This window comes from Peterkaempfera bronchialis (genome assembly GCF_003258605.2).
Lineage (GTDB): Bacteria > Actinomycetota > Actinomycetes > Streptomycetales > Streptomycetaceae > Peterkaempfera > Peterkaempfera bronchialis.
Map to the genome: position 1 here is coordinate 6,960,122 of NZ_CP031264.1, position 56,381 is coordinate 7,016,502.

Sequence of the window (56,381 nt, forward strand, 5' to 3'; positions counted from 1 at the left end):
ACTCGGGGACCGCCGCTTCAGCGCCGACGCCCGGGTGCCCGGCTTCCCGTTCCTCTCCCCGGGCCGACGCGAACTCGTCAACCGGACCACCCCGTCCTTCATCCGGATGGACGACCCCGAGCACGCCCGGCAGCGCCGCATGCTCACCGGTGACTTCATCATCAAGCGGGTCGATGCGATGCGCCCGCAGATCCAGCAGGTGGTGGACGACACGCTCGACCGGATGGTCGCCAAGGGAGCGCCGGCCGACCTGGTCACCGACTTCGCCCTGCCGGTGCCCTCACTGGTCATCTGCCTGCTGCTCGGTGTGCCCTACGAGGACCACGAGTTCTTCCAGCGGCACAGCCGCACCCTGCTCGACCTGGCCTCGGGCCCCGAACCGGTGCGGGCGTCCATCCAGTCCCTCACCGACTACCTCTCCGACCTCACCGCACGCAGGCGTCGGGACCCGGACGACAGCGTCCTCGGCCGACTGGCCCAGCGCGAGGACATCAGCCTGGGGGAGGCCGCCTCCATGGGCCTCCTGCTGCTCGTCGCCGGCCATGAGACCACCGCCAACATGACCGCGCTCGGCACCCTCGCCCTGCTGCGCAACCCCGACCAGGCCGCCCTGCTGCGCGGCGAGCCCGACCTGGCCAAGGGCGCGGTCGAGGAACTGCTGCGCTATCTGAGCATCGTCCACTCGGGCCTGCCGCGGGTGGCCCTGGAGGACGTCGAACTCGACGGCACCCTGATCCGGGCCGGTGAGGGCGTGATGCTGATGCTCTCCACCGCCAACCGGGATGCCGGACTCTTCGAGGACGGTGACCGGCTCGACATCACCCGCGAGGCCCGCCGCCACCTGGCCTTCGGCTTCGGGGTCCACCAGTGCCTGGGGCAGCCGCTGGCCCGGGTCGAGCTCGAGGTCGCCCTCCGGACCCTCTTCGGCCGGCTGCCCGGCCTGCGCCTCGCGGTCCCGTTCGAGGAGATCACCTACCGGACGGACATGGCCGTCTACGGCGTCAACGAGCTGCCCGTCAGCTGGTAGCCGCGCCGGGCCCCGGCACCCCCGCGACCGCCCCCGCGAGCGACCCCGAGCCGACCGCCGCCGAGCCGCCCGCCGAGCACAAGCGCTCGGCGGGCGTCGCGCATGCCGGGCCTGCCGCGCCCGCCGTCAGGCCAGGTCGTCGCAGCGGCCCAGCGCATCCGGCTGGTGCTCCTCCACCCGCCGCAGCATCCGCCCGAGCGCCCCGGCCAGGTCGGCCCGGGCGCCCGGGTCGGCGTCCTGGAGCAGCGCCTCCTCGAAGACGGCCGCCATCCGCATCGACTCCAGCCACTTCTCCCGGCCGAGCTCGGTCAGCTCGATGTTCACCCGGACCCGGTTGCTCTCGTCCCGGCTGCGGGTGACCAGCCCCGCCGTCGTCATACGGTCCACCCGGTGGGTCATCGCCGCCGGGGTCAGCCCGATCCGCCTGGCCAGCTCGCCCGGCCCCAGCCGGTAGGGGCTGCCGGCCACGATCAGCGCCTTCATGACCTCCCAGTCGGCCTGGCTGATGCCGAGGTCGGTGAGGTGCCGGGAGTACGCCACGGACATCCGCCGGGCCAGCCGGGACAGCGTCGAGACGATCGTCTCCACCTGCGGGTCCACATTCGGGAACTCGCGTTGGTACACAGCCACTTGCTCGCTGATGGCGAGCTCTTGCGGCGGTTCCTGGGGATCTCTCATGCCGGACAGTCTCTCATGCTGAAGTCTTCGAGCCCGAAGAGTTGCACTGAGAAGACTTTAGATGTTAAATCTTTCCCGTTGAAGTTGGTGGCTGTGGGAAAGGTGGTACCGGGGTGGCCCGGGGGATGAGGGGCGGGGCGTCGGCAGGCGCGCTGCGCCGGGTGCAGATCGGAAACGCGCTGAGCTCGTTCGGCGCGGGGTTCACGATCCCCTACATGTTCGTGTACGTGGCCCAGGTGCGGGGGCTGGGCTCGATGACCGCCTGGCTGGTCTTCACGGTGTACGCCCTGGCCGCCCTGGTCGTCCTGCCGTTCACCGGCCCCGGCCTGGACCGGTACGGACCGCGCCCGGTGCTGACGGTCGGCGCGCTGCTGGCCGCCGTCGGCGCACTGGTCTTCGGCCATGCCGCCACGAGCGGGACGGTCGTGGCCGCCGCCTTCCTCTTCGGGGCCGGCGCGACCATCGTCCAGCCGGCCCTGGCCACCATGGTCGTGCGCTGCACCGGACCCGCCCGGCGGGCGCACGCCTTCGCCGTGCAGTTCACCGTGGCCAACCTCGGTCTGGGCGTGGGCGCGCTGATCGGCGGTCAGATCGTCGATGTCTCCCGGCCGAGCAGCCTGACCCTGCTGTTCACCATCGAGGCGCTGATGTTCCTCGCGCTCGCCGCCGTCACCGGGACCGTCCGGGGGCCGGCCGTGTCGGCCGGGGCCGCTGTGTCCGGGGCCGCTGTGTCCGGAGCCGCACCGGCCGAGCGCGGCCGGTCCGACCTGCGGACCCTGCTGCGGGACCGGGCCATGGTCCGGCTCTGCGCGCTCGCCGCGCTGATCTTCTTCGCCTGCTACGGGCAGTTCGAGTCCGGCGTCTCCGCCTACGCCACCGGCACCGTCGGCATCTCGCCGTCCACGCTCGGCCTCGGCCTCGGCGCCAACACGCTCGCCATCGTGCTGCTGCAGATGGTCGTCGTCCGCTTCACCGCGCGCCGCCGCCGGACCACCGCCATCGTGGCCACCGGCGCGGTCTGGCTGGCCGCCTGGGCCGCCGCCGCGCTGGCCGGACTGCTGCACGGCACCACGGCGGTCGCCGTGGGCGGGATGATGACGACCTATGTGCTCTTCGGCGTCGGCGAGGCACTGCTCGCCCCCACGCTCGGCCCCATGGTCGCCGACCTCGCCCCGGCCCACCTGCTCGGCAGCTACAACGCCGCGTTCGCCCTGGTGAAGCAGATCGCCATCGCGCTCGGCCCCGCCGCGGGCGTCCTGCTGGTGGGCGCCGGCCTCTCCCCGCTCTATCTGCTGGCGATGGGCGCGACCACCATCCTGCTCGTGGTGCTGGCACTGCGGCTGCGCCCGGCGCTCACCCCGCTCCAGGACAACGCACCCGGCGCGGTCCGCCCGAGCCTCGGCGTGGCCGGGACGGTGGCCCGGCCGCAGCGCGCCGCCGAACTGCACGCGGCCTGAGGGATCGACACGCACGAGGGCCGGTCCGGGACTCCCGGACCGGCCCTCGCGCATGCGCAGCGGCGTCAGAAGCGGCGTCAGAAGCGGCGTCGGATCACGGGTAGGAGACCACGTTGGTGGGCACCGTGCCGGTCACCGTGACTCCGCCCGTGTCATTGATCACATGGGAGATGGTGCCCATGTAGCCCAGCGAGACGGTGAGCACGCTGTGGAACTTCACACCCGAGGCGGTGGGCACCTCGAAGGCGTGGTAGGCGTTGACCGCCGGGTTGACGTTGAAGTAGCAGTAGCTGCCCAGCCCCCACGCCTCGTGGGTGGTGACACCGGGCGCGACCTTGTAGGCGGCGTAGCCGTTGATCCCGCTCGGGCTCTTCCAGGCGGCCTGGTTCGGCACGTCGTAGGGCATCTCGTTCTGGAAGAAGATGGTCCTGCCGCCCTGGCCGTTCCAGGTGACCTCGTACTTCTGGTAGTGCTCGACGAAGAGACCGGTCGCCAGGACGTTGTTGCCGTTGACGATGACGCCGTTGTCCGCCGTGTTGATCGTCCAGCCGACCGTGCCCGCGTTGCCGTGGTCGGCACGCCAGGCCCAGATGTGGTCGATGATCGTGTTGCTGCTGTTGACGATCAGGCTGGTCGTCGCCTTCCCGGCGATCTGGCCGCCGATCCGGAAGAAGACGTCCTGGACGGTGGTCGGGTTGGAGGCGTGGCTGGTGCCCGCCGACCCGGTCGGGCCGACGGTCAGCAGGGCCGCCGAGTTGGTCGTGCCGGCGTCGAACAGCAGGCCCTTGAGCCGGACCCCGTCCACGTCGGCGACCTGGAGCGCATTGACCCCGTTGTCCGGGACGAACGTCGGGTAGCCGATGCCGAGCACCACCGTGTTGGCCTTGGTGACATTCAGCGTCTGGTTCAGGTGGTAGACGCCGGGGGTGACGAAGAGGTTGCAACCGGCGTTCAGCGCGGCATTGATGGTCGCGGCGGTGTCGCCGGCCTTCACCACGTAGAACTGGCTCATCGGCAGCGAGCTGCCCGGGGTGCTGCCACCGGCCCAGCTGGGACCGGAGGCGTTGGTACGGAGCGAGGGCAGGAACACCCGGTACTTGCCGGAGCCGTCCACGTACAGATACGGCACGTCACGCGAGACCGGGGTGGTGGCCAGCGTGGTCTCCGGGGGGTTGGGGAAGGTGGTCGCCGGAGCACCGGTGGTGCCGGAGAAGACCATGTTCCACACGCCGCCGTCCCAACTGCCCAGGCTGCTGTCGCGGGTGTACCACTGCTGCTGCGAGATGGACGCGGTCTGGCCGGTCACCTTGCTGTCCGCGATGTAGCCACCGCTCGCCCAGCCGTAGCTGGCGGGGTAGAGCTGGAGGTTGCCGCGCACGTCGATCCGGCGGAACGGAGCGGCCTGCGCGACCGCCCAGCGGTTGGAGCCGCCGCCCGGGTTGATCGCCAGGTTCTCCGCCGAGCGCCAGAAGTTCTGCGTCGCGTTGCCCGCGTCATCGGCGTTGAACGCGTCGACGGTGACATGGCCGTTGATGGTGACGTCGTCCGGGTTCTGGCCGAGGCCGGCCACCGAGGTGTAGAAGCCGACGTTCGACTCGATGTTGTAGGTGCCGGGCTTGAACAGGTCCGCCACGCGGTTGTTGGAGAACTGCGCGGTGGCGGTGCTCTTCATCGCGGCGAACTGGGCGTCGAGCTCCGCCTGGATGGTGGCGGCGGACATGCTCGGGTCGTAGATGTGGACGTTCGGCCCGAAGTTCGGGGTGTCCGACTGGGTCGGGCAGCCGGTGGTGCCGCCACCGTTGCCCCCGGTGGTGGTGCCCCCGGTGGTGGTGCCTCCGTTGGTGCCGCCGGTGGTGGTGCCTCCGGTGGTGCCGGTTGAGCCGTGGGTGTAGGTGAAGTGGGGGGTGTCGTACTGGGGGCCGCTCTTCTCGTAGGTGAACCAGTACTCGACGGCGGTGCCGGTGGTGAGGGAGCCGATGGTCTGGGTCCAGGTGCCGCCGTTGTTGGCCATCCGGAAGTTCTGCTGGTTGGCGCCGTTGACCAGGTAGTGGATGTCCACGTACGCGGCCGGGGTGGTCGGCTTGAAGGTGATCTGCGCCTGGGTGCTGCTGAGCTGGGTGGCGCTCTGGGTGTAGTCGGAGGCGTCGGCGGCCGCGACCCCGGCTGCTGAGGTGAGGCCCAGCAGCCCGGCCAGCGCCAGCACAAGGGCCGCGAACAGGGCGACGGTGCGCCGGCCCGGCCGTGGCGGCGCGGAGCGCGGAAGAGTGGTTCTGCGCATAGGAGAGAGGATCCTTTCGCCTGACTTCGGGAAGTGAACGCCGATCGGCTGGGGGAGGGCTCAGGCGCCCAGGGGGGGTGAAGTCCGTACCTCGGTGACCGCGCGATCTTCGGCATGCGATGAGAGCGCTCTCAACGAAGTGTCATGGTCACCTCCATAAGCGTCAAGTGCTCGCGCGGGTGGGGCTCTTGTCCCGCGACCGTCCAAGAGGTGAATGTCGCCTCTGGGCTTGACGTGTACCCGTCGCCTGATGACACTCCTTCTCGACGCGGGTTCCCTCCGCGGATCGTCTGAGAGCGCTTTCATTGGCGCTGTCTCGAAGCCTCCGCGCCAGAGGATGGCCGCGACTTCCCGCCGCCGACCTGCCCTCCACCTCTGAACGCAGGCGAAAGGATCCTCTCTCCTATGCGCAGAACCACTCTTCCGCGCTCCGCGCCGCCACGGCCGGGCCGGCGCACCGTCGCCCTGTTCGCGGCCCTTGTGCTGGCGCTGGCCGGGCTGCTGGGCCTCACCTCAGCAGCCGGGGTCGCGGCCGCCGACGCCTCCGACTACACCCAGAGCGCCACCCAGCTCAGCAGCACCCAGGCGCAGATCACCTTCAAGCCGACCACCCCGGCCGCGTACGTGGACATCCACTACCTGGTCAACGGCGCCAACCAGCAGAACTTCCGGATGGCCAACAACGGCGGCACCTGGACCCAGACCATCGGCTCCCTCACCACCGGCACCGCCGTCGAGTACTGGTTCACCTACGAGAAGAGCGGCCCCCAGTACGACACCCCCCACTTCACCTACACCCACGGCTCAACCGGCACCACCGGAGGCACCACCACCGGCGGCACCAACGGAGGCGGTACCGGCCCCGTGCCGGGGACCATCCCGATCAAGATCACCAACAACTCCGGCCGCGGCGACGCCGTCTACATCTACAACCTCGGGACCCAGCTCTCCAGCGGTCTCCAGGGCTGGGCCGATGCCAATGGCACCTTCCACGCCTGGCCGGCCGGGGGGAACCCGCCGACCGCCGCCCCCGACGCGTCGATAGCCGGTCCCGCCAACGGCAAGTCGATCACGATCCAGCTGCCCAAGTTCTCCGGCCGGGTCTACTTCTCCTACGGCCAGAAGCTCGTCTTCAAGCTGACCACCGGCGGCCTGGTGCAGCCTGCGGTGCAGAACCCGAGCGACCCCAACCACGACATCCTCTTCAACTGGACCGAGTACACGCTCAATGACAGCGGCCTCTGGATCAACAGCACCCAGGTGGACATGTTCTCGGCTCCGTACGCCGTGGGCGTGGTGTCCACCACCGGCGCCGGTCAGACCACCGGCCATCTCAAGACCGGCGGCTACACCGGGTTCCTCAGCGCGCTCAGGAGCCAGTCCGGCGGCTGGGGCGGCCTGATCCAGACGCGTTCGGACGGCACCGTGCTGCGCGCTCTGGCGCCGGGCCACGGCATCGAGTCCGGCGCGCTGCCGAGCACCGTCCTGGCCGACTACATCAACCGCGTGTGGGCGAAGTACGCCTCCTCGACGCTGACCGTGACGCCGTTCGGCGACCAGCCGGCGCTCAAGTACTACGGCCGGGTCTCCGGCAACGTCATGAACTTCACCAACTCTGCGGGCGCCGTCGTCACCAGCTTCCAGAAGCCCGACGCCGACAGCGTCTTCGGCTGCTACAAACTGCTGGACGCGCCCAACGACCTGGTGCGCGGCCCGATCTCCCGCACCCTCTGCGCGGGCTTCAACCGCAGCACGCTGCTGACCAACAGCAACCAGCCCGACGCGAGTTCCGCCAACTTCTACCAGGACGCGGTGACCAACCACTACGCGCGTCTCATCCATGCGCAGATGGCTGACGGCAAGGCCTATGCCTTCGCCTTCGACGACGTCGGCAACTACGAGTCGCTGGTGCACGACGGCAGCCCGCAGCAGGCGTCCATCACGCTCGACCCCTTCAACTGATCCCTCCGGTACGGTCGGTGGCCCGCTCCCGCAGGAGCGGGCCACCGCCTCACCGCCCTGGCGCTCCGGCCCGACCCGGTGGTCGCCTTGGACACCCACCTCGACGCGTCCCGAAGCGGGCCCGGACCGGGCCGCCCCCACGGCGTCCCCTCATCAGGCGACGTCGACCCAGGACTCCCGATCGGCCGTGCACGGCCCGCCCCGATGCACGGCGAGCCCTCCCCGCACGATGTCCAGGGAGACCGTGGCCAGCGTCTCCCAGCGCGTGCCGAGCGCCGCGTCCGGCTGCGGGTGGCTGCAGATCTCCGCACCCTCGTCCAGATGGCAGGTGAGCGCCTTGATCAGCGCCGCCCGGTCCGGCTCGCCGAGGGCCGCCGTACGCTCCTGGAGGACGTCCATCCGGTCGTAGGTGCCCTTGTCCTCGGCTCCGATGACCTCGCCGGTGGCCAGTGCCGGGTCGACGAAGTGGTTGGTCCGCAGCAGATAGCCGTCGTCACGCGGGCGCAGCAGCACCGATCCGGCCGGGCTCAGCTCGACCGCCACCGCGCCGGCCCGCCCCGCCGCGTGGTCGGCCAGCGTCAGCGAGCTGGAGGCCGCAACGGGTGTACGGGTGGCCAGTGCGGCGGCCTGGGGGACGTCGGCGCAGGTGTCGAGCATCCGCCGGGCCAGCACATGCACCGGTATCCATGACTCCGCCGGCTCGGCCGACTTGTCCGAGGTGTGGCCGAGGATGTTGAAGTGCAGGCCCAGACCGGCCGTGTTGACGCCGATCTTGCCGACGATGCCGTACTCCGTCACCGTGTGCACCACCCGGCCGTCAGGGTGCTCGATGGTCCAGACGAACCAGCCGTCCCGCATGCCGTCATGCCAGTCCCAGGTCTGCGCGGTGACCGGCGGACGCCCATCGGCGGGGGTGTACACGGCCGTTGAGCACTCCGGCTGCTGGATCCGGCCGAAGCGGCCCAGAATCTCCGTGCGGGCGTTGAGCGCGGCGATCCGCCACAGCGGCAGGCCCGCACCCCGGGCGATGCCGTCCATCTCCTCGGCCAGCTCCGGGGCCCAGGCGGCGATGTGCTCGAAGGCCCGCAGACCCCAGTCGGTGACCTCCTGCGGGGCCGCGCCCGTTGCGGCGAACAGCTGGTCGTAGAAGGTGGCGGCGTGCCGGATGGGCTCCGGGAAGGCCCTGCCCAGCTGCTGCCCGCGATCACCGGGGGCTGCCTTGGCCGACCGGAAAACCGTAGGGGTGGTCACGATGTCTCCTCCATGGCGAGCGCCCTGCGCTCGTCCTCGCTGATGCGGCGCGGCTTCCAGCCGGGTCCGGGTACGGACCGGCGCAGCATCCGGGTGTAGGGGTGGTGCGGGTCGTCGAGGATGCGGGCCGTGGGGCCGGACTCCACGATCCGGCCCTTGCGCATGACGATCGCCTCCTCGCTGATCTGCCGTACGACGGACAGGTCGTGGCTGATGAAGAGGTAGGTGAGACCGGTGCGCTCCCGGATGTCGGCCAGCAGGTTGAGGATCTGCGCCTGGATGGAGACGTCCAGGGCGGCCACCGCTTCGTCCAGCACCAGCACCTTGGGTTCGGCGGCGAGGGCACGCGCGATGGCGACCCGCTGCCGCTGACCGCCGGAGAGCGCGGAGGGAAGCGCGCGGGACTGCCGTTCGTCGAGGCCGACATCGGCCAGCAGCCGGGCGATCCGGTCCTCGCGCTCCGTCCGGGAGGGCTTGAAGTGCAGATCGACCACCTCGCCCAGGGCGTCGCGGACCGATCTGCGCCGGTTGAGGGAGCCATAGGGATCCTGGAACACCATCTGGATCTCGCGTCCGCGCCGGCGCCGTTCGGCCGCCCCGACGCGTTCCGCCCGGCGGGGGCGGCCGAGGACGGTGATCTCGCCGGAGGTGGGCGTCTCCAGGCCGACCAGCATCCGGGCGACCGTGGACTTGCCGGAACCGGACTCGCCCACGATCGCGAGCGCGCCCCCGGCCCGGACGCTGAAGCCGACACCGTCCACGGCGGTGAAGTCGGCCGAGCCCCGGCCGTCGGGGCGGCGGACGCGGAACACCTTGCCGAGCCCGCTCACCTCCACCACGGGGTTGTCGTCAGACGGCATCGCTCGCCTCCTTGTCCGAACGCCGCAGAGCGGACTCCAACTCCTCGGTGCGGTGGCACCTGACCCGCCCCTCACCGACCGGCCGCAGGACGGGCGCGGTGGCCGTGCACTCCGGCTCGGCGTACGGGCACCGAGGCGCCAGGGCGCAGCCGGAACCGGCCTCGAACGCCGAGATCGGCCGTCCCGGGATCACCTCCAGGCGGTCCGCGACCTGGTCGATCCGGGGCCGGGAGTCCAGCAGCAGCCGGCTGTACGGGTGCCTCGGCCGGTCCTCAAGCGCCTGCGGCCTGGCCTCCTCGACGATGGAACCCGCGTACATGACCGCGATCCGGTCGCACACCGCACCGGCCAGCTCCAGGTCGTGGGTGATGAAGAGCATGGCCAGGCCGTGTTCCCGGCGCATCTCGTCCAGGATGCCCATCACCTCGGACTGGGTGGTGACATCCAGCGCCGTGGTGGGCTCGTCCGCGAGGATCAACCGGGGGCGGACGGCGAGCGCCGCCGCGATCACCACGCGCTGGAGCAGCCCGCCGGAGAGTTCATGCGGGTACTGGCGCATCCGGCGCGCGGCGTCGGGGATGCCGACGTCGGACAGGATGCGCTGGACGCGGGCGCGCGCCTCCCGCGCATCCTCCCGGTGGTTGGCGATCAGCGCCTCCACCAGGAAGTCCCCGACCGTCGAGACGGGGTTGATCGCGGCACGCGGGTCCTGATGGATCACCGCGACGTCATGGGAGCGGAAGCGCCGCAGCTCCTTGCCCGGCATGGCCAGGACGTCGGCGCCGTCGAAGTCGATCCGCCCGGACGCCTCGGCCCCGCGCGGCAGCACCCGCAGGATGGAGCGCACCGTCATCGACTTGCCGGAGCCGGACTCGCCGACCAGGCCGACCGCCTCGCCCGCCGCGACGTCGAGTGAGACGTCATGCAGTACGGGACGTCGCTCGCCCTCGACGTTCAACGTCACATGGAGAGCGTCCAGACGCAGCAGCGGGCTCATGCGCGTCCCCCCGCCTTGCGGCCACCGAGGCGTTCGCCCAGCACGCTGAAGGCCGCGACCGTGAGGACGATCAGCAGACCCGCGTACAGGGACTGCTGGGGGAACCCCTTCACCAGGGACGCCTGGCCGCTGGAGACCATCAGGCCCCAGTCGGCCGTGGGCGGCTGGACACCGAGGCCGAGGAAGGAGATCGCAGCGAGTTCGATCATGGCGGTCCCGAAGTTGATGGTGGCACCGGTGAGGATCTGGGGGGTGATGTTGGGCAGGATCTGCCGGATGCAGATGACGAATCCGGAGAAGCCCTGGATCTCGCCGGACGCGACGTAGGGCAGCATGCGTTCGCGCAGCGAGACGCTGCGCAGCACCCGTGCGGTGTACGGGGTGAAGCCCACCGCGAGGGCGAGGGACGCCTGGAGCAGCCCCCGGTCGTACATCGCGATCACGATGACGGCCAGCAGCAGGCTCGGGAAGGCGAACAGCACGTCCAGCAGGCGGGAGATCAGATTGTCGACCCGGCCGCCGAACCAGGCTGCGGCCAGCGCGAGCGCGGTTCCCAGCACGGCGGTGACCGTGACCACGATCAGCGGGCCCAGCAGGCTGGTACGGGCGCCCCAGATCAGCCGGGAGAGCAGATCGCGACCCGAGTTGTCCGTGCCGAGCAGATGCTCGGCGCTGGACGGCTGGTAGGTACCGGCGAGGTCGAGCTGGAGCGGGTCGTGGGGAGCGATCCAGGGGGCGAGGAGCGCGACGACGGCCAGCAGGGCGATGACGGCGGCGGAGACCGTACCGGCGACGCCGACATGGCGGACGAAGCGGCGGACGGGGTTCCGGCGGCCGGTGGGACCGCCGTTGCGGTCGGCCTTTGCGGTGGAGCCCGGGGTGGCTCTCTCCGGGACGGTGGCGGTGTCGCTCATCAGCGCTTCCCTCCCAGCTGGAACCGGGGGTCCAGCCATGCGTAGAGCACGTCGACGGCCAGGTTGACCAGGCCGAACGAGACCACGAGGGCCAGCGCGATGGCCTGGACGACGGCGAAGTCCTTCTGGTTGACCGCATCGACCAGCGCGGAGCCGAGGCCGTCCAGCGAGAACGCCTTCTCGACCACGGTCGCGCCGGCGATCAGGGCCGCGATGTTGACGCCCACGATCGTGGTCACCGGCAGCAGGGCGTTGCGCAGCACATGCCGCCGGACCACCAGGGAGCGGGGGAGTCCGCGCCCGGTCGCGATGGCGACATGCTCGGACTCCTTCTCCTCCATGATCGAGGTACGGGTGATCCGGGCGACCACCGCGCCCGAGGGGATGGCGAGCGCGATCGCGGGCAGGGTGAGGTGCCAGAGCCGGTCCGCAAGGCCCTCGCCGGACCCGAAGACGGGGAACCAGCCGAGCTGCACCGAGAACAGGTCCATGAGCAGAAGCGCGGCGAAGAAGGTGGGGACGGCGAAGCCCATGCTGGTGACGACCACCGAGGTCGTGTCGAGCAGGCCGCCGCGCAGCCCGGAGACCACGCCGACCAGCACGCCGAAGACGACGATCAGTACGGCGGCGTACAGGGTGAGCAGCAGTGTGGAGCCGACCCGCGGGGCGAGCAGGCTCGACACATCCTGCCGGAAGACCAGGGACTGGCCGAGGTCCCCGCGGACGACGCCGGTGATCCAGTCCCAGTAGCGGAGCGGGAACGGCTCGTCGAGGTGGTACTGGGCGCGGATCGAGGCGAGCGCCTCGGGGCTGATCGAGCGTCCCTGGGTGAGGAAGGTCTCCGGCCTGCCCGGTGCGAGGTAGAGGGCGCTGAAGATGAGGAAGCTGGCAACGATCAGGGTCGCGACCAGCCCGAGCAAGCGTCGGAAGAGGAATCCGAGCATGGCGGCTCCTGCTGGAGAAGCCGGCGGGGGAGCACGGCGGGGCATGCCGCCGTGCTTCCCGCCGGGATTGCGGTGGAGAAGGGGTCCGCACCGGGAGAGGGGTGGTCCGGCGGGGCGGGTGGGCCGGCGGAGGCCGGTGGTCCGGCGGAGGCCGGCGGGTCAGCGGGGGCCGGCGGGCAGGTGCCGGCTCACTTGGCGGAACCCACGGCGGCGGCCCACGGGTAGTACAGGTAGTCGAAGGAGGCGGGCGCCCCGGTGATCCTGCTGTTCATGAAGAGCCGGGTCGAGGGGGCGACCATCGGCAGCCAGGGGGTCTTGGCCATGTACTTGGCCTCGACCTCGGTGGTGAGCTCCGCCCGCTTGGTGTCATCGGTCTCCGCCGATGCCTGCTCCAGCAGCGTGGTGATCTCCGGGTCGGTGAAGTTGTCGTAGTTGTCGGGGGACCCGTGGTCGATGTGCCTCCGCAGGAAGGCCAGCGGCTCGGGCACATCGAGGTAGTTCGTGGTCACGAACCCCGAGTAGCCCTTGCGGGCCTCGGCGTCGGAGAAGAGCGCGCCGTACCGGGCGCTCGGCACGCCCTGCGGCCGGATGTCGAGGCCGATCTTCTTTCCGGAGCTCTGCACCTCCGCGAGGATGTCCTCGTAGACGGTCCGCTCGCTGGGATAGGCGATGACGATCGGCCCGCTGGGCCGGCCGGCCTCCTCGACCAGCTTCTTGGCGCCGTCGATGTCCACGGTGGTGGGGCGCAGCTTGTCGTACGCCTTCTCGTACACCTCGGAGGCATAGGAGGAGGAGCCGGGGGGCACCACCGACCGCAGGGGCGCGGCGGTTCCGGCGAAGACGGTCTTGGCGATGGCCTCCCGGTCGACGGCCGCCAGCAGGGCGGTGCGCAGCCTCGGGTCGGCGAAGGGGCCTTCCCCGGTGCCGATGATGGCCACCAACTGCATGGACCTGCCCAGGTAGAGCGTGCCGTTGGCGGCGTTGGACAGCTGGTCGACGGCGTCGGTCGGGACGTCGTAGGAACCGTCGATCTCACCGGTCTTCAGCGCATTGGTGAGGGTGGCCGGGTCCACGATGAAGCGGAAGTCGAACTCCTTGGCATGGGCCTTGCGCGCCTGGTCCCAGTAGGAGTCATTGCGCACCATCGTGATCTGGGAGCCCTTGTCCCACGACTTGAGCGAGAAGGGGCCGGTGCACATGACGCCCTTGTCCGGGGTGCCGAACTTGGCTCCGGCCTGCCGGGTGAAGGCGGCCTCGGTGATCGCGCCGAGCGGGGTCGCCATGTACTGGTTGATGACGACGTCCGGCTTCTTGAGCGTCACGGTGACCTGGAGGTCGCCGGTCTTCTCGATGCTCGCGATATTGCCGGTCAGCATGGACGAGGCCCAGAACGAGCCCTCGGCGGGGTCCATGTGGCGCTTCAGGCTGTAGACGACGTCATCGGCCGTCATCTCCTTGCCGTCCCAGAACTTCACGCCCTTGCGGAGGTCGTACACCCAGGTGGTGGGCGTGGGGTGGCTGGCCGATTCGGCGAGCCCCGGCGTGACGGAGTAGTCGGGGTTGACCCGCATCAGGCTCTCGCAGAGGTTGGAGAGCACCTCGTTCTCGGGGTAGTTCGCCGACTTGAGCGGATCCAGCGAGGTGGGCTCGCCATAGGGCACGTTCCATGTCACCCGGTCCGCGTCGCCCTTGGCGGCCGGGGTGTCGACGAGTGTTCCCGCGTCGGTGCTCCGGTCACCGCTCGGGGGGTGTGCCGGATTCCCGCATCCGGCCAGCGAGATCACGCCTGCGACAGCGCAGGCGACAAACGCTCTGTTGCGCACTTCAGCCCTTCCTGGCCTGTCCCCGGTGATGCGGCGGCGGCACCTGGCGTGCGCTGGACACCGCATCCACCGGGGGTGGACACCTCGGTGGGTAGAGTTGCCTACCAAAACGTTTTGGTCAATCGTTTTGGGTGTAGTTTTTTCCGCGACGGTCTCAGGAAGGTTGGGCAGAGCGTGATGGCTTCATCCGGGCGGGTGACGATCCGTGATGTGGCACGTGCGGCCGGGGTGTCGGTGACCACCGTCTCCCATGTGCTCAACGGCAAGGGCGCGGTCGCGCCCGCCACCCGTGAGCGCATCCTCCGCATGGCTGACGAGCTGCGGTACCGGGCCAACCCCGTCGCCCAGAGCCTGCGCGGCGGTCGCACCGGGCTGATCGCGCTGGCCATCCGCCCGCTGGACGCCATCGGCTACACGCTCCAGGGCGTGGACCACTTCGTCCGGCTCGCCGGAGCCGCCGCGACCACGGCGCTCGACCGGGGGTTCGGGCTGATGCTCGTACCCGACCTCACCCGGTCCTCCGTCCCCGCCGCCATGAACCTGGACGGCGGCATCGTGGTGGACCCGTTCGTCGGCGACCCGGTCCTGGCCGAACTGCTCGACCAGGGACTGCCCGTGGTCAGCGTCGGCCGCGACCCGGCCCGCCCCGAGCACATCTGGTGGGCCGGGACCGACGACCGTGCCGAGACCCGCCGCATGCTCGATCTGCTCGTCGCTCGCGGCGGGCGCCGGATCGCCTTTGTCGCGGGTACGGACGACAACGCCTGGAACCACGACTCGATCGCGGCCTACCTCGCCTGGGCCGAGGAGCGCGGCCAGGAGCCGATCCTGGAGCGGGTCCCCGAGCAGCGCGGAGAGGAGGGCGGCACCGAGGTCGCGGGAGTGCTGTTCTCCCGCCCGGCTCCGCCGGACGCCGTCCTGGCCAACACCGGCCGCCACGCCGTCAGCATCGCGCGGGTGGCGATGTCGCTCGGCTGGGACATCCCCGGCCGCCTCCTCGTCGCCGCCGGGTCGGACAGCGAGCACACCCGCTTCGCCACCCCCGGGATCACGGCTCTTGAGCTCGCTCCCGAGGCGACCGGCAGGCTCGCCGTGGAACTCCTGCTGGAGCGTCTGGCCGGTGGTGCGGAACCGGTGCCGCCGAGGATCGCGCCGGCGGTGCTGCATGAGCGCGCCTCCACCGCCCGCGCTCTGTGACCGGCCGGGTCGGCCGGACCGGTCGGTGTCAGCCGAGGGTGCGGTCGAGGTTGAACGCGGCGCTGATCAGCGAGAGATGGGTGAACGCCTGCGGGAAGTTGCCCAGTTGCTCGCCGGTGGGCCCGATCTGCTCGGCGTACAGACCGACGTGGTTGGCGTAGGTGAGCATCTTCTCGAAGGCGAGCCGGGCCTCCTCCAGGCGCCCGGCCCGGGTGAGCGCCTCGACGTACCAGAAGGAGCAGATCGAGAAGGTGCCCTCGGTGCCCCGCAGCCCGTCCGGGCTGGCTTCCGGGTCGTAGCGGTAGACCAGGGAGTCGGACACCAGCTCTGCGCTGAGCGCATCCAGGGTCGTGAGCCACTTGGGGTCGGTGGGCGAGACGAACTTGGCCAGCGGCATCATCAGCACCGAGGCGTCGAGTGCGGTGCCGTCCAGGTGCTGGACGAAGGAGCCCCGTTCGGCGGACCAGCCGCGCTGCATGATCTGCCGGTAGACGGCATCCCGGTTCTGCCGCCAGCGGATGAGGTCGGCGGGCAGGCCGCGCCGGTTGGCCATCCGGATGGCCCGCTCGATGGCCACCCAGCACATCAGCCGTGAGTACAGGAAGTTCTTCCGCCCGCCGCGCGTCTCCCAGATGCCCTCGTCGGGCTGGTCCCAGTGGTCGCAGAGCCAGTCCACCAGGGCGGCCACCGCATCCCACCGGTCGCTGCCGATCGGCTGCCCCCACTTGTCGTAGAGGTAGACCGAGTCGATCAGCGCCCCGTAGATGTCCAGCTGCAGCTGGGTGGCGGCGCTGTTCCCCACCCGTACCGGGGCGGATCCCAGGTGGCCCCGCAGGTGGGGGAGGAGGTGCTCGGGCAGGTCGCGGCGCCCGTCGATGCCGTACATGATCTGCATCGGCCCGGTGGCGTCGTCGCCCCGCATCAGGCAGCGCTGGAAGAGGAAGCCCATGAATGCCTCGGCCTCCGAGGTGAACCCCAGCCTGAGCAGGGCGTAGATGCAGAAGGCGGCGTCGCGGACCCATACGTACCGGTAGTCCCAGTTGCGTTCGCCGCCGATCTGCTCGGGCAGACTGGTGGTCGGCGCGGCCACGACCGCCCCGGTCGGCGCATAGGTGAGCAGCTTCAGCGACAGCGCGGAGCGGTGCACCATCTCCCTCCACCGCCCGTGGTAGCGCGAGGCGGACAGCCAGTGCCGCCAGAACCTCACCGTGGCCTCGAACTCCTCCTCCGCCTCGGCCCGGGGGCAGGCCCGGGGCATGACCTCGTCGCCGAGGTGGTCGAGGGCGAACACCGCGGACTCGCCTTCCAGGAGCTTGAAGCGCGAGAACACGTCCGGGCCGTCACGCTCGATCGTCACGGTGGCCGTCAGCGCCAGCGAGAGCGACCGGGAGCGGAAGAACGCCTGGTGGTGCCGGAGGTCCACGGTGTGCGGCGCGGTCCCGTAGTCGAAGCGGGGCGCCACCCGCGCTGTGAACGGAAGCGACCCCCGTACGCAGATCACCCGCCGGATCAGCCGGTGCCGGTCGCCCTCCCGGGGCGCGTCGCTGACCGGCATGAAGTCCTGGATCTCCCCCACCCCGTCGGCGGCGAAGAAGCGGGTGATCAGGACATTGGTGTCGGGGAAGTAGAACTGCCGGGTCCGGGCCGGAACCTCGGTGGCCAGGGTGAACGACCCGCCCCGTTCGGCGTCCAGGATCGAGGCGAACACACTGGGCGCGTCAAAGCGCGGGCAGCAGTACCAGTCGATGGTGCCATTGGTGCCCACCAGCGCCACCGTGCGGAGATCGCCGATCAGACCGTGCTCGGCGATCGGCAGGCTGCGTGTGGAATCCACCTGCCTGAATCCGGCGTTCTCGAAGACCATGTCGGCCTCCCTGCCAGTCCGGGGCCGTCATTCGAACAACTCCGACATACCAGGGTAGAACGCCGCACCGGCGGGCGCCGGTCGCGGCCGTCCGCGCAGCGCTCAGGAGCGACGCCGGGGCTTCTCGCGCTTACCGGTGCCCGAGCTGCGGGAACCGCTGCGCGGGCGCCCGCCGGTCCTGCCGCCGCCGGTGCTCTGCTGGCGCTTGCCCCCCGTGGCGGCCTGCTTCTGCTTCTGCTTGGGCTGCTGCTTCGGCTCCGCGGCGGCCGGGGCGCGACCCCGTGAGCTGTTCACCGTCCGCCCGCGCACGATCCCGATGAACTCCTCCACCAGGTCGGTGGTCTCCTCCTGCGGCCAGGCCAGCGCGACCTGCGACTGGGGCGCATCCACGACCGGCCGGTAGGTGAGGTCCCTGCGGTGGTGCAGGCGGGCGAGCGACTGCGGGACGACGAGGAGGCCCACCCCCGCCGCCACCAGCTCGACAGCGTCCGCCGTGCTGCCGGGGCGCTCCTTCGCGGGCAGCCCGGGCGGGGTCTCCCACTCCAGGGTGTCGTCCAGGGGGTGCAGCACCAGTTCGTCGGCCAGATCCCCGACGGTCACCTCGGTGGCCGTGGTCATCGCGTGCTCCTTGGGGAGGACGACCACCGTGGTCTCGGTGTAGAGGGGGATCGCGCTGAGGCTGGTCCGGTCGACCGGCAGCCGCACCAGCCCGGCATCGGCGCTGCCGCCGTTCAGTACCTGTACTCCCTCGGCGGCGGGGACGGCGACCAGGGTGAGCGGGACGTCGGGCAGCCTCTCCTCCCAGATGCGCAACCACTTGGTGGGCGTCACTCCTGGAACGTACGCGAGCCGGAACGGTGGGGCTGCCTGCGAGTCTGTCACGCAGGCCAGGCTACCGGCCGTGATCCGGAGCCCACGCGCTCGGTACTCTTGGCCCCATGACATCACCCAAGCCGAAGAAGACCCAGACGATGAAGCCCGCGACAGCGGCGAAGAAACTGGGCATCTACCTCGGGGCCACCCCCGCCGAGTTCCAAGAGGGTGTCGTCTCCCGCGAAGACCTGAACGCGCTCCAGGCCGAGCCTCCCGCCTGGCTGGTCGAGCTGCGACTCAACGGACCGTACCCCCGGCCCGTCGTCGCGGCGAAGCTCGGTGTCTCCATCTCGGGTCTCGCCCGCGGCGGAATCACCGAAGCGCTCACCAAGGATCAGATCGAGGCCCTGAAGTCGGACAACCCCATGTGGCTCCAGCACGAGCGCGCCAACCAGGTCGACGTCCGCAAGGAAGCGCTGCGCATCAAGGAGCTGCACCGGAAGCAGGAGGAAGCCGCGCTCCGCGTCCAAGCCTGACCGGACGCCCGCCGCCGGAGATCGGACGCAGATCTCGCGTCAGTCCTCCAGGATGATGCGGACCTCCGGTGCGAAGGCGGCGGCTGCTGCCTGAAGCCGCGCGGGGTCCAGCTCGCACCAGGACAGCCTCTTGCTCGCAGGCGGGATCTCCAGCGCCACATGCTGGGGCCGGAACACATCCGGATGGCCGATGAGCGGGGGCGCTCCTGCGCGTCGGTCGACGCTGAGGTACCGCCCCCTCGACCGGTTGCTGCCGGCCAGCCGGAGATGCCACACGCGGATCGACTCGATGTCGCCCCATGGAACGACCTGTGTCCGCGAGCCGGTGGGCAGCGGCACCCGGCCCAGCGTCACGCCGTGGTCGTCGATCCGTACGGCGACCCGGCGGCTGCCGGCCACGACGACGGCGATGAGGAACGCGGTGCCGCCCGTGAGGACCGTGATCACCACGATGAACCACACCGGCTGCCGCAGGGCGACGGCGAGTGCCGTGGGGACCAGGCCGGCGACCACTCCCAGGACGGAGCGGCGGTGCCAGCCGTAGCGCGATTCGTAGACCGGGGAGGGGTGTGCCATGGACGTGATCATCCCAAAGGTGGCCCACCGAGGGGAAGAGCTTTCGACAGTGGCATGACACGGCCGACCGGCCGCGCAGCCGCTGGTGTGCGTCACCGCAGCCGACCCGTGATCCCGCAGTAGAGTTCCGCCGCGTCCAGGGCCGGCTCGGCGGGGAGCCGGCCCCGGCCGAGCAGCCGACGGCGGGGGTCCGCGCCCAGCTCGCCGAGGCCGATCGCCCTGCGGGGCCGGGCCCACCAGGGGTGGCAGCAGTGGACCGCGAGGGTGAGCACCGCCAGCCCGGCGACGCAGGCGGCCAGCAGGACGTTGTAGAGAAAGGCCGCGCCGGAGAGCGCCGCCCCCTCGGCCAGGCCGAACCCCGCCGCCCGGGGGCGCCGCCGTCCCGGGCGAAGCGGCACCGGGCGGCGGGTGAAGAACGCGTCCGCCATCAGGTCGTAGTACGCCGACTCCTGCGGTGCGCAGCGGTCCACCACCCGCTGGGCGAGCCGTCGGACGTCGTTCCCCGGTCTGTGCGCCGATCCGTCCGGGCTGCCCCCGGCAGCGGAGTGCGATTGCATGGTCCCCCCAGTGCATCGGATGTGTCGCCCAGGGTAACGGCGTGGTGACGGCACATCAGGGCGGTTGCGCTGATCCGTGACCTTTCTGTACGAACCTTCCGGTCCGGGACGGATTGCCCGCCACCGGGAGGTGTGCTGATGGGTGGACGGCGGTGGGTCTCAGCGCGCCGCCGACACCACCGCAGCGCCGTACCGGCGGCAGCCGGCGGCGTGTCCGCAGGATGCTGCGCCGGTTCGGGCCCGCCACTCCTACGAACGGCTCACGGGCTGTCTGGAGTGACCGGTGCGCGGTGCGGTACCCGGAAGGCGAGCAGGGCGACATCGTCCTGGTAGCCGGTGGTCAGCCGGTCGAGCAGTTCGTCGCAGAAGACGGAGAGCGGGGCGGAGGCCAGGTTCGCGGCGTGCTGCCGCAGGCGGGTGAAGCCGTGGCCGATGTCCTCCCCGGGGCGTTCGATCAGTCCGTCGGTGTAGAGGAGCACGGTCGCACCCGGTGGTACGGCGATATGGGCGTCCGTCCGGGGCGTCGCCGGGTCCAGCCCGAGGATGGGGGCGTGACCGCCCTCCAGCAGTTGGGCGGTGCCGTCGGGCAGGGTGAGCAGCGGCGGCGGGTGTCCGGCGTTGGTCCAGGTCAGCGTCCAGGGACCGGCCGGGGGCGCCTGTAGCTGGGCGATCACGGCGGTGACGAGTTCGATCGAGGTCAGGCCCTGCATGACCCGGTCCAGGCGGCGCATCACCCCGGCCGGGGTGTCACCGCTGTCGTAGGCCAGGGCGCGCAGCATATTGCGGAGCTGCCCCATTCGGACGGCGGCGGCCAGGTCGTGGCCGATCACATCGCCGATCGCCAGCACGGTCGGCCCGACGGGCAGCGGGAAGGCGTCGTACCAGTCGCCGCCCACCTCGGCGCGCTCCCGGGCGGGGGAGTAGCGGGCGGCGAGCGGCAGCCAGTCCAGGCCGGACAGGTCCGGCAGCAGCGAGCGCTGCAACTGCTCGGCGGTGTTCTGCTGGAACGCGTACAACTGGGCGTTCTCCAGGGCCAGTCCGGCCCGGTGGCCCAGATCGCTGGCCAGCGACTGGTCCTCGGCGTCGAAGGGCTCCGCCTGGGGCGGGCGGATCAGGGTGAGCGCGCCCAGCACCTGGCGGCGGGCCCGCATCGGCACGATCAGGACCGGGCCGGCGTCCAGGATGCGGTAGAGGTCCTGCTGCACGGCCTCCAGGGAGCCGGGCTCCGCCGCCCGCGCGGGGGAGGCGAGCGCGAGCGGACCCGCGCCGCGCAGCACGCGGGCCAGCGGGTCGGCGGAGTCGTCGGGCCCGGGAAGCAGACCCGGGCCCATGACCCGGAGGGCGCGGTCGGGGTCGCGGTGGGTGACGGCGATCCGGCGAATCCGCTCGCCGTCCACCAGGTCCACCACACAGGCGTCGGCGAGCTGCGGGACGAGCCGGTGCGACAGGCGGCGCAGGGCCTCCTCCGCGTCCAGGCTGCTGGCCAGCGCGAAGCTGATGTCCGCCAGCAGGCGCAGCCGGGTGGAGGCATGCCCGTGGGAGTCCGGGGCAGCTGCTGGTGCTCTGCGGCTCATCGGGGTCCGCCTCATTCCGTCTTGTGGATGTCCGTACCGTGCCGCCACCCCGGTTCCCGGCGGTGCCCGGTCGATGCCGCGCCAGGTGACCGCGATGCCGCCCAGCGGATGGGCGGTCCGGTGATGGTGCGGGCCAGGGTGCCGCCGAGCCCGGTCAGCGCGGCGACGGCCAGGACGGCGACGGTCCAGGAGGGACCGGGGACAAGGGCACCCACGGCGATGGGCAGTGCCGCCCCGGCCAAGCTGGTCACACTCGCCGCACTCATCGCGGTGAGCCCGCGCTGCCGCTGGTCCGCCGGGCGAGGAGCGCCCCGCCGACGCTGGCGCCGGGGACCAACGTCAGGGTGACCTGGCACAGGGACAGGGGGGACATGATCACACCCCGGCTGCCGCGCGCGGGCCGCACGGGCCCTCGGACGAGTCGTGAAGGATGCCGGGGCGGCGGCGTTCGCCCATGACGGCCTCCCGGGTTCGCTGCGGGGTAGAGGCCATCGGCACCGACGGGTGCGGGCAAGGGCGAGCCTCATCGCCTGACCTCCATGCTGCCCCGTCGGCGGCACTCCTGCCACTGCTCCTGCCGCCGTCCGCCACGCTCTGCCGTGCGCCGGACCTGCCTCCAGCCTGAAGCCGTGGCACACTCTCGCGGTCTACGGCAAGGGGGACCCGCCCAAGCGCCAGTGGCCGGACACCCAGCTGCCCCCGCACCCCGGATACCGGCTCACCCCCTGGAACCCCATCTGGTCCTCCAACGCCAAGGGGTGAGGCCCACTGACGGCGCCCCAGGACGCATGCGTCACACGCTCAGGGGTGTGACACCCCGGGGTGGGCGGCCTCCTGGGCGAGGCGCGTGCGGCAGGTGTGGAGGAAGGTGTCGGACAGGGCGGTGTCGGCGTGCCGCACGGCGCGGGCGAGGACCATGGCCCCGACCAGCTCGCTCAGCATGCGTACGGCCCGGTCACGGGCTTCCTGCTCGGTGAGCGGCCTGCCGTTCCGGGCCGTCTGCGCGGAGAGTGCTGTGGCGAAGCCGGACAGATAGCCCTCCACGCCTTCCGCGTACGCGGTCTGGACGGCCTCGCTCTGCCGCCAGGAGTCCACCACCAGCGAGGCCGAGGGGCAGCCGCCGTCGGGGGGCTCCCCGACTGGCAGGGCCGCATCGTCGTCGACGCGACCAACCAGTTCACGCGGCTGCCACCGGACACGCGGATTGCCGACCTCGGCGACCTCACCGGCAGCGAATACGTCGCCTCGCTGCTGCCCGGAGCCCGTGTGGTCAAGGCGTTCAACACCCTGTACGGCCCGTACATCGCGGCCGACCCACGCCACCCGGCAGGTCGGCGGGTGCTCTTCTACGCCGGAGACGACCCGGACGCCAAGGCCCGCTTCCACCGGCTCGCCGACCAGTTCGGCTTCGCCCCGGTCGACCTCGGCAGCCTCCGCGACGGGGGCCGCCTGATGCAGCTCGGCGGTCCGCTGTCCGGCCTGCACCTCCTCAAGCAGGACTGACCCCCCGCACACCCACCCACCAGAGAAGGACCGCACACCCATGGACAACGCCCCCCAGCCCCTGCTGCGCCCCCTCGCCCTGGGCGACCTGGACCTGCCCAACCGGGTCGTCATGGCCCCGATGACCCGCGCCCGCGCCGCCAACCCCGGCCTCGCGCCCACCGCACTGCACGCCCGCTACTACGCCCAGCGGGCCTCCGCCGGACTGATCATCTCCGAGGGAACCTGGGTCAACCGGCAGTCCATCGGCTTCATCAACGTCCCCGGCATCTACTCCGACCCCCAGGCCGTGGCCTGGCGGGAGGTCACCGACGCGGTCCACGCACGCGGCGGCCGGATCTTCTCCCAGTTCGGCCATGTCGGCTCGGTCTCCCACCCCGACCACTTCGACGGCGAACCGCCGGTCGCGCCGTCCGCCGTCAACCCCGGCGAGCAGTCCTTCACCCCGACGGGCCTCAAGGGCACCGTCACCCCCAGGGCCCTCACCGTCCGCGAGATCGGGCAGACCGTCGCCGACTACCGCACCGCGGCCCTGAACGCCCGCCGCGCGGGCTTCGACGGCGTCGAGATCCACGCCCAGGGCCAGCACCTCATCCCGCAGTTCCTCAACCCCCGGCTCAACCGGCGGACCGACGCCCACGGCGGCAGCCTGGAGAACCGCAGCCGCCTCCTGTTCGAGATCCTCGACGCCGTCACCTCGGTGTGGGACACCCCCCGCATCGGCGTCAAGCTCTCCCCGTACTGGGTCAGTGGCCACGCCTTCACGGCGGACGAGGAGACTCTGGTCGAGTACGACGAGATCACCAAGCAGTTCGCCGGCGCCGACCTCGCCCACCTGCACCTGGTGGACAACAGCCCGGCCGCAGCCACGTCCACCCCCGACCGCGACCTGGCCCCCTTCGCCCGCTATCGCCCGCTCTTCGCCGGCGTCCTGATCGTCAACGCCGGCTTCACCCAGGCCACGGGAAACGCGGTACTCGACGCCGGGCTGGCGGACGCGGTCGCCTTCGGTGCCCCGTACATCGCCAACCCCGACCTGGTCGAACGGTTCACCCATGGCCATGGCCTCGCCGAAGCCGACCGCGCCACCTTCTACACCCCGGGTCCCGCCGGCTACACCGACTACCCGGCAGCCCCCGCCACCACCGGCCCCTGACCACCGGCCCCGTCGGCGCCGGCCCGGCGTACCAGGGCGGTGGCGAGCCGGGTGAGCTGGGTGCGCTGGGTGGGCGTGAGGTGGTCGGTGAGCGTGGTGATGCGGCAGCTGATCTCGGCGGTGCACTGATCGGTGAGCTTTCTGCCGTGCGGGGTGAGCGAGACCAGGACGGCGCGGCCGTCCGGTGGCCATGAGATCCGGTTCCTCGGGGACTGAATCCGGATCACCGCCCCCGAGGGGGTTGCCGGGTCTCTTTTCACGGTCCGTCCCCCCGTCCCCCACCCGCCCCGCGTCGCCGCACCCGTCCCGTCAGGCTGTGGCCTGGTCGATCGCGGCCTGGACGCGCTCGGCGAACTCCGGCTCGAAGTGCGGCATGAGCAGCAGCATCGAGTGGAGCACGCCTTCGCGCGCGTCGAGTTCATGCAGCCGCGTGTGCCCGCGGAACGCGACGGCGAAGCTGGTCCAGTTCCAGATGATGATGAAGACGTCCTCCGCCAGGCGGCGCCGGTCGTCGTGGGGCAGCGCCCTCATCGAGCCCTGCTCGATCAGGGCGTCGATCGCGCTGGTGGTCCAGTCGAGGATCCAGGCGGTCAGATCCCTCAGCCGGGAGGCGAGCAGCTCGTCCCGCCCGGCGATCTCCACCATGTTGGCGAAGAAGAAGCGGTACCGCCAGACCGTGTCCAGGCCGTGGAGGAAGACCTCGGCCCACTGCTGCGGACTCACCGGTGCCGACAGCGGGGCCATCACCGCGCGGGCGGTGGTGTCGATCCGCTCGAACAGGGAGCGGATGATGTGCTCCTTGCTGCGGTAGTGGTAGTAGAGGTTCCCGGGGCTCATCTGCAGGTGGTCCGCGATGTGATTGGTCGTCACCGCCTGGACGCCCCTGCTGTTGAACAGCTCCAGGCTCCCATCGAGGATCCGGTCCTTTGTGCCCGCCATGGTTCCTTGGCCTCCGCTCTGTCTTCTCGCCGTCGGCACCCGCGCCGAGGCAAGTGTGTGCAACTCGTTGACACCGGCACCCCTAGAGCTAATACTCCAGAAACGCGGCTAGAGCCTTAACTCTAATCTTCTTTCCGGGAGCCGGTGCCCCGGACGTCTGTAGGGAGTCTCCATGTCCGCAACATCCGCAACGTCCATCGAGCAATCCACCCCACCAGCCCGCCGCCGCATCCTGGCGCCGCCGGTCCCGCCTGAGGGGGAGGGCGGATTCTCCCGGTCGTGGTTCCCGGTCTGCCTCTCCTCGGACGTGCCGAGCGGGAAGGTCGTGGGCCGCGACTTCCTGGACGGCCGGGTCGTCGTGTACCGGGGACCGGACGGGGCGGCAAAGGTGCTGAGCGCCTACTGCCCGCATCTCGGTGCCGACCTCTCGGTGGGCGACGTCCACGACGGGCAGCTCCGCTGCGCGTTCCACCACTGGCGCTTCGACGGCTCCGGCGCCTGCGTCGGCACCGGCTGCGGCGACCCGGCGCCGCCCCGCGCGCAGCTCTTCGCCTTCCCGGTGCAGGAGCGGTACGGGCTGGTCTGGGCCTTCAACGGCGAGACTCCCACCTTCGACCTGCCGGACTTCCCGTTCCCCGACGGCGAGTTGGTGGTGCGGACGCTGGAGCTGGACGAGATCTTCCCCGTCGACCCGTGGGTCTTCTGCGCCAACACCCCGGACATCCAGCACATCAAGGCGCTGCACGGCATCACCTTCGACAACGGGGACCCCGACCCCGAGCAGTTCACCTGGACCGACCACTCCTTCCGGTACGGCTTCGAGGGAAGGCTGCCCTCCGGTGACCCCATCTCCTACGAGATCGGCATCACCGGGACCAACATCTTCTACCAGTCGGGCTCGGTCAACGGCCGGTGGTTCGGGTTCATCATGCCCTTCGGCATCCCCCAGCCCGGCGCCATCACCTCGTTCCTGGTGCTGGCAGCCCGGGAGGACGACGGCGACCAGGGTGACACCGAGGCGTTCCTCGACTCCGTGCAGGCGCTTGAGGAGAGCATCGTCGCGGACGACCGCCCGGTGCTGAACACCATCCACTTCCGGCCGGGCACCACGACCCGCAGCGACAAGGCGCTCAACCGGTTCCTCCAGTACGTCCGCGACTTCCCCCGGACGCACCCGTCGCGTGACTTCATCAACTGACGCCGCGTCCCGTCACGACCTCGGATGCCCACGATGACCGAGCTGCGTGTCCGGCAACTGCGCTGGGAAGCCGACGACATCGTCTCCCTCACCCTTGCCGAACCCCACGGCAGGCGGCTGCCCTCATGGCAGCCGGGCGCGCATGTGGACCTGCACACGCCCGCCGGTGTCCGCCAGTACTCGCTCTGCGGCAATCCGCGCCGCCGCGACGCATGGCGGGTGGCGGTGTACCGCGAACCCGGAGGGCGAGGGGGATCGCAGTGGGTCCACGACGGGCTCCGGGTCGGCAGCCTCGTCACGGTCGGTGCGCCCCGGAACGCCTTCCCCCTCCTTCCGGCGCCGCGCTACCTGTTCATCGGCGGCGGGATCGGCGTGACCCCGCTGCTCCCCATGATCGACCAGGCCGGGCGGGCCGGAGTGCCGTGGACACTGCTCTACGGCGGCCGGCGCAGGTCCTCCATGGCGTTCCTCAGCGAACTCGGCAGGTACGGGGACCGGGTCCGGCTCCGCCCGGAGGACGAGTACGGACGGCTCGACCTGGCAGCGGAGCTGGACGGCCTGGCGGAGGGAACGGCGGTGTACTGCTGCGGACCTCCCGGACTCGTCGCCGCAGTGGAGGAGCACGACCGGTCCTGGCCGCCCGGCGCCCTCCATATCGAGCGCTTCGCACCGGTGGCGCAGCAGCACCCCCTGGACGACACCGCCTTCGACGTCCAACTCGTCCGCTCCGGGGTGACGCTGCGCATACCCGCCCGGACCTCCATCCTCGATGTGGTCGAGCGGGCCGGCCTGGCCAACGTCGGCAGTTGCTACCAGGGCACCTGCGGCTCCTGCGAGACCAAGGTGGTCGAGGGAACCCCCGACCACCGGGACTCCGTGCTCTCGGCCGACGAGCGCGCCTCCGGCACCAGCATGATGATCTGCGTCTCCCGCTGCACATCGTCCCGGCTGGTGCTCGATCTCTAGCGCCTTGCCCGCCCCCTCCCGCAGGGAACGCAAGGCACCCCACCTGTCCCCGACTCTCGGAGCGAGAGTCCAGAGAAGGGATCCCCATGGCCAGTCTCCTGTCCGCTGCCGACTACCTCGGTGCGTCGGTGTTCGACACCTTCGCCTTTGCACAGACCGTGGTCGTCGGCGACACCATCCACCTGTCCGGAATGACGCCGCTGCGCGGCGAGGTCGACGCGCTGGAACTCGTCTGCCCCGACGACCTGCGCGGACAGACGGAGTTCGAGCTGGACATCCTGCGGCGCTCCCTCGGGGAGGTCGGCGCCCGGCTGGCCGACGTGGTGTCCGTGACCGTCTACACCACCGACATCGACGCGCTCACCGCGCACGCCGACCTGTTCCGCGCCGCCTTCGGGGCGGTCCCCCCGGTGGCGACCTGGGTGCAGGTGCAGCGGCTGCTGCACCCCGGCCAGCTGGTCGAGATCACCGCGACCGCCGTCCGGCGATAGCGCCCACCCGGACTTCGATAACCGCACAGCCTCCCACCACCCTCTGTAGGAGATCCCCCATGCCCCGCGTACTCATCCTCGCCGGCGACGCCTCCGAGGCGCTGGAAACCGTCTACCCGCACCAGCGGCTGCTGGAGGAGGGGTACGAGGTCCACCTCGCCGCGCCCTCCAAGAAGAAGATCCAGCTGGTCGTGCATGACTTCGTGGAAGGGTTCGACACCTACACCGAGAAGCCCGGATACCTCTGGGACGCCGACCTCGCCTTCGCCGAGGTGCGGCCCGAGGACTATGTCGCGCTGGTCATCCCCGGTGGGCGGGCCCCGGAGTACCTCCGCTACGACAGCCATGTGCGGCGTATCGTCGACCACTTCGTCAGCGAGCGGAAGGTGATCGCGGTCCAGTGCCATGGACCCCTGATCCTCGCCGCGACGGGAGCGCTCAAGGGCCGCCGTACGGCGGGCTGGCCCACCATCTCCGCCGACCTGGAGGCGGCCGGGGCCGACTACGCCGGCGACGAGGTGGTGGTCGACGACAACCTGGTCTCCGGTCTGGCATGGCCCGCCCACCCGGTGTGGATGCGCCGGGTCGTCGCTCTGCTGCGGGAGCAGGCGCCGGTGGCGGCAGGCTGAGCGGGCGTACCAGTGCCTGGGCCCGTCCGGAGTTCCGGACGGGCCCGTACCGCGTGGGTCAGCCGTCGAACAGATCGAGCAGCATCGCGCCGGACAGCACCAGCACGGTCACCGGACGCAGCGCCATGAGACCGGCCGCGACCCGGCGGGTCCGCTCGGAGCGGCTGCGGGTGAGCAGCCGGGTGGGGATCAGCGGCCGTCTCCGTCCGGGCCGTCGGCCCGGCCAGTGCCTGCTCGCTCCCGGCGAGCAGGATCGCGACCATCAATGAGTGGCTGCGCCCACGCGTCAGCCGAATGTCTTCTGGAAGCTGCTGTAGCCCGCGGCGGCCACGATCGACGAACGCAGCTCCGGGCAGGACTGCTGGGAGGCGTCATCGAGGTCCGACGCCGTCCGCGGCTTCTGCTCCGGGTGCTTCTCGACCCACCCGGCGAGGTCGACCGTCAGCGCCGCCTGCGCGCCGACCGGCGAGCCGATGCTCTTGAGCTTGGGCTCCTCCTCCGTGAGGAAGGCGCAGAACGCCTTGCCGTCGACCGGGTTGGCGTCCACGGGCGGGGCACTCTCTGCGGCCGGGGCACTCTCTGTGGCCGGGGCACTGTCTGCGGCGCTCGGCGACGCAGCGGCGGCCGATGCGCCTGCCGCGCCGGATCCCTTGTCGCCCCCGCACGCGGTCAGGAGCAGCAGCAGCGCGACCGGTGCCGCATACGTCATGGCTCTCTCACGATGCTTCATGTTCTCCCCCTGGTGTGCGTCCGCTCGGCGGGGCGGTCCTGAAGAGCGAATGTAGGGGCTCGGCCCTGCCCGCAAGGGATTCCGTGGAGACCGGGTGCCCGGCTGTGACGTGGCTGTGACGTGGAGGAGCGGGCCGGCCCGGCTTCGTCGTGTCCGGATCTCTTGACACCTCCGCCACCCATCCCCAGGATATGAACCAACGGTTCGCTAAATGAACCGCTGGGTCGACCAACCTCAGGGGAGAGCTGTGAGCATTCGCATCCGCAAGATCATCAAGCATGTCGACGAGACACGGCTGGAGAACGGCCGCGCGGTGGACCCGGTCCACCGGGTCGCCTTCGTCGGGGCGGTGATCGAGAACCCCTACCCCAGCGGCTACGTCCAGGACCTGGTCACCCTCGCCGACGAGCTGGGCGAGGAGATCGGCCGGCTGGTCGGCCCCCCGTGCGTGGAGCTGCTGGGCGGCGAGGTGGAGGCGTTCGGCAAGGCCGCGCTGGTCGGCATCGACGGGGAGGTCGAGCACGGGTCCGCGCTCATCCACAACCTGCGCTTCGGCAATGTCTTCCGCAACGCGGCCGGCGGTACCGAGCTGCTGCCCGCCGCCGAGAAGGTCGGCCTGCCGGGCAGCCCCATCGACATCCCGCTCAAGCACAAGCTCGACGCCAAGACCCGCTCCCACCACCAGACGGTGACGCTCCAGGTCGCCGACGTGCCCCGGCCCCGGGAGATCCTCGTCATCTGCGCCGCCGCCAACGCCGGCCGGCCGCTGGCCCGCCTCGCGACCTTCGGCGCCGAGACCAAGTAGGCGCCCCGGGTCGGCGACCGCCACCGGCCGCCGGCCACCGAGGCCCAAGACGACGCACCACAGGGAGGGCAGTCCATTGACCGTCACCGACAGCGATACCTGGACCGGCCAGCGGGTCAAGGAGGCCGACCGGGAGTATGTGATCCACTCCTGGTCCGTGCAGGGAGCACTCGACCCGATCCCGGTCGCCGGAGGCGCCGGGTCGTGGTTCTGGGACTACGAGGGCCGCAAGTACCTCGACTTCCAGTCCCAGCTGGTCAACCTCAACCTCGGCCACCAGCACCCCCGCCTGGTCGAGGCCATCCGCCAGCAGGCCGAGCAGCTCTGCTACATCGGCCCCGGCTTCGCCGAGCGCTCCCGCGCCGAACTGGCCGAGATGCTGGCGGAGCTGACCCCGGGCGACCTGAAGATGACCTTCTTCACCACCGGCGGCGCCGCCGCCAACGAGAACGCGATCCGGCTGGCCCGCCATGTGACCGGCCGCCAGAAGGTCATCGCCCGCTACCGCTCCTACCACGGCGCCACCAACGGGGCGATCTCGCTGACCGGCGACCCGCGCCGCTGGTCCGCCGAGCCCGGCATGCCGGGCGTGGTGCGCATGCTGGACCCGTACACCTACCGCTGCCCGGCCGGGCACCCCGACCCGTGCCCGGTCTGCACCGGTGGCCCCCACCTGGAGGAGATCCTCCAGTACGAGAACCCCAACACCGTCGCCGCCGTGATCGTCGAGCCGGTCACCGGCACCAACGGCCTGATCTACCCGCCGGACGGCTATCTGCGCTCGCTGCGCGAGGTCTGCGACCGCTACGGCATCATGCTGATCTTCGACGAGGTGATGGCGGGCTTCGGCCGCACCGGCACCTGGTTCGCCTGCGACCACTGGGACGTGGTGCCGGACATCGTCACCACCGCCAAGGGCCTGAACTCCGGCTATGTCCCGCTGGGCGCGATGACCGTCTCGTCGCGGATCTCCGACTGGCTCAAGGACAACATGTTCTGGGGCGGCCTGACCTACGCCGGCCACCCGCTGGCCTGCGCCTCCGGAGTCGCCTCGCTGAAGATCATGCAGGACGAGCATGTGGTGGAGAACGCCAAGGCGATGGGCGAGCGGCTGGGCGCCGGGCTGGCCCGGCTGGCCGAGCACCACCCGAGCATCGGCGAGATCCGCGGCCGCGGCCTCTTCTACGGGGTCGAACTGGTCAAGGACCGGGAGAGCCGCGAACCGCTGGTCCCGTTCAACGCCAAGGGCCCCGCAGCGGCGCCCGTGGGGCGGCTGCTCAAGACGGCGATGGAGCGCGGGCTCTACCTCACCGCGAACTTCAACGTCCTGCGGCTGACACCGCCGCTCGTCATCCAGGACTCCGAGATCGACCTCGCACTCGACGTTCTGGACGACGTGCTGAAGCTGGCCGACGAGCAGTACGTAGGGTGAGCGCGACAGGCCACCTGAAGGGGTACCCACGATGTCATCGACACTGATCAGAGGCGGTACGGTCGTCAACGCCGAGGGGGCGGTCCGGGCCGATGTGCTGGTACGGGACGGCGTGGTCGCCGCCCTGGGCACCGACCCCTCCTGGACCGCCGACCGGGTGCTGGACGCCACCGGGATGCTGGTGATCCCGGGCGGCATCGACGCGCACACCCACCTCGAATACCCGATCGACGGATTCACCACCCGCACCGCCGACGACTTCCACAGCGGCACGGTCGCCGCGGCCCACGGCGGTACGACCACCGTCCTGGACTTCGTCAAGAAGGAGCCGGACCGCACCCTGCGCGACACCTACCTGGCCCGGCGCGACACGGCGGCGGCCAAGGCGGTGATCGACTTCGGGCTGCACGCCATCGTGCCGCCGCGCGCCCAGCAGCCCGATGTGCTGGACGACCTGCGACGGCTCGCCAAGGAGGGCGCCACCAGCTGGAAGTTCTTCATGGCCTACCCCGGCACCCAGATGGTGGACGACGGCGAACTGCTCGAAGGCTTCGAACTGGCCCTGGAGAACGGCGTACTGCCGATGGTGCACGCCGAGAACGGGCACATGATCGACCGGGAGACCCGGCTGCTGCTGGAGTCGGGCCGCACCGCCGAGCCGTTCCATGCCGTCGCCCACGGCCATGACTCCGAGGCGGAGGCGGTGCACCGCGCCGTCGTCCTCGCCGAATCGGTCGGGACCCCGCTGTATGTCGTCCATGTCTCCAGCGCCGAGGCGGCGGCCGAGATCAGCCGCGCCCGCGCCCAGGGCCACCGGGTCTGGGGCGAGACCTGCCCGCAGTACCTGGCCGTCGCCTTCGAGGACTACCAGGGGCTCGGCGAGCGCGCCGCCGCCTACCTGTGCTCGCCGCCCATCCGGGAGCGCGCCAACCAGCAGGGGCTGTGGACCTTCCTGGCCACCGGCGCACTCTCCACGGTCGCCACGGACCACGCGGGCTTCTGCCTGCACCAGCCCGACGACCTGCCCCCGCAGAAGCTGCGCAGCCCCGGCTACTTCCCCAAGGTCCCCAACGGCGTGCCCGGCATCGAGGACCGGCTGATGGTGCTCTGGGAGACCGGCGTGGCCGCCGGCCGGATCGACCCCTGCCGGTTCGTCGACCTGGTCGCCACCCGCCCGGCGAAGCTCTTCGGCCTCTTCCCCCGCAAGGGCGCGGTCGTGGTGGGCGCCGACGCCGACCTGGTGGTCTGGGACCCGGCGGCCGACCACGTGATCACGGCGGCGGGCAGCCATATGCGCACCGACTACAACCTCTACGAGGGCCTTCGGGTGACCGGCAAGCCGGTCCACGTCCTCTCCCGAGGAGACCACCTGGTCGACGCCGAAGGAACCTTCACCGGCACGGCCGGCCGTGGGGCCTTCCTCAGCCGCGGCAAGCCGCACCTCTTCTGAGACAAGCACAGAACGGAGCAGTGGCCCAATGAAGATCCCCCTGGGCATCCACGTCGGCGAACGGCTGAGCCTGGAGCAGACCTACTGGCAGGCCGAACTCGCCGACACCAACGGCTTCGAATCCGTCTGGGTCGCCGAAGGACGCCTGGCCCGCGACGGCATCGTCCCCGCCGCGATCATCGCCAGCCGGACCAGGAACGTGAAGATCGGCACCGGCGTCGTCAACAACAAGAGCCGCAACGCCGCCCTGATGGCGGTGACGTTCAAGACCCTGGACGAGGTCGCCCCCGGCCGGGCCATCCTCGGCATCGGCGCCTGGTGGGAGCCGCTGGCCACCAAGGTCGGCGAGCCGCTGCGCAAGCCGGTCGCCTCGATGCGCGAGTACATCACCGTCCTCCAGCGCTTCTTCAGCAATGAGGTCGTCACCTTCGACGGCGAGTTCGTCACCATGGACGACGTCCGGTTCGACAGCATGTACCGGGAGAACAAGCCGGTCGACATCCCCATCTACATCGGCGCCGTCGGCCCCCGGATGCTGGAGCTGGCCGGTGAGATCAGCGACGGCGTGCACATGGACTTCCTGCTGCCGCCCTCGTACCTGACCGGCGCCCGCGAGGCCATCGACCGGGGCGTCGCCAAGCGGACCGACGGCAGGACCGGCATCGACCTCACCCAGATCGTCGCGTGCAGCGTCAACGACGACGACCCGCAGGAGGCCATCGACGCCTGCAAGGCGTTCCTCACCCTCTACCTCGCCCAGCAGCCGCACATCGCCGAGCACTGCGGCGTCGAGCGCGAGCTGGTCGACCGCATCCAGGAGGTGGCGGGCTGGCCGGCCACCCCCAGCGACATCAAGCGGGCCATGCCGCTCGTCCCCAACCACCTGGTCCAGAACGTCACCGCCTGCGGCTCCACCGACGACGCCTTCAACAAGCTGCTCTCCTACCACGAGGCCGGAGTGCGCTGCCCGATCATCTCCACCCTCGGCGAGAAGGAGCAGACCCTCACCCGCCTCGCCCAGGCCGCGAAGGGCTGACGCCATGGCCACCCCCGACAGCCCTCCCCGAACCCCGGTCGCCGTCGTCGGCGGCACCGGGCCGCAGGGCAAGGGAATCGCCTACCGCCTCGCCCGGGCCGGCCACCCCGTGATCCTCGGCTCCCGCGACGCCGGACGGGCGGCGGCCGCCGCCGCCGAGCTGTGCGCGCTGCCCGGCGTCACCGCACCGGTCAGCGGCGCGGCCAACGAGGACGCGGCCCGCGCCGCCGGGACCGTCCTGCTCGCCGTCCCCTACCAGGGCCACGCCGAGCTGATCGGCTCCCTCGCCGCCGCACTGGACGGCAAGCTGCTGATCTCCTGCGTCAACCCGCTCGGCTTCGACCGCCACGGCCCCTACGGGCTCGCGGTCGAGGCGGGCAGCGCCGCCGAGGAGGCCGCAGCCCTCGTGCCCACCGCCTCGGTCGTCGGCGCCTTCCACCACCTGGCGGCGCCGCTGCTGCTCGACCCGGAAGCGGACCTCAGCCATGAGGACGTCCTGGTCTGCGGCGACGACACCGAGGCCAAGGCACGGGTGGCAGCGCTGGCCGCCGAGGTGACCGGCGGCCGGGCACTGGACGCCGGACGGCTGCGCCTGGCCCGCCAGCTCGAACCCCTCACCGCCGTCCTGATCTCCGTGAACAAGCGCTACCGGACGAGGTCGGGCATCTCCCTGACCGGCCTGCCCGTCCCGACCGCCGCCCCGAAGGAGGCAGTCGCATGAAACTCGCCGCAGTCCAGCTGCACGCCACCGACGACCGCACCGAGACCGTCGCCCGGGCGGCCGACCTGGTGGACGCCGCCGCCGACCAGGGCGCCGGGATCGTGCTGCTGCCCGAGCTGTTCGCCGTCCCCTTCGTCCAGCCCGACCCCGACCCGGAGTACTTCCGGCTCGCGGAGCCCCTGGACGGCCCGTCGAACACCATGGCCGCCGAACGCTCCCGCCGCGCCGGGATCACCGTGGTCTCCTCGGTCTTCGAGGCCGGCGACACCCCGGGCGTGTACTACAACACCGCCTGCACCTATGTGCGCGGCGAGCTGAAGTCCGTCTACCGCAAGTCGCACCTGCCGTTCTCCAACGGCTTCCCCGAGAAGTACTACTTCCGGCCCGGCGGCACCGAGCCGGAGGTGGTCGACACCGGCGAGACCGGCGTCGGCACCATCATCTGCTACGAACGGCACTTCCCCGAGCTGAGCCGGATCGTGGCGCTGCGCGGCGGCTCCGTGCTCTGCGTCCCCGTGGCGTCGGCCTCCGCCCCCATGCGCGAGGTCTTCCAGCTGGAGCTGCGCGCCCACGCCGTGTTCAACGGACTCTTTGTGATCTGCGCCAACCGGGTCGGCACCGAGGGCGTCAAGGAGTACTTCGGGCTGAGCGCCGTCTACGGCCCCGACGGCGACATCCTCGCCCAGGCCGCCGACGACCGCGACGACGTGGCCGTGGCCGAGGTCGACCCGGAGCGGGTGGCCGCCACCCGCCGCAGCCGGCCGTTCCTGCGCGACCGCCGCCCCGAGCTGTACGAGCGGCTGACCCGGATGGGACCGGCCTCCTCATGACCGGCCGCCTCCCCGCCGACGCCGTGACGGCCGGCCGCGACCCGGCCGTCACGGCGTGGACCGCCCTGGTACCGGCCAAGCCGTTCGCGCTGGCCAAGAGCCGCTGCGCGGACCTCACCCCGGCCGCCCGGCGGACCCTGGCCAGGGCGATGCTCACCGATGTGGTCACCCGCCTGGGTGCGGTCCCCTCGGTGCACGCGGTCGTCGTGGTCGGCGGCGGCCCCGAGGTGACGGGCACGGCCCTCGCCTCGGGCGCCGCCGCCTTCACCACGACCCACGGCCCCGGCCTCAACGCCGAGACCGCCGACGCCCTGGCGGCGCTGGACGGCCCGGCCCGCAGGTTCGCCGTGGTCATGGGCGACCTTCCGGGCGCGGCCCCCGCCGACTTCGCCGCCGCGCTCGCGGCGGCCGGGCGGCACGGCGGCCCGGCCCTGGTCGCGGACGCCGAGGGCACCGGGACGACCCTGCTGGCCCTGCCCGGGCCGCAGGAGTTCCGGCCCTTCCTCGGCCCGGGGTCGCGCGGGCGGTTCCTCGCTGCGGGGTACCGGGAGCTGGACGTCCCCGCCGCCTCCCCGCTGCGCCGCGACATCGACACCGTGGAGCAGCTGCTCGCGCTGCCGGCGGCCACGCTCGGCCCCGCCACCCGCGCCTGGCTCGCCGCCCGGGAGCCGGCCCGCCCGGCGGGCCGGACCCGGATACCGGAGGTCGCGGCACTGTGAACGCACAGCCTGACGCCCCGACCAGCCCGGCCCCGACCAGCCCGGCCCCGACCACCGCAGCCCCGACCAGCCCGGCCCTGCCCACCCCAGCCTCGCCGCCCCCCACCCGCTCCGCGATGAACCGCGCGCTGCGCCGGGCCCGCGACGCCGTCGCCCTGGACGCCGCCGAGGCCGAGGTCCTGCTGCACGCCCGGGGGAGCGACCTGGACCGGCTCTGCGAGGCCGCAGGCCGGGTGCGGGACGCCGGACTGCTCGCCGCCGGGCGGCCCGGGGTCGTCACCTACTCCCGCAAGGTCTTCATCCCGCTCACCCGGCTCTGCCGCGACCGCTGCCACTACTGCACCTTCGCCACCGTCCCCGGTCGGCTGCCCGCGCCCTACCTCAGCCCCGACGAGGTGCTGGAGACCGCCCGCGCCGGAGCGGCGGCAGGCTGCAAGGAGGCCCTGTTCACCCTGGGCGACCGGCCGGAGGACCGCTGGCCGCAGGCCCGCGAGTGGCTGGACGCGCGCGGCTACGACGACACGCTCTCCTATGTCCGGGCGATGGCGGTCCTGGTGCTGGAGGAGACCGGGCTGCTGCCGCACCTCAACCCCGGCGTGCTCTCCTGGACCGACCTCCAGCGGCTCAAGCCGGTGGCGCCGTCGATGGGGATGATGCTGGAGACCACGGCGACCCGGCTCTGGTCCGAACCCGGCGGCCCGCACCACGGGTCGCCCGACAAGGACCCGGCCGTCCGGCTGCGGGTGCTGGAGGACGCCGGCCGGTCCCATGTCCCGTTCACCACCGGCATCCTGGTCGGCATCGGCGAGACCCACCGCGAACGGGTGGACGCGCTGCTGGCGATCCGCCGGACCGCCCGCGCCTACCAGGGCATCCAGGAAGTGATCGTCCAGAACTTCCGCGCCAAGCCCGACACGGCCATGCGCAACGCCCCGGACACCGAAACCGACGAGCTGGCCGCGACGGTCGCCGTGGCCCGGCTGCTGCTCGGCCCCGGCATCCGCCTCCAGGCCCCGCCCAACCTGGTCGGCGCCGACCGCGCGCTGCTGCTGCGGGCCGGGATCGACGACTGGGGCGGGGTCTCCCCGGTGACCCCCGACCACGTCAACCCGGAGCGGCCCTGGCCGCAGATCGAGGAGCTGGCCGCGCAGAGCGCCGCCGCCGGGTTCACCCTGCGCGAGCGCCTGACCATTTACCCCGAGTACATCGCCCGGGGCGAGCCGTGGCTCGACCCCCGGCTGCGCGGCCATGTCGAGGCGCTGGCCGAACCGGGCACCGCACTGGCCGCCGAAGGCACGGTGCCGACCGGGCGGCCATGGCAGGAGCCGGAGACCCCGCTGGCGGACACCGGCCGGACCGACCTCTTCCACACCATCGACTCGGCAGGCCGGACCGCCGACCGCAGGGCGGACTTCGACGCGGTCTACGGGGACTGGGACGCGGTGGCCGCCGCCGTCCCGGCCGCCGCCACCCGGCTCGGCCGGCAGCGCGACCGGACGGGCCCCGCCGGGCGGCTGCGCCCCGGGTTCGCCGCCGCGCTGCGCGCGGCCGAGGCCGATCCGGCGGGCCTGGCCGACGGCCATGCGCTGACCCTGCTGGACGCGGGGCCGGGCGCCGAGATCGAGGCGCTGGCGAGCCTCGCGGACGGCCTGCGGGCCGCCGCCGTCGGTGACGCGGTCACCTATGTCGTCACCAGGAACATCAACTTCACCAATGTCTGCTACACCGGCTGCCGGTTCTGCGCGTTCGCCCAGCGCCGCACCGACGCCGACGCCTACACGCTCTCCCTCGGGCAGATCGGGGTCCGGGCGGAGCAGGCGTGGCAGGCCGGCGCGGGGGAGGTGTGCCTCCAGGGCGGTATCCATCCGGACCTGCCGGGGACGGCGTACTTCGACATCGCCGCGGAGGTCAAGCGGCGCACCCCCGGGATGCATGTGCACGCCTTCTCGCCGATGGAGGTGGTCAACGGCGCGGCCAGGACGGACCTGTCGATCGCGGACTGGCTGACCGCCGCCCGCGAGGCCGGGGTGGACTCGCTGCCCGGTACGGCCGCCGAGATCCTGGACGACGAGGTGCGCTGGGTGCTGACCAAGGGCAAGCTGCCCGCCGCCGCCTGGATCGAGGTGGTCACCACGGCCCACCGGCTGGGCATCCCCACCACCGCCACCATGATGTACGGGCATGTCGACACCCCGCGCCACTGGGTGGACCACATTCGGCTGATCGGGCGGCTCCAGGAGGAGACGGGCGGCTTCACCGAGTTTGTGCTGCTGCCGTTCGTCCATACCAATGCGCCCGTGTACCTCGCCGGGATCGCCAGGCCCGGGCCGACCGCCCTGGAGAACCGGGCGGTGCACGCGCTGGCCCGCATCCTGCTGCACGGCAGGATCGGCAACATCCAGACCAGCTGGGTCAAGCTCGCCCACCACACCGTGGTGGAGGTGCTGCGCGGCGGGGTCAATGACGTCGGAGGCACGCTGATGGAGGAGACCATCAGCCGGATGGCGGGCTCGCAGCAGGGCAGCGCCAAGGGCGTCGCCGACCTGGAGCAGCTGGCTGCGGACGCCGGGCGGCCCGCCCGGATGCGCACCACGACCTATGGCGCGGTGGACCCCGGGCGGGAGGCGGTGGCGCGGGCCCACGACGGGCTCTGGCGCCCCGCGCCGCTGCCGCTGGTCGACCGTTCCTGAAGGGCGCCGGAGGACGGCCCCCCCGCTGTTCTCCGGCGCTCCTCCGCCCTTCCGGCCGTTCCGGTCGGGCCCCCGGCCGGTCGGTAGGGAAAGGCGGGGAAAACCGCCGGTACGCAAATCCCGCCGCGCGGTCCCTTTCCGCCGGGTGCCGCCTCTTCGCGGAATCCGCCCGGCCCGCCCCCCGGTTCCGCTCCGTAACCCCGCGACGCGCTTTGCGCTGTGCCCGGCGGCCTTTATCCGAATGAGCCCCGGGCGCTTTGCGGATACGTATGGGCAACGGCTGCACAACGTAGCCGAGAAAGTTCTCCCGACCCGTTGACGGGGTCTTGGCCGCCCTCTAGCGTGAACCATCAGTTCACTGAGTGATCCGATAGTCGGGTTGGCCGGCAAGAGCCGCCGCCCCCCGGACGACGCTTCCGAAGGATTCGGAGAGTGCCTGAGCATGACAGCGACGAAGATCCCTGCATCGCCACCCTCGACGGCCGGCCGGGGCCCGCTCGCTGAGCCCGCCGCGCCCACCACCACCGACCGGCGGCGCCGCGCGCTCGGCGCACGAGCGGTCAACCTGCTCGGAGCGCTGCTGGTGGTGGCCCTGTTCGCCGCTCTCTGGGAGGGCTACAAGGCCGCAGGCCGCGCCCTTGGCGACCGCATCGCGGGCTGGAGCCTGCCGGTCGCCACCGACGACCTGTCCATGCCGCACCTCTGGACGGTGCTGCGCTCCCTCGCCGAGCCGGCCCGGCAGGGCGACCCCACCTCGCTGGCCGGCTACCTGCTCGGGGAGACGGCGGTGACCCTGCGGGAGGCGCTGTACGGCCTGGTCGCCGGCTCGCTGCTCGGCCTCGCGCTGGCGGTGCTCTTCCTGCACGCCGCGCCGGTCAGCAGGGGCCTGATGCCCTGGCTGGTGGCCTCCCAGACCGTCCCGCTGGTCGCCATCGCGCCCATGATCGTGATCTGGGGCGGCAAGGCCGGCGCCCCGCCGTGGGTCGCCGTCACCGGGATCGCCGCCTATCTGGCGTTCTTCCCGGTGACCATCAACGCCCTGCGCGGCCTGAAGTCGCCGCCCAAGGTCCAGTTGGAGTTCATGCGCAGCGTGGGCGCGGGCCGCCGTCAGGTCCTGTTCTGGCTGCGGGTGCCCGCCGCGCTGCCCTTCGTCTTCGCCGGGCTGCGGCTCGCCGCCACCGCCAGTGTCGTCGGCGCCATCGTCGGCGAGCTGTCGGCCGGCACCGGACGCGGCATCGGCCGGGTGATCCTCTCGTCCGCCTACTACTACTCCAACGGCCCGGAGAAGCTGTACGCCGCGGTGCTGGTCGCCGCCCTGGCCGGGATCGTCTTCGTCCAGCTGCTGGCCCTCGCGGAGCGGTTCGCCCTCCGCCACCGGGCCGCTCGCTGACCCGCCGTCCGACCCCACCCCCTCGACCCTCGAACCACCGGGAGCCACTGATGGGCGAGCCCGCAATCATCTCCGTCCGCAATGTCAGCAAGGTGTTCAACGGCGGCAGCGACCGCTCGGTGACCGCGCTCCAGGACATCGACCTGGACATCGCACGCGGGGAGTTCACCTCGCTGCTCGGCCCCAGCGGCTGCGGCAAGAGCACCCTGCTGCGGGTGATGGCCGACCTCACCGAGCCGTCGCAGGGCCAGGTCACGGTCAACGGCAAGACCCCGGCCGCCGCCCGTACCGACCGGGACTACGGGATGGTCTTCCAGCAGGCCGGGCTGCTGGAGTGGCGCAGTGTGCGGCGCAATGTCGAGCTGCCGCTCCAGGTCGCCGGCGCCAGGAAGGAGGTGACCCGGGCCAAGGCGATGGAGATGCTGGAACTGGTCAGGCTCTCCGACTTCGCCGAGCACTTCCCCCGGCAGCTGTCCGGCGGTATGCAGCAGCGGGCGGCCATCGCCCGGGCGCTCTCCGCCGACCCGGAGATCCTCTTCATGGACGAGCCGCTGGGCGCGCTCGACGAGATGAACCGCGAACGCCTCCAGGGCGAGCTGCTGCGCATCTGGTCCGACACCCGCACCACCGTCGTCTTCGTCACCCACAGCATCTCCGAGGCGGTCTTCCTCTCCTCGCGGGTGGTGGTGATGTCGGCGCGGCCCGGCCGGGTGGCCGCCAGCATCGACGTGGACCTGCCCTACCCGCGTACCGCCGAGACCAGGACCACCCCGGAGTTCTTCGCGAAGGTCACCGAGGTCCGCCAGGCGCTGCACTCCGTCCCGACCGAGCAGGCCGCGGCATGAGCACCGCCCAGGCCGCACCGCGGGGGGTGGCTCGGATCGCCGGCGGCCTGCGGGGCAGGGCCGGCCGGGCGCTGCCGGTCGCGCTCACCGCACTGCTGGTGCTCGGCTCCTGGCAGCTGGTCGTCGCCGTCTTCGACGTCCCGGCGTTCATCCTGCCGACGCCCGTCACCATCGCCCAGGCGTTCGTCCACGACTTCGCCACGATCATGGCGGCCTCGGTGGTCACCGTGCAGGCGGTCCTGCTCGGCCTGCTGCTGGGCGCCCTCGGCGGGATCGCGGTCGGCCTGGCGGTGAGCCGCTTCCCGGCCGTCTCCGGACCGGTGCTGAACGCCGCCGTGCTGATCAACTGCGCGCCGATCGTGGCGCTGGCCCCGATCTTCAACAACTGGTTCGGCGTCACCAGCCTGCTCTCCAAGGCAGGTGTCGCCGCCGTGATGGTCTTCTTCCCGGTCCTCGTCAACACCACCCGGGGCCTGCTCCAGGTCTCCCCCCTCCACCTGGAGATCATGGAGTCGCTGGCGGCCCGGCCTCGGCAGGTCGCCCTGATCGTGCGGCTCCCCAACGCGCTGCCGTACATCTTCAACGCGCTGAAGCTCGGCACCACCCTCGCGGTGATCGGCGTGATCGTCAGCGAGTACTTCGGCGGCCCCACCGAGGCGCTCGGCGTCTACATCGCCTATCAGGCGGCCCTGCCGAGATTCGACTACGCATGGGCCGGAATCCTGGTCGCCAGCGCACTCGGCCTCGCCATGTTCGGAGCCGTCACGCTCCTGGAACGGCTGCTCATGCCCTGGCATGAATCGCTCCACGATAACCAGGCGTAATCAGCATTTCCGCAGACCGCCTTTGGGCGGTGCGACCGCGTCCCGTACTTCTCTCTTCCCATCCCGGCGGAGGTAGCAATGTCCACCAGCAGACCCGTGAATTCCCCGTCCCCCCGGCAACCCCGCGCGCCCCGCCGCTCCGGCCCCGCCCGCCCGCTGCGGCTGGCCGCCGGACTCGCCGCCGCAGCGATGCTGGTGACCGGCTGCGGCGGGATGTCGTCGGGCGAGACCAGCAAGGCCGCGGCGGAGGCCGGCAAGGACTGCGCCGCCAAGACCAAGGTCCGGGTCGTCCTCCAGTGGGTCGCCCAGGCCCAGTTCGCCGGCTACTACGCCGCCAAGGAGAAGGGCTTCTACGACAAGCAGTGCCTGGATGTCACCATCCAGGAGGGCGGGGTGAACATCGTCCCGCAGCAGGTGCTCTCCGCAGGCAACGCCGAGTTCGCCGTCTCCCACGTCACCAAGACCATGGTCACCCGCGAGCAGGGCGCCGACCTGGTCAACATCGGACAGGTCTTCCAGCGCGGCGCCTACCTCCAGGTCGCCTGGGCCGACTCCGGCATCAAGACCCTGGCCGACCTCAAGGGCAAGCGCGTCGGCAGCTGGGGGTACGGCAATGAGCTGACCCTGTACGCGGCGATGCGCGGCTCGGGCGTCGAACCGGGCAAGGATGCCAAGATCATCCAGCAGCCGTTCGACATGTCGCTGCTGCTCAAGCGGCAGGTCGACGCGGCGCAGGCCAAGACGTTCAACGAGTACGCTCAGCTGCTGGAGAGCACCAACCCCAAGACCGGCAAGCTGTACCAGCCGTCCGACTTCACCGCCATCAACCTCCAGGACGCGGGCTACCAGAGCCTGGAGGACGGCATCTACGCCAAGGGCGACTGGCTGGCGAGCAAGGCCAACCAGGAGACGGCCGTGAAGTTCCTCAAGGCCACCTACCAGGGCTGGGGCTACTGCCGGGACGACCTCGACGGCTGCGTGGACATCGTCCTGAAGAACGGCAGCGCCCTCGGCAAGGGCCACCAGACCTGGATGCTCAACGAGGTCAACAAGCTGATCTGGCCCTCCAAGGCGGGCGTCGGCACGGTGGACAAGGCCGCCTGGGACCAGACCATCGACATCGCGGTCAAGGCCGGCGTGCTCAAGAAGGACCCCGGCCAGGACGCCTACCGGACCGATCTGACCGAGCGGGCCGACCAGGAGCTCAAGGCCGACGGCTTCGACATCACCGGCGACTCCTACCAGCCGCAGCAGGTCACCATCACCCCGGGCGGCAAGTAGCACCGGCCGGTTCGCGCCGCCTTCCCCGAACCGCGGCCGGGCGAGGCCCCCGCGCCTGCCAGGATTGACCGCGCACCGGTCAGGGGCTCGACGTGACAGACGGAGGAAGAATGGCACCCAGCGAAGCAGGGCTCGTCCGTAGGACGATCTGGCTGCTACGGACGGTCGCGGCGCACCCGGAAGGGGTCGGCCTGAGTGAGATCGCCCGCGAGTCCGGCATCCCCAAGGCCACCTGCTACCGGGTGCTGACCGTCCTGGAACGCGAGAGCTGGCTGACGCTCGACCCCGTCACCCGCCGCTACCGCGTCTCCCTCGGCCTGCTGTCCATCGTCGGCGGCCTGCTCGACGGGGGAGGGGCCTACGGCCACATGCGGGACGTGCTGCGCGACCTGGCCAAGCAGACCGGGGAGACCGCCGGCTTCGATGTGCTGCTGCCGCCCAATGTCATGGTCGTCGCCCAGGTCCCCGGCCCCTCGCTGATCGGGCAGACCCTCAAGCCCGTGCCGCGCACCCAGCCGGTCTGGGCCACCTCCACCGGGAAGGTGCTGCTCAGCGCACTCGACCCGGAGACCGTACGGGCCGACTTCGGCGAGGAGTTCCGCACCGGCGCCCCCGAGCGCCTCGGCGGCCTGGACGCGTTCATCGACTCGATGAGCGCCGTCCGGGAGAACGGCTACGCCGTCGCCTACGACGAACTGGAGGTCGGCGCCGCCTCGGTCGCGGCCCCGGTCCGCATCCGAGGCAACACCACCTACGCGGTCTGGATCGGCGGCCCCACCTACCGGCTGACCCGCCCGCGCATCGAGGAGGTGGCCCAGTGCGTGATGAAGGCCGCCCGGCAGCTCGGCGACCTGCTGAGCGTCACCGGCATCGAGCTGCCCAGCGGCTTCAACGAACAGTAGCAACCACGCCACCACCCCCCCCAGGAGGAGACAGATGGCCGACCTTCAGGAGCGGATCGACGCCGCCCACCAGGCCGCCGGCCGGATACCCAAGGGCCTGTACATCGACGGAGAGTGGCGCGAGCCGCGCGGCGGCGCCGCCATCCCCGTCGAGGACCCGGGCACCGGCACGGTCTTCGCCGAGGTCGCGGACGCCGCCGAGCAGGACGCCCTGGACGCCCTCGACGCCGCCGCCCGCGCCCAGGACTCCTGGGCCCGCACCCCGCCCCGGGACCGCGGCGAGCTGCTGCGCCGCGCCTTCGAGGCGATCCTCGCCCGCCAGGACGAGCTGGCCGCCGTGATGACCCTGGAGATGGGCAAGCCCTTCGCCGAGTCCCGGGCGGAGGTCGCCTACGCGGCGGAGTTCCTGCGCTGGTTCGCCGAGGAGGCGGTCCGGATCGACGGCGGCTACCTGGTGGCACCCGGCGGCGGCTCCCGGGTGGTCGTGATGCGCCAGCCGGTCGGCCCCTGCCTGCTGGTCACCCCGTGGAACTTCCCGATGGCCATGGGCACCCGCAAGATCGGCCCCGCCCTGGCGGCCGGCTGCACCGTGGTGGTCAAGCCGGCCCGGCAGACCCCGCTGTCGATGCTCGCCCTGGTCGCCGTCCTGGAGGAGGCAGGGCTGCCCAAGGGCGTCGTCAATGTCTTCACCACCGCCAGGTCGGGCGAGCTGACCGCGCGGCTGCTGGCCGACCCCCGGCTGCGCAAGCTCTCCTTCACCGGCTCCACCGAGGTCGGCCGGATCCTGCTGGAGCAGGCGTCCGAGCGGGTGCTGCGCACCTCGATGGAGCTGGGCGGCAACGCCCCCTTCCTGGTCTTCGACGACGCCGACCTGGACGCGGCCGTGGAGGGCGCGTACCAGGCGAAGATGCGCAATGTGGGGGAGGCGTGCACCGCCGCCAACCGCTTCTATGTGCACCGCCCGGTCGCCGCAGAGTTCGCCCGGCGGCTGGCCGAGCGGCTGGGCGGCCTGGCCGTCGGGCACGGCCTGGACCCGGCGAGCGAGGTGGGGCCGCTGATCGACGCCCGGGCGGTCGGGGGCGTCGCCGCCCTGGTCGATGAGGCGGTCGCGGCGGGCGCCGAGCTGCTGACCGGCGGCGGTTCCCTGGAGCGGGACGGGCACTTCTTCGCGCCGACGGTGCTCGCCTCCGTACCGCGCGGGGCCCGCACCCTGCACGAGGAGATCTTCGGCCCGGTCGCGCCGATCGTCGCCTTCGACGACGAGGCCGAGGCGCTGGCCCTGGCCAACGCCTCCGAGTACGGGCTCGCCGCCTATGTGTTCACCGAGGGCCTGGCCCGCGGCCTGCGGGTCAGCGAACGCCTGGAGAGCGGCATGGTCGGGCTCAACCAGGGGATCATCTCCAACCCCGCCGCGCCGTTCGGCGGCGTCAAGCAGTCCGGTCTGGGCCGGGAGGGCGGCGCCGTGGGCATCGACGAGTACCTGAACACCAAGTACCTGGCCGTCAGGGCGGAGTCATGACCGGCTTCCTGCTGGCCGGAGTGCAGTTCGAGCCGGTACTCGGCGACCCGGCGGCCAATGCCGAAGCGTCCGGGCACTGGGTGCGCGAGGCGGCCCGGCGCGGCGCCCGGCTGGTGGTGCTCCCCGAGGCGTCGTCGGCCGGCTATATGTTCGCCGACCGCGCGGAGGCGCTGCGCTACGCCGAGTCGGTGCCCGGCGGTCCGGTGTACTCGGCATGGGCCGCGCTCGCCGCCGAGCTGGACCTCTGGATCGTCGCGGGCATCACCGAACTGGCGGGGGAGCGGCTGTACAACTCGGCGGTGCTGATCGGCCCGCACGGGCACCTCGGGACGTACCGCAAGGCACACCTGTGGAACGCCGAGCAGGAGGTGTACGACCGCCAGCAGGACGGCTTCCCCGTCTTCGACACCCCGCTCGGCCGGATCGGCATCGGCATCTGCTACGACGCCTGGTTCCCCGAGACCTTCCGCAGCGCCGCGCTGCGCGGGGCCGACCTGCTGGCGCTGCCGTCCAACTGGGTGCCGGTCCCGGGGCAGCCCGCCGACGCACCCACGATGGCCAACCTGATGTGCATGACCGGCGCGCACAGCAACCAGTTCTATGTCGCCGGGATCAGCCGCACCGGGGTCGAGCGGGGCCAGCCGTTCATCGGCAGCTCGCTGATCGTGGGTCCGAGCGGCTGGCCGCTGGCCGGGCCGGCCGGCGGTGACGGCCAGGAGCTGGTGCTGGCCGAGGTGGACCTGATCGGCTCCCGCGCCGAACGGCACGGCAACCCGTTCAACCAGCCGCTGGCGGACCGGCGCCCCGAGCTGTACGAGACCGGCGTCCCGGACGTACCGCGCTGACCCGCCGCGCCACCCGCCCGGTGCGGGGAGACACCGGAATTCATTGACACCCTCCGCCTCCCCATGGAGACTCACAGCACTCCTGAGCAGAACCGATGGTTCGATGGATAGACCGCAGAGAGTCATGATGAACATGCGAGTAATCGGCCGCCCCAGCCCGCAGGTGGGACTCGGCGACCCGCGCGGCATCGAATCGAGCCCGCTGTACAGCCCGGACCTGGCACCCGTACCCGTCGCCGAGCGCACCTGGACGACCTACAACTACGCGGCGCTGTGGATGGGCATCGCTCATGGCATCCCGACCTACTACCTGGCCAGCGGCCTGATCGACCTCGGCATGAGCTGGGTCCAGGCCGTCCTCACCATCGCCCTGGGCAACCTGCTCGTCCTGGTCCCGATCCTGCTGAACAGCCACGTCGGCGCCAAGTACGGCATCCCCTACCCGGTGTTCGCCCGCACCGCCTTCGGCACCCTCGGCGCCAATGTCCCGGCGGTGCTGCGCGCGCTCTCCGCCTGCGGCTGGTTCGGCATCCAGACCTGGATCGGCGGCCAGGCCATCCACACCGTCGTCGGCGCCTTCGCGGGCGACGGCTGGACCCATGCGCGCCCGCTGTGGGGGCACCCGGGCACGCTCTGGCTCTCCTTCGCCTTCTTCTGGCTGCTCCAGATCGGCCTGATCGTCCGGGGGATCGAGTCCATCCGCCGCTTCGAGAACTGGGCCGCACCGCTCATCCTGGTCGTCGCGGTCTTCCTGCTGGGGTGGATGGTCAGCAAGGCCGGCGGCCTCGGCCCACTCGCCACCGAAGGGTCCAAGCTGGGCTGGGGCACCGACTTCTGGCTGCTCTTCGCACCCGCGCTGATGGGGATGGTCGCCTACTTCGCCACCATGTCGGTGAACATCGCCGACTTCACCCGGTTCGCCCGGGGCCAGCGCGAGCAGATCGTCGGCCAGACCCTGGGGCTGCCGATCACCATGACCGCGTTCTCCATGATCGGCGCGCTGACCACCTCGGCCACCATCACGGTCTACGGCAAGGCGATCTGGGACCCGATCGACCTGGTCAGCCGCTTCTCCAGCCCGGTCGTCATCCTCTTCGCGCTGCTCTGCGTCATCGTCGCCACCGTCGCGGTCAATGTCGCGGCCAACACCGTCGGGCCCGCCTACGACTTCTGCAACCTCTTCCCCCGGCGGATCGACTTCCGCATGGGCGGCGTCATCGCGGGCGTCATCGGCATCCTGATGCAGCCCTGGCGGCTGCTCTCCTCGCCCGAGCTGTACATCTTCACCTGGCTCGGCGTCAGCGGCGCGGTGCTCGGCGGGGTCGCCGGAATCCTCACCGCCGACTACTGGCTGCTGCGCGGGCGCACGCTCGACCTCGCCGGGCTCTACCGGCGCGGGGGCCCCTACGAGTACGCCGGGGGCTTCAACTGGAGGCCGCTGGTCTCCCTGGCCGCCGTGCTGGTGCTCTCCCTGGGCGGGGCCCACTCCGATGCCGGCGCGGGGCCCTTCCCGGCCGACGGCTACATCCCGCTGCTGCGGCCGCTCTTCGACTACAACTGGGCGGTCGCGTTCCTCGGCGGCATCGTGCTGCACGCCGGACTCAGCAGGCTCTTCCCCGCGCCCGGCGACCGCACCGCAGCGCCCGGCGGCGCCCCGACCGCCCCAGCAGGCCGCTGACCAAGCCGTATTGACACCATGCTGCGCCGCATCAAGACTATCCACCAAACCAATGGTTCACTCAGCGAACCTGTGTCGCGTCGGAGATCGCTCCCCCCGCCCGGGGCACGCCCACGCAAGACGACACGTCTCCCAGGAGGAGTCCCCTGATGAAGACCCGTGCCGCCGTCATGACCGCCCCCGGCAAGGACTGGGAGATCACCGAACTCGAACTCGACGCCCCCAGGGCGGGGGAGGTCCTGGTCCGCTTCACCCACGCCGGGCTCTGCTACTCCGACGAGCATGTGCGCACCGGCAACATGGCCACGCTGCCCATCATCGGCGGACACGAGGGCTCGGGCATCGTCGAGGCCGTCGGGGAAGGGGTCTCCCGGGTCGCCCCCGGTGACCATGTGGCCGCCTCCTTCAAGCCCTCCTGCGGCCACTGCCGCTGGTGCGCCGGCGGCCGGTCCAACCTCTGCGACGCGGCGACGGGCGGCCCCGAGGGCAGACTGCCCGACGGTACCTTCCGGTTCACCGGCCCCTCGGGCCGCATCGGCGCCAACTGCGCCCTGGGCACCTTCGCCGAGCACTCCGTCGTCTCGCAGAACTCCCTGGTCCGGGTGGACCCCGCCGTACCGCTCTCCGTCGTCGCCCTGGTCAGCTGCGGCGTACTCACCGGCTGGGGCGCGGCGGTCTACGCCGCCGAGCCCCAGCCCGGTGACACCGTCATCGTGGTGGGCGCGGGCGGCGTGGGCATCAACGCCGTCCAAGGGGCGCGGTTCTCCGGCGCCGGAAATGTGATCCTGGTCGACCCCAACGAGGCCAAGCACCCGCTCGCCCTTGAACTCGGGGCCTCGCACACCTGCCGCTCCCTCGCCGAGGCGGCGGCCCTCGCCGCCGACCTCAACCCCAGCGCCGCCGGGGCCGACTCCACCATCGTGTGCACCGGCGAGACCACCGCGGAGATCGTACGTGCCTCCTTCGAGGCCACCGGCAAGGGCGGGACGGTGGTCCTGGCCGGCATGTCGGAGGACGTCCACGACATCAACATCCAGCTCCCCGGCACCCAGCTCGTCTTCGCCGAGAAGCGCATCCAGGGCACCATCTTCGGATCGTGCAGCCCGACGCGGGACATCCCGCGCGTCCTGTCCCTGTACGGCCAGGGCCTGATCAGGCTCGACGAACTGGTCAGCCGCACCTACGGCCTGGACGAGATCAACCAGGGGTTCGAGGACCTGCGGTGCGGCCGGAACCTGCGCGGAGTGGTCGAGCACCGGCCTGCGGACTGAGCACCGCCGCCCGCCGCCCGCCGCACCGCACCACCCGACCGGCCCGCCTGACGCCACCCCAGCTGACCGCCACCCCCGAAGACGCCGCGCCTGAAGAGCAAGAGGAGCAGACTGCCATGTCCCACACGCCCGACCGCGCAGCGCTGTACATCAACGGAGACTGGCGCAAGCCATCGACCGCCAGGACCTTCACCGCGGTCAGCTCGGCCACCGGGGAGCGCATCGCCGACTTCCCCGAAGCCGACCGCGCCGATGTGGACACCGCAGTCGCCGCCGCGCGCGGCGCCCTGGGCGGCCCCGGGGGCTGGGCGTCCGCGCAGCAGCGCGCCGAGGCCATGGAACGCCTGGCCGCCGCGCTGGAGTCCCGCGCCCAGGCCCTGGGCACCCTGATCGCCCACGAGGTCGGCACCCCCCTCGCCCGCGCCATCGACGCCAACGTCGGCGCGGCCGCCGGCCTGCTGCGCTTCTACGCCCCGCTCGCCGACACCATGTACGCCGAGGACCTGCGCCCCGCCCGGGTGGGCCACAGCCTGGTCCGCCGTGAGCCGGTCGGCGTCGTCGCCATGATCGTGCCGTGGAACTACCCGCTGAGCACCCTGTTCTTCAAGCTCGCGCCCGCCCTGGCGATGGGCTGCACCGCCGTGGTCAAGCCCTCGCCCGCCACCGGGCTCGACTCCTTCCTGGTCGCCGACGCGGTCCACGAGGCGGGCTTCCCGCCCGGCGTGATCAACTTCCTCCCGGCGGAGCGGGAGGTCGGGGAGTACCTGGTCACCCACCCCGGCGTGGACAAGGTCGCCTTCACCGGCTCCACGGCGGCCGGCCGCCGTATCGGCGCGCTCTGCGGCGGGCTGCTGCGCCCGGTCACCCTGGAGCTGGGCGGCAAGTCCGCCGCGATCCTGCTGGAGGACGCCCCGCTGCCGCTCTTCCTCGACCACCTGCTCGACCTCTCGTTCAACAACAACGGCCAGACCTGCACCAACAACACCCGGCTGCTGGTCCCCAGGTCCCGCCACGAGGAGGTCGTGGACGCCGTCACCGAGACGGTCGCGGGCTGGCAGACCGGTGACCCGCTGGACCCGGACACCGTCATCGGCCCGGTGGCCGGGACCGCTGCCCGGGACCGGGTCGAGGGCTATATCCGCCGGGGCCGGGAGGAGGGCGCGCGGATCACCACCGGTGGCGGACGCCCCGCCGGTCTGGACCACGGCTGCTACGTCGAGCCGACGGTCTTCGCCGACGTGGACCCGGCCATGGTGGTGGCCCGCGAGGAGATCTTCGGCCCGGTGGTGACCATCTCGGCCCACGACGGAACCGTCGAGGACGCCGTCGCCCAGGCCAATGACTCCGCTTACGGCCTGGCCGGCAGTGTCTGGACGGCGGACGAGGCACTGGGCCGCGAGGTGGCCCGCGCGGTGGACACCGGCACCTTCAGCGTCAACCACGCCAACTTCGACATCGGCGCCCCCTTCGGCGGGCGGCGGGACAGCGGCCTGGGTTCCGAACTGGGCCGAGAGGGGATCGAGGCGTACCTGCAATACAAGACGATCTTCGTGCCGAGCCACCCGTAGGGCGTCGGCGTCCGGGTCGGTATCGTCGCCGTATGCCTGAACTGGTCGCGCCCACCACCCGGCTGCACTCCGCCTGGCTTGAGGCGCGCAACGAGTGGGGCCCCGGCCTCCATGAGGACGGATTCGGGCTGGGGCCGTCCGACGAGGTCGACTCGCCGGATGGGTTCGCGGCCTGGGTGGCGCGGCTGGCTGACGAGTCGGGTCCGCATGCGGGGGAGACCGGCCGCGCCTGCACGTACCGATGGATCGTCGAGGGCGACCGGGTGCACGGCGGGATCGCGCTGCGGTACGGGCTCAACGACTATGTGCTGCAGTTCGGCCACATCGGCTATGGCATCCGTCCGTCGTCGCGTCGGCGCGGGCTGGCCACCTGGGCGCTGGGCCGGATACTCGACGAGGCGCGGGCGCTCGACCTGGACCGGGTGCTGATCGTCTGTGAGGTCGACAACCTCGCCTCGGCGAAGACGATCGAGCACCACGGCGGTGTCCTCGAAGGCGTCCGGGACACCGAACACGGCCCCGCGCGGCGCTACTGGATCACGATCTAGTCTGTGATCTCGCCAGTAGGGCCGGTGCCATGGCTGCGTTCCGACGGCATTGATTCAGCACCTTCTCACGACGCCGCCCGCTGACAGCCGACCGCGACCGAGCCGCCGCTCCGATGCCGCCTCGCGCGCGGCTCAGGACAGGTCGAGCACGAAACGGGCAGCCACCGTGGAGGCCGAGTCGAACTCCCGGCAGGCGACAACGGCATGCATCGCCTGGGAGGCCGCCCTGGTCAGCGTCAGCTCCGCGTGGTGGTCCGCAGTCGGGCGGAGCTGTGCCTGCCACCATGTGGTGGTGGCGCTCACCTCGGTGGTCAGGGTGGACTCCCCGCTGAGGAGGAGGACACCTTCGCGGCTCCCGGTGAGGTGCAGCGGCCCCTCGCCGGTGGTGGAGACCAGGCTCCCGTCGGGACCGAGAGTCCACACGGCGTGCCGGAGCCGGTCCTGCACGTCGTGCATCTGGGCCTTGGTACCGAGCAGCGGGGTGGCGGAGACGACCACGGTGGTACGGAAGGTCCGCGCCTGGACCTCTGCCTGGACCTCCGCCGGGTCGGGCGTCGGGGCGGGGCTCGCGGAGGCGGGTATCCCGGGGACGGCGGGCCTGCGGGGAGGGGCCGGGGCGTGCGGCTCCGGGCAGGAGGGGGAGACCGCAGGAGCGGACGCCGTACCGTCACCGGCGGGCTGGACCAAGGCGGTCGCGGCGCCGTGCGGCAGCAGACCCGCGAGCAGCACGGCGACGGGCAGCACGGCGGCGGCCGCATAGAGCCTGACGGGATATCCGGCGAGGAGCGCCCCGACGGCCGGCGGCTCGACCCTGCTGCCCCACAGCCGAGGCCAGACCGGGGCCAGCAGCGGCCAGAGCAGCAGCAGGGCGAGGATGGCGAGCCATTCCGGCGCGCTGTCACTGATCGCGCCGCGTCCCAGGGCGAGGGCGATGTGCAGGGATTCCCCCCAGGCGGCGCGGTTCAGGAAGTGCACCTCGGGTACCGCCATGACGGTCGCCACCGCCGTGGTGCCCAGCACACTCGCGGGCCAGAGCAGCAGCAGGACCAGGTCGGCCGTGAACCGGCCGCTGCGGACGGCGAACCAGCGTCTCAGCCGCAGCGGCGGGTGGTGCAGCGGAGCGAGCCGGTCGCGCCACCGGCGGACCCGGCGGGTGGTGTGTACGGCTTCGAGCGATGACAGCAGCGAACCGCGCCCGGCGGTGGCGGCCGCGTAGCGGTCGGCGGCGAGTTCCAGGGTCCACAGCGCCGCGACCGGGATGAGCAGGGTCTGGAGCAGCACGGTGAAGACCGTGATGACCTGGGCGATCTGATAGTCCGCCGTGGCGTCCCCCACGGCGAAGAGCAGCAGCAGTGGCAGCAGACCGAGCAGGGCGAAGAACCCGAGCCAGTGCCGGGCCAGCGCGGCGAAGGGGCTGCCGATCCCGGAGACGTGCTGGTCCCCATGGCGATGGTGGCCGAGCTCGTGCAGCAGGGCCGCCTCGGCGGCGCTCCGATGGCCGCGCCACAGTTTGGCGAAGGGCGGGAAGACCGCGATCCGGGTGGTCCGCCAGCCACCGGGGTAGACCCGTGCGAGGTGGTCGGCTCGCTCGGTGTTGACGCGGAGCCGGACCTCTGGCGCGTGCCGGCTGAGGAAGCGCTCCATCTGCCGGACGGAGTCCTCACCTCCGTTCGGGTCTCCGTCCGGGCCAGGGTCCGCAGGCGGGGCGGGCGGCGCGGGCGGGACCTCGTCGGGGTGGAGCAGGTGCTGGCTCCCCTCGACGAGGTTGCGGCGCAGCTGCGGCAGGAGCACGCCGACGATCCCGGCGAGGATGAAGAGGAAGGGCATGGCCTGGATGACCATCGAGGCCCGAAGCGCGATAAAGCCGTCGGCGCGGACGGTCTCGGGGGTGTACGCACCGTGGCCGGTGAGGTCCTTGAGCTGGCTGTACCACCAGGCAAGCCGTGACGGCAGGTGCCAGAGGTAGATCGCCAGGGTGAGCCACAGCCAGGGCGGGGGTGCGCCCACGGCGGCGCGGTCCGCTTCCGGGCCGGCCCGTCTCACCGGGGCGCTCCGCTGTCGGAGAACCGGAGCCGCAGGCGGCGCAGCAGCCCGGGGCGTCCTGATCCGGCGGGCCGGGCGGGCTCGCGGGCGGTCAGCCGGATCAGGAAGGCCGCAGCGTCGGCAGGGTCGCTGCGGAGCAGTTCGGCCAGCAGCTGCGCGGCGATCCGGTCGGCCTGGTCCGTCGGCAGACCGCGCAGGACGAGGTCGTCGCGGAACGCGAAGGCCGCCTGGACCGCCTGCTCCGACGACGCCTGCTCGGAGGACGCCTGCTCCGGGTCCGGATCCGGGTGCCCGTCCGAGTCCGCAGACCGGCCCGGCCTGCGGCTGAGAGTGGCCAGCAGGGTGGCGGCCGAGACGGTATTGGCGAAGGCCGGGCTGGCCAGGACCGCGCGGATGACATCCCCGCAGGCGGCGAGCGCGTCCAGCAGGGTCGGCAGCAGGGTGGCCAGGTCGCCGCCGAGGCTGCCGGGTGCCGAGGACGATGTACGGAAGAGGTCCTGGCGCCGTCGGCCACCGGCGGCGTAGGCGCGGGTCACCTGGGCGGCGAAGTCGATCTCGTCGGGCGCCGCGGTCCGAGCGATCAGCACTCCCCACCGGTCCAGAACGGCGTCGGTCTCCGAAGGCATGGCTGGTTCTCCCCTGGGGTCAGGAGTCGAGAGGAAGGGTGGTGGGCGGACCGAGGGGTCAGCCGGAGAAGGTGAACCGGAACTGCTCCAAGCCGTCAGCGGTGTTGCCGCTCACGGTGAGCCGGGCCCGCCGCTGGTCCAGGTCGCCGCTGAGGGTCGCCCCCGTGCCGATGGCCTCGGGAAAGCCGCCCGGCAGCGAACCGTACTCGGGATGGCATGCGATCAGCGGCCTGCTCCAGTTGAGGAGGTTGAGCGTGACGCCCTCCCGGGTGTGGGTGTCGTTCAGCGTGCCGCTGACCGTGCCCCGCTTCCACTGCAGGCCCCAGTAGGTGAGCACCAGTCGGGGATCGCGGGTGTTGCCGGCCAGGTCGTGGGCGGAGGCCGAGGCGACCCCGGCCGACCACAGCGAGATGCTGCCGTCCTGGGAGGGAGCCCCCAGGGAGAGCACCAGGGTGAACGGATTGGCCTCCGACTGGTCGCCGCCGTCGCGTGGGCGGCCGATCTCCAGTGTGCCTGCCAGCGAGTACCGACGGGTCCCGGTGAACCGCCTGGAACCGTCGACGCTGCACTGGTCGTACGCGTCGACCTGCACCTCGGCGGTGCCCTGGTACCGGAGCCCCCACAGCTCCGACGCGGCGTCACCGGTCGGGCGGGCGGGCGTCGTCGGAGCCTCGGACGGGACCGGCTCCTCGGTGGGCGGGGGATCGTCGGAGGGCTCGGGCTCGGGCTCGGAGGTGTCCGTGCCGGTGTCCGTGGACGTCGGCGCCTCGGTGGACGGGGGAGCCTCCTCGGTGGGAGGCGTGGCCGTGGCAGTGGCCGTGGTGGCGACGGGTGGTGAGGCGGTGCTCCCCCCTCCGTCGGAGCAGGCGGTCACCGGCAGCACCAGCACGGCGGCGGTGGCGGCCGACAGCAGGATGCCGTGTCTTCGGCCCGGTTGCGGGCCTGGCTGCGGATACGGTGCTGTGCACGGCTCGGAATACGGCATAGAGAAGCCCCCCTCTCTTCGCGACCGCACCGGTACCGGCTGGGCGGCCTCGATCAGTGCGCCGATATTACGCTCGGCCTCCGGACGACAGCAGAGCGGAATCGACCGCCGTTACCGATCTGTGGCCGGCTCAGGGGCTGATCCGTCCGCGAAGAGCCGGGCGGAGGAAGGCGCCCGGCCCTGGTCTCTCCCGGCGTTCAGGCGTTGCCCGCCGCCGTCGCGCGGAGCTGGGCGATCCCCGTGTCGAGTGCGGCTTTGAGGTGGGTCGAGTCGCCGGTGGACATCATGATCGACACTCCGCCCTGAATCCCGGCCAGCAGGGCGGCGGCACTCTGATCGACGTCCACGGAAGCCGGGATCAGCTCGCGCATACGGAGTGTGCGGATGCCATGGGCGATGCGTTCCTGCCACTGCCGCATCAGCTCGGCCACGATCGCCCGCGCGCCCGGCTCCGAACGGCCGAGCTGGAGGAACAGCGCCCCCAGCGGGCACTGGTCATTCTGGAGCTCGTACCGTTCCACCACGGCGTCCCGCCATCGGTACCAGGACTCCCAGGAGTCCAGGCAGTCCAGATGGGGCTGCTGGTCCTCCAGCACGCGGTCCGCTTCGAACTCGGCCACCGCCAGGAGCAGTTCGTCCTTGCCACCGGGAAAATAGTGAAAGAGCTGGCTCTTGCTCGTGCGGGTGCGGTTGCGCATGTCGTCGAGCGTGGTGAAGGCGACACCTCTCTCGCGGAGCACACTCGCGGCGCCCTCGATGATGCGGGCTTGGGTGGCTCGCCCCTTCGCTGTCGCTGCCTGCGGCATCGGGCACCCTCCTTGATTGGACCGGCTGGTCCACTGTAGTGCCGCCTCTCGTACGCAGATTGGACTTGCCGGTCCATTTTCATTGGCGCACAGTCGGGGCTGCGGGGGAGTTGTCGCGAGAGCGCTAGAAGAGGAGACCTGCCATGGGCGGACGGCTTCAGGGCAAGACCGCGCTGGTCACCGGATCGACGAGCAACATCGGGCGGGCGATCGTCAAGGCGTTCGCCGCCGAAGGGGCCCAGGTGGTCGTATCGGGCCGCAGCCGGGGACGAGGGCTGCGGATCGTCGAGGAGATCCGCGCGGCCGGTGGGCGTGCCGACTTCGTGGAGGCCGACCTCGATGGCACCGCCGCCGCCTCCCGCCACCTGGCCGAGCAGGCATCCCGGGCGCTGGGCGGCCGCATCGACATCCTGGTCAACAACGCCGGCATCTTCCCGGGCTCCACCACCGCAGACACGGACGAGGAGACCTTCGACCGCGTCTACGCAGTCAACGTCAAGGCCCCCTTCTTCCTGACCGCCGCCATCGCCCCGGCCATGGTCCGGGCGGGTGGCGGGGCCGTCATCAATCTCGGGTCGTGGGTCGCCCGCCTGGGTATCCCGGTCGGCACCCTCTACAGCTCCACCAAGGGGGCGGTGGAGACCCTC

General features: G+C 71.6%; 52 protein-coding genes and 2 pseudogenes (2 of these 54 running past the window's edge). 32 read left to right on the forward strand and 22 right to left on the reverse strand.

The window, feature by feature from the left end:
• Nucleotides 1-1,027, forward strand: the 3' portion of a protein-coding gene (locus C7M71_RS29755) for a cytochrome P450 (protein ID WP_111495338.1). It extends 191 nt beyond the left edge of the window; the window shows 1,027 of its 1,218 coding nt (coding positions 192-1,218); its start codon lies beyond the left edge, outside the window; its stop codon occupies nt 1,025-1,027.
• A 126-nt stretch (nt 1,028-1,153) separates the two neighbouring features.
• Here the strand turns inward: C7M71_RS29755 and C7M71_RS29760 are convergent, their stop codons facing one another.
• Nucleotides 1,154-1,705, reverse strand: a complete 552-nt coding sequence (locus C7M71_RS29760; RefSeq protein WP_111495002.1) for a MarR family winged helix-turn-helix transcriptional regulator — start codon at nt 1,703-1,705, stop codon at nt 1,154-1,156.
• A 125-nt stretch (nt 1,706-1,830) separates the two neighbouring features.
• On the opposite strand from C7M71_RS29760, the gene C7M71_RS29765 reads away from it, so the two are divergent.
• Nucleotides 1,831-3,162: an MFS transporter gene (locus tag C7M71_RS29765; protein ID WP_111495000.1), complete on the forward strand. Its 1,332-nt coding sequence runs from the start codon at nt 1,831-1,833 to the stop codon at nt 3,160-3,162.
• Nucleotides 3,163-3,256: 94 nt separating this feature from the next.
• On the opposite strand, the gene C7M71_RS29770 is transcribed toward C7M71_RS29765, so the two are convergent.
• Nucleotides 3,257-5,440, reverse strand: coding sequence for a hypothetical protein (locus C7M71_RS29770; RefSeq protein WP_114914640.1), 2,184 nt, complete (start codon nt 5,438-5,440; stop codon nt 3,257-3,259).
• Nucleotides 5,441-5,845: 405 nt separating this feature from the next.
• Between C7M71_RS29770 and C7M71_RS33325 the strand changes: the two are divergent.
• Nucleotides 5,846-6,208, forward strand: a pseudogene (locus C7M71_RS33325) (hypothetical protein); the annotation flags it as partial.
• Nucleotides 6,209-6,304: 96 nt separating this feature from the next.
• Nucleotides 6,305-7,402 (forward strand): annotated as a pseudogene (locus C7M71_RS29775) (glycoside hydrolase family 64 protein); the annotation flags it as partial.
• 153 nt (nt 7,403-7,555) lie between these two features.
• Here the strand turns inward: C7M71_RS29775 and C7M71_RS29780 are convergent.
• The 6 genes from C7M71_RS29780 to C7M71_RS29805 all read right to left on the reverse strand — a co-directional run bounded on the left by C7M71_RS29780 (nt 7,556) and on the right by C7M71_RS29805 (nt 14,191).
• Nucleotides 7,556-8,653: a C45 family autoproteolytic acyltransferase/hydolase gene (locus C7M71_RS29780; protein WP_111490471.1), complete on the reverse strand. Its 1,098-nt coding sequence runs from the start codon at nt 8,651-8,653 to the stop codon at nt 7,556-7,558.
• Complete coding sequence (locus tag C7M71_RS29785; protein ID WP_111490472.1) at nt 8,650-9,513, reverse strand: ABC transporter ATP-binding protein; 864 nt, start codon at nt 9,511-9,513, stop codon at nt 8,650-8,652. The genes C7M71_RS29780 and C7M71_RS29785 overlap by 4 nt, the downstream gene beginning before the upstream one ends.
• Nucleotides 9,503-10,510 (reverse strand): ABC transporter ATP-binding protein, encoded by a 1,008-nt coding sequence (locus C7M71_RS29790; protein WP_111490473.1) that lies wholly within the window; start codon nt 10,508-10,510, stop codon nt 9,503-9,505. The genes C7M71_RS29785 and C7M71_RS29790 overlap by 11 nt, the downstream gene beginning before the upstream one ends.
• Complete coding sequence (locus C7M71_RS29795) at nt 10,507-11,424, reverse strand: ABC transporter permease (RefSeq protein WP_111490474.1); 918 nt, start codon at nt 11,422-11,424, stop codon at nt 10,507-10,509. The genes C7M71_RS29790 and C7M71_RS29795 overlap by 4 nt, the downstream gene beginning before the upstream one ends.
• Complete coding sequence (locus tag C7M71_RS29800) at nt 11,424-12,368, reverse strand: ABC transporter permease (protein WP_111490475.1); 945 nt, start codon at nt 12,366-12,368, stop codon at nt 11,424-11,426. Before C7M71_RS29800 ends, C7M71_RS29795 begins: the two co-directional genes overlap by 1 nt.
• Nucleotides 12,369-12,556: 188 nt before the next feature.
• A complete protein-coding gene (locus tag C7M71_RS29805) occupies nt 12,557-14,191 on the reverse strand; it encodes an ABC transporter substrate-binding protein (protein WP_162824471.1) in 1,635 nt (544 codons plus the stop codon).
• 210 nt (nt 14,192-14,401) lie between these two features.
• Between C7M71_RS29805 and C7M71_RS29810 the strand changes: the two genes are divergently transcribed.
• Nucleotides 14,402-15,388, forward strand: coding sequence for a LacI family DNA-binding transcriptional regulator (locus C7M71_RS29810; protein WP_162824473.1), 987 nt, complete (start codon nt 14,402-14,404; stop codon nt 15,386-15,388).
• A 28-nt stretch (nt 15,389-15,416) separates the two neighbouring features.
• Here the strand turns inward: C7M71_RS29810 and C7M71_RS29815 are convergent, their stop codons facing one another.
• On the reverse strand, nt 15,417-17,252 hold the full coding sequence (locus C7M71_RS29815) for a glycoside hydrolase family 15 protein (protein WP_111490478.1): 1,836 nt from the start codon (nt 17,250-17,252) through the stop codon (nt 15,417-15,419).
• Between the two features lie 102 nt (nt 17,253-17,354).
• A complete protein-coding gene (locus C7M71_RS29820; RefSeq protein ID WP_111490479.1) occupies nt 17,355-18,134 on the reverse strand; it encodes a LysR family substrate-binding domain-containing protein in 780 nt (259 codons plus the stop codon).
• A 56-nt stretch (nt 18,135-18,190) separates the two neighbouring features.
• Here C7M71_RS29820 and C7M71_RS29825 point away from each other — a divergent pair, with 56 nt between their 5' ends.
• Entirely contained in the window at nt 18,191-18,601 is a 411-nt protein-coding gene (locus C7M71_RS29825) for a DUF5997 family protein (RefSeq protein WP_111490480.1), read from the forward strand.
• Between the two features lie 39 nt (nt 18,602-18,640).
• Here C7M71_RS29825 and C7M71_RS29830 read toward each other — a convergent pair whose 3' ends face one another.
• The 5 genes from C7M71_RS29830 to C7M71_RS29850 all read right to left on the reverse strand — a co-directional run bounded on the left by C7M71_RS29830 (nt 18,641) and on the right by C7M71_RS29850 (nt 22,406).
• A complete protein-coding gene (locus C7M71_RS29830) occupies nt 18,641-19,177 on the reverse strand; it encodes a hypothetical protein (RefSeq protein WP_111490481.1) in 537 nt (178 codons plus the stop codon).
• 92 nt (nt 19,178-19,269) lie between these two features.
• On the reverse strand, nt 19,270-19,734 hold the full coding sequence (locus C7M71_RS29835) for a hypothetical protein (RefSeq protein ID WP_162824475.1): 465 nt from the start codon (nt 19,732-19,734) through the stop codon (nt 19,270-19,272).
• Nucleotides 19,735-19,994: 260 nt separating this feature from the next.
• Nucleotides 19,995-21,308, reverse strand: coding sequence for a PP2C family protein-serine/threonine phosphatase (locus C7M71_RS29840; RefSeq protein ID WP_229759007.1), 1,314 nt, complete (start codon nt 21,306-21,308; stop codon nt 19,995-19,997).
• An 11-nt stretch (nt 21,309-21,319) separates the two neighbouring features.
• A complete protein-coding gene (locus tag C7M71_RS29845; RefSeq protein WP_111490484.1) occupies nt 21,320-21,559 on the reverse strand; it encodes a hypothetical protein in 240 nt (79 codons plus the stop codon).
• A 550-nt stretch (nt 21,560-22,109) separates the two neighbouring features.
• The gene (locus C7M71_RS29850) at nt 22,110-22,406 is read right to left on the reverse strand and encodes a hypothetical protein (protein WP_175607610.1); all 297 of its coding nucleotides are present in this window, start codon (nt 22,404-22,406) and stop codon (nt 22,110-22,112) included.
• A gap of 168 nt (nt 22,407-22,574) precedes the next feature.
• Between C7M71_RS29850 and C7M71_RS33035 the strand changes: the two genes are divergently transcribed.
• Nucleotides 22,575-22,811 carry an NAD(P)-binding domain-containing protein gene (locus C7M71_RS33035; RefSeq protein ID WP_322975210.1) on the forward strand — a complete coding sequence of 79 codons (237 nt, stop codon included), beginning with the start codon at nt 22,575-22,577 and terminating at the stop codon, nt 22,809-22,811.
• Between the two features lie 40 nt (nt 22,812-22,851).
• Nucleotides 22,852-23,967, forward strand: coding sequence for an alkene reductase (locus C7M71_RS29860; protein WP_111490485.1), 1,116 nt, complete (start codon nt 22,852-22,854; stop codon nt 23,965-23,967).
• On the opposite strand, the gene C7M71_RS29865 is transcribed toward C7M71_RS29860, so the two are convergent.
• Together C7M71_RS29865 and C7M71_RS29870 are read right to left on the reverse strand one after the other, a co-directional pair.
• Nucleotides 23,934-24,194, reverse strand: a complete 261-nt coding sequence (locus C7M71_RS29865; protein WP_111490486.1) for a MarR family winged helix-turn-helix transcriptional regulator — start codon at nt 24,192-24,194, stop codon at nt 23,934-23,936. The two genes, C7M71_RS29860 and C7M71_RS29865, sit on opposite strands and share 34 nt — an antisense overlap.
• 82 nt (nt 24,195-24,276) lie before the next feature.
• Nucleotides 24,277-24,906 carry a TetR/AcrR family transcriptional regulator gene (locus C7M71_RS29870; RefSeq protein WP_111490487.1) on the reverse strand — a complete coding sequence of 210 codons (630 nt, stop codon included), beginning with the start codon at nt 24,904-24,906 and terminating at the stop codon, nt 24,277-24,279.
• Nucleotides 24,907-25,078: 172 nt separating this feature from the next.
• Between C7M71_RS29870 and C7M71_RS29875 the strand changes: the two genes are divergently transcribed.
• From C7M71_RS29875 to C7M71_RS29890, 4 genes are all read left to right on the forward strand, one after another.
• Nucleotides 25,079-26,104: an aromatic ring-hydroxylating oxygenase subunit alpha gene (locus C7M71_RS29875; protein ID WP_111490488.1), complete on the forward strand. Its 1,026-nt coding sequence runs from the start codon at nt 25,079-25,081 to the stop codon at nt 26,102-26,104.
• 33 nt (nt 26,105-26,137) lie between these two features.
• Nucleotides 26,138-27,070, forward strand: coding sequence for a PDR/VanB family oxidoreductase (locus tag C7M71_RS29880; protein ID WP_111490489.1), 933 nt, complete (start codon nt 26,138-26,140; stop codon nt 27,068-27,070).
• Nucleotides 27,071-27,156: 86 nt separating this feature from the next.
• Nucleotides 27,157-27,561: a Rid family hydrolase gene (locus C7M71_RS29885; protein WP_111490490.1), complete on the forward strand. Its 405-nt coding sequence runs from the start codon at nt 27,157-27,159 to the stop codon at nt 27,559-27,561.
• 59 nt (nt 27,562-27,620) lie between these two features.
• Entirely contained in the window at nt 27,621-28,190 is a 570-nt protein-coding gene (locus C7M71_RS29890) for a DJ-1/PfpI family protein (RefSeq protein ID WP_111490491.1), read from the forward strand.
• Between the two features lie 286 nt (nt 28,191-28,476).
• On the opposite strand, the gene C7M71_RS30890 is transcribed toward C7M71_RS29890, so the two are convergent.
• Nucleotides 28,477-28,737, reverse strand: a complete 261-nt coding sequence (locus C7M71_RS30890; protein ID WP_162824478.1) for a hypothetical protein — start codon at nt 28,735-28,737, stop codon at nt 28,477-28,479.
• Nucleotides 28,738-29,167: 430 nt separating this feature from the next.
• On the opposite strand from C7M71_RS30890, the gene C7M71_RS29900 reads away from it, so the two are divergent.
• The 19 genes from C7M71_RS29900 (at nt 29,168) to C7M71_RS29990 (ending at nt 51,274) form a co-directional block, all read left to right on the forward strand.
• Nucleotides 29,168-29,725: an amino acid synthesis family protein gene (locus C7M71_RS29900; RefSeq protein WP_229759008.1), complete on the forward strand. Its 558-nt coding sequence runs from the start codon at nt 29,168-29,170 to the stop codon at nt 29,723-29,725.
• A 76-nt stretch (nt 29,726-29,801) separates the two neighbouring features.
• Nucleotides 29,802-31,157: an aminotransferase class III-fold pyridoxal phosphate-dependent enzyme gene (locus tag C7M71_RS29905; RefSeq protein ID WP_111490492.1), complete on the forward strand. Its 1,356-nt coding sequence runs from the start codon at nt 29,802-29,804 to the stop codon at nt 31,155-31,157.
• Between the two features lie 31 nt (nt 31,158-31,188).
• Nucleotides 31,189-32,607 (forward strand): dihydropyrimidinase, encoded by a 1,419-nt coding sequence (gene hydA, locus C7M71_RS29910; RefSeq protein WP_111490493.1) that lies wholly within the window; start codon nt 31,189-31,191, stop codon nt 32,605-32,607.
• A gap of 28 nt (nt 32,608-32,635) precedes the next feature.
• Entirely contained in the window at nt 32,636-33,643 is a 1,008-nt protein-coding gene (locus C7M71_RS29915) for an LLM class flavin-dependent oxidoreductase (protein ID WP_111490494.1), read from the forward strand.
• 4 nt (nt 33,644-33,647) lie between these two features.
• On the forward strand, nt 33,648-34,364 hold the full coding sequence (gene npdG / locus C7M71_RS29920; RefSeq protein WP_111490495.1) for an NADPH-dependent F420 reductase: 717 nt from the start codon (nt 33,648-33,650) through the stop codon (nt 34,362-34,364).
• Nucleotides 34,361-35,194, forward strand: a complete 834-nt coding sequence (locus C7M71_RS29925) for a carbon-nitrogen hydrolase family protein (protein WP_111490496.1) — start codon at nt 34,361-34,363, stop codon at nt 35,192-35,194. The genes npdG and C7M71_RS29925 overlap by 4 nt, the downstream gene beginning before the upstream one ends.
• Entirely contained in the window at nt 35,191-35,913 is a 723-nt protein-coding gene (locus tag C7M71_RS29930; protein ID WP_114914641.1) for an NTP transferase domain-containing protein, read from the forward strand. Before C7M71_RS29925 ends, C7M71_RS29930 begins: the two co-directional genes overlap by 4 nt.
• 116 nt (nt 35,914-36,029) lie before the next feature.
• Complete coding sequence (locus C7M71_RS29935) at nt 36,030-38,603, forward strand: bifunctional FO biosynthesis protein CofGH (protein WP_229759265.1); 2,574 nt, start codon at nt 36,030-36,032, stop codon at nt 38,601-38,603.
• Between the two features lie 442 nt (nt 38,604-39,045).
• The gene (locus tag C7M71_RS29940; protein WP_111488804.1) at nt 39,046-39,993 is read left to right on the forward strand and encodes an ABC transporter permease; all 948 of its coding nucleotides are present in this window, start codon (nt 39,046-39,048) and stop codon (nt 39,991-39,993) included.
• Nucleotides 39,994-40,043: 50 nt separating this feature from the next.
• Entirely contained in the window at nt 40,044-40,838 is a 795-nt protein-coding gene (locus C7M71_RS29945; protein ID WP_111488806.1) for an ABC transporter ATP-binding protein, read from the forward strand.
• On the forward strand, nt 40,835-41,662 hold the full coding sequence (locus C7M71_RS29950; RefSeq protein WP_111488808.1) for an ABC transporter permease: 828 nt from the start codon (nt 40,835-40,837) through the stop codon (nt 41,660-41,662). The genes C7M71_RS29945 and C7M71_RS29950 overlap by 4 nt, the downstream gene beginning before the upstream one ends.
• A gap of 78 nt (nt 41,663-41,740) precedes the next feature.
• Nucleotides 41,741-42,943, forward strand: a complete 1,203-nt coding sequence (locus tag C7M71_RS29955) for an ABC transporter substrate-binding protein (RefSeq protein WP_229759009.1) — start codon at nt 41,741-41,743, stop codon at nt 42,941-42,943.
• Between the two features lie 110 nt (nt 42,944-43,053).
• Complete coding sequence (locus C7M71_RS29960) at nt 43,054-43,845, forward strand: IclR family transcriptional regulator (RefSeq protein WP_111488810.1); 792 nt, start codon at nt 43,054-43,056, stop codon at nt 43,843-43,845.
• A gap of 34 nt (nt 43,846-43,879) precedes the next feature.
• The gene (locus C7M71_RS29965; protein WP_111488812.1) at nt 43,880-45,364 is read left to right on the forward strand and encodes an NAD-dependent succinate-semialdehyde dehydrogenase; all 1,485 of its coding nucleotides are present in this window, start codon (nt 43,880-43,882) and stop codon (nt 45,362-45,364) included.
• Nucleotides 45,361-46,209 (forward strand): nitrilase family protein, encoded by an 849-nt coding sequence (locus C7M71_RS29970; RefSeq protein WP_111488814.1) that lies wholly within the window; start codon nt 45,361-45,363, stop codon nt 46,207-46,209. Before C7M71_RS29965 ends, C7M71_RS29970 begins: the two co-directional genes overlap by 4 nt.
• Nucleotides 46,210-46,336: 127 nt before the next feature.
• Entirely contained in the window at nt 46,337-47,887 is a 1,551-nt protein-coding gene (locus C7M71_RS29975; protein ID WP_229759010.1) for an NCS1 family nucleobase:cation symporter-1, read from the forward strand.
• A 149-nt stretch (nt 47,888-48,036) separates the two neighbouring features.
• The gene (locus tag C7M71_RS29980; RefSeq protein WP_111488816.1) at nt 48,037-49,158 is read left to right on the forward strand and encodes a Zn-dependent alcohol dehydrogenase; all 1,122 of its coding nucleotides are present in this window, start codon (nt 48,037-48,039) and stop codon (nt 49,156-49,158) included.
• Between the two features lie 116 nt (nt 49,159-49,274).
• The gene (locus tag C7M71_RS29985) at nt 49,275-50,726 is read left to right on the forward strand and encodes an aldehyde dehydrogenase (protein ID WP_111488818.1); all 1,452 of its coding nucleotides are present in this window, start codon (nt 49,275-49,277) and stop codon (nt 50,724-50,726) included.
• A gap of 32 nt (nt 50,727-50,758) precedes the next feature.
• A complete protein-coding gene (locus tag C7M71_RS29990; protein WP_111488820.1) occupies nt 50,759-51,274 on the forward strand; it encodes a GNAT family N-acetyltransferase in 516 nt (171 codons plus the stop codon).
• Between the two features lie 132 nt (nt 51,275-51,406).
• On the opposite strand, the gene C7M71_RS29995 is transcribed toward C7M71_RS29990, so the two are convergent.
• The 4 genes from C7M71_RS29995 to C7M71_RS30010 all read right to left on the reverse strand — a co-directional run bounded on the left by C7M71_RS29995 (nt 51,407) and on the right by C7M71_RS30010 (nt 55,734).
• Nucleotides 51,407-53,317, reverse strand: a complete 1,911-nt coding sequence (locus C7M71_RS29995) for a M48 family metalloprotease (protein ID WP_111488822.1) — start codon at nt 53,315-53,317, stop codon at nt 51,407-51,409.
• Nucleotides 53,314-53,943 (reverse strand): hypothetical protein, encoded by a 630-nt coding sequence (locus C7M71_RS30000; RefSeq protein WP_111488824.1) that lies wholly within the window; start codon nt 53,941-53,943, stop codon nt 53,314-53,316. The genes C7M71_RS29995 and C7M71_RS30000 overlap by 4 nt, the downstream gene beginning before the upstream one ends.
• A gap of 58 nt (nt 53,944-54,001) precedes the next feature.
• Nucleotides 54,002-54,928 (reverse strand): hypothetical protein, encoded by a 927-nt coding sequence (locus tag C7M71_RS30005; protein ID WP_162824480.1) that lies wholly within the window; start codon nt 54,926-54,928, stop codon nt 54,002-54,004.
• A gap of 197 nt (nt 54,929-55,125) precedes the next feature.
• Nucleotides 55,126-55,734, reverse strand: coding sequence for a TetR/AcrR family transcriptional regulator (locus tag C7M71_RS30010; RefSeq protein ID WP_111488828.1), 609 nt, complete (start codon nt 55,732-55,734; stop codon nt 55,126-55,128).
• A gap of 143 nt (nt 55,735-55,877) precedes the next feature.
• Between C7M71_RS30010 and C7M71_RS30015 the strand changes: the two genes are divergently transcribed.
• Nucleotides 55,878-56,381, forward strand: partial view of an SDR family NAD(P)-dependent oxidoreductase gene (locus C7M71_RS30015; protein ID WP_111488830.1) — the 5' portion only. Its footprint extends 267 nt past the window's final position; the window shows 504 of its 771 coding nt (coding positions 1-504); its start codon is at nt 55,878-55,880; its stop codon lies off the right edge, out of view.

What these genes read in the sequence shown, in the direction of transcription:
- C7M71_RS29950 (WP_111488808.1), top strand. Translation starts at nt 40,835, where the DNA reads ATGAGCACCGCCCAGGCCGCACCGCGGGGGGTGGCTCGGATCGCCGGC.
- C7M71_RS29830 (WP_111490481.1), bottom strand. Translation starts at nt 19,177, where the DNA reads ATGGCACACCCCTCCCCGGTCTACGAATCGCGCTACGGCTGGCACCGC.
- C7M71_RS29835 (WP_162824475.1), bottom strand. Translation starts at nt 19,734, where the DNA reads ATGCAATCGCACTCCGCTGCCGGGGGCAGCCCGGACGGATCGGCGCAC.
- C7M71_RS29955 (WP_229759009.1), top strand. Translation starts at nt 41,741, where the DNA reads ATGTCCACCAGCAGACCCGTGAATTCCCCGTCCCCCCGGCAACCCCGC.
- C7M71_RS29925 (WP_111490496.1), top strand. Translation starts at nt 34,361, where the DNA reads ATGAAACTCGCCGCAGTCCAGCTGCACGCCACCGACGACCGCACCGAG.
- C7M71_RS29915 (WP_111490494.1), top strand. Translation starts at nt 32,636, where the DNA reads ATGAAGATCCCCCTGGGCATCCACGTCGGCGAACGGCTGAGCCTGGAG.
- C7M71_RS29885 (WP_111490490.1), top strand. Translation starts at nt 27,157, where the DNA reads ATGGCCAGTCTCCTGTCCGCTGCCGACTACCTCGGTGCGTCGGTGTTC.
- C7M71_RS29800 (WP_111490475.1), bottom strand. Translation starts at nt 12,368, where the DNA reads ATGCTCGGATTCCTCTTCCGACGCTTGCTCGGGCTGGTCGCGACCCTG.
- C7M71_RS29795 (WP_111490474.1), bottom strand. Translation starts at nt 11,424, where the DNA reads ATGAGCGACACCGCCACCGTCCCGGAGAGAGCCACCCCGGGCTCCACC.
- hydA (WP_111490493.1), top strand. Translation starts at nt 31,189, where the DNA reads ATGTCATCGACACTGATCAGAGGCGGTACGGTCGTCAACGCCGAGGGG.
- C7M71_RS29980 (WP_111488816.1), top strand. Translation starts at nt 48,037, where the DNA reads ATGAAGACCCGTGCCGCCGTCATGACCGCCCCCGGCAAGGACTGGGAG.
- C7M71_RS29970 (WP_111488814.1), top strand. Translation starts at nt 45,361, where the DNA reads ATGACCGGCTTCCTGCTGGCCGGAGTGCAGTTCGAGCCGGTACTCGGC.
- C7M71_RS29765 (WP_111495000.1), top strand. Translation starts at nt 1,831, where the DNA reads ATGAGGGGCGGGGCGTCGGCAGGCGCGCTGCGCCGGGTGCAGATCGGA.
- C7M71_RS29790 (WP_111490473.1), bottom strand. Translation starts at nt 10,510, where the DNA reads ATGAGCCCGCTGCTGCGTCTGGACGCTCTCCATGTGACGTTGAACGTC.
- C7M71_RS29890 (WP_111490491.1), top strand. Translation starts at nt 27,621, where the DNA reads ATGCCCCGCGTACTCATCCTCGCCGGCGACGCCTCCGAGGCGCTGGAA.
- npdG (WP_111490495.1), top strand. Translation starts at nt 33,648, where the DNA reads ATGGCCACCCCCGACAGCCCTCCCCGAACCCCGGTCGCCGTCGTCGGC.
- C7M71_RS29990 (WP_111488820.1), top strand. Translation starts at nt 50,759, where the DNA reads ATGCCTGAACTGGTCGCGCCCACCACCCGGCTGCACTCCGCCTGGCTT.
- C7M71_RS29785 (WP_111490472.1), bottom strand. Translation starts at nt 9,513, where the DNA reads ATGCCGTCTGACGACAACCCCGTGGTGGAGGTGAGCGGGCTCGGCAAG.
- C7M71_RS30000 (WP_111488824.1), bottom strand. Translation starts at nt 53,943, where the DNA reads ATGCCTTCGGAGACCGACGCCGTTCTGGACCGGTGGGGAGTGCTGATC.
- C7M71_RS29815 (WP_111490478.1), bottom strand. Translation starts at nt 17,252, where the DNA reads ATGGTCTTCGAGAACGCCGGATTCAGGCAGGTGGATTCCACACGCAGC.
- C7M71_RS29860 (WP_111490485.1), top strand. Translation starts at nt 22,852, where the DNA reads ATGGACAACGCCCCCCAGCCCCTGCTGCGCCCCCTCGCCCTGGGCGAC.
- C7M71_RS29875 (WP_111490488.1), top strand. Translation starts at nt 25,079, where the DNA reads ATGTCCGCAACATCCGCAACGTCCATCGAGCAATCCACCCCACCAGCC.
- C7M71_RS29960 (WP_111488810.1), top strand. Translation starts at nt 43,054, where the DNA reads ATGGCACCCAGCGAAGCAGGGCTCGTCCGTAGGACGATCTGGCTGCTA.
- C7M71_RS29945 (WP_111488806.1), top strand. Translation starts at nt 40,044, where the DNA reads ATGGGCGAGCCCGCAATCATCTCCGTCCGCAATGTCAGCAAGGTGTTC.
- C7M71_RS29975 (WP_229759010.1), top strand. Translation starts at nt 46,337, where the DNA reads ATGAACATGCGAGTAATCGGCCGCCCCAGCCCGCAGGTGGGACTCGGC.
- C7M71_RS29985 (WP_111488818.1), top strand. Translation starts at nt 49,275, where the DNA reads ATGTCCCACACGCCCGACCGCGCAGCGCTGTACATCAACGGAGACTGG.
- C7M71_RS29870 (WP_111490487.1), bottom strand. Translation starts at nt 24,906, where the DNA reads ATGGCGGGCACAAAGGACCGGATCCTCGATGGGAGCCTGGAGCTGTTC.
- C7M71_RS29760 (WP_111495002.1), bottom strand. Translation starts at nt 1,705, where the DNA reads ATGAGAGATCCCCAGGAACCGCCGCAAGAGCTCGCCATCAGCGAGCAA.
- C7M71_RS30010 (WP_111488828.1), bottom strand. Translation starts at nt 55,734, where the DNA reads ATGCCGCAGGCAGCGACAGCGAAGGGGCGAGCCACCCAAGCCCGCATC.
- C7M71_RS30005 (WP_162824480.1), bottom strand. Translation starts at nt 54,928, where the DNA reads ATGCCGTATTCCGAGCCGTGCACAGCACCGTATCCGCAGCCAGGCCCG.
- C7M71_RS29825 (WP_111490480.1), top strand. Translation starts at nt 18,191, where the DNA reads ATGACATCACCCAAGCCGAAGAAGACCCAGACGATGAAGCCCGCGACA.
- C7M71_RS29770 (WP_114914640.1), bottom strand. Translation starts at nt 5,440, where the DNA reads ATGCGCAGAACCACTCTTCCGCGCTCCGCGCCGCCACGGCCGGGCCGG.
- C7M71_RS29840 (WP_229759007.1), bottom strand. Translation starts at nt 21,308, where the DNA reads ATGAGCCGCAGAGCACCAGCAGCTGCCCCGGACTCCCACGGGCATGCC.
- C7M71_RS29935 (WP_229759265.1), top strand. Translation starts at nt 36,030, where the DNA reads ATGAACCGCGCGCTGCGCCGGGCCCGCGACGCCGTCGCCCTGGACGCC.
- C7M71_RS29930 (WP_114914641.1), top strand. Translation starts at nt 35,191, where the DNA reads ATGACCGGCCGCCTCCCCGCCGACGCCGTGACGGCCGGCCGCGACCCG.
- C7M71_RS29940 (WP_111488804.1), top strand. Translation starts at nt 39,046, where the DNA reads ATGACAGCGACGAAGATCCCTGCATCGCCACCCTCGACGGCCGGCCGG.
- C7M71_RS29880 (WP_111490489.1), top strand. Translation starts at nt 26,138, where the DNA reads ATGACCGAGCTGCGTGTCCGGCAACTGCGCTGGGAAGCCGACGACATC.
- C7M71_RS29965 (WP_111488812.1), top strand. Translation starts at nt 43,880, where the DNA reads ATGGCCGACCTTCAGGAGCGGATCGACGCCGCCCACCAGGCCGCCGGC.